General features: G+C 61.4%; 51 protein-coding genes (1 of these 51 running past the window's edge). 9 read left to right on the top strand and 42 right to left on the bottom strand.

All coding sequences use genetic code 11. The annotated features are described in order from the left end of the window. On the bottom strand, positions 1–1,358 hold the 5' portion of the coding sequence (leuS, locus tag RBH19_RS08485; RefSeq protein WP_306728402.1) for a leucine--tRNA ligase. 1,234 nt of this gene lie to the left of the window's left edge; the window shows 1,358 of its 2,592 coding nt (coding positions 1–1,358); the start codon lies at positions 1,356–1,358; its stop codon lies off the left edge, out of view. 680 nt (positions 1,359–2,038) lie between these two features. On the opposite strand from leuS, the gene RBH19_RS08480 reads away from it, so the two are divergent. Then, positions 2,039–2,386, top strand: a complete 348-nt coding sequence (locus RBH19_RS08480) for a Rieske (2Fe-2S) protein (RefSeq protein ID WP_306728401.1) — start codon at positions 2,039–2,041, stop codon at positions 2,384–2,386. A 198-nt stretch (positions 2,387–2,584) separates the two neighbouring features. Here the strand turns inward: RBH19_RS08480 and RBH19_RS08475 are convergent, their stop codons facing one another. From RBH19_RS08475 to RBH19_RS08405, 15 genes are all read right to left on the bottom strand, one after another. Continuing rightward, positions 2,585–2,905 carry a DUF6763 family protein gene (locus RBH19_RS08475; protein ID WP_306728400.1) on the bottom strand — a complete coding sequence of 107 codons (321 nt, stop codon included), beginning with the start codon at positions 2,903–2,905 and terminating at the stop codon, positions 2,585–2,587. Positions 2,906–3,089: 184 nt separating this feature from the next. After that, a complete protein-coding gene (locus tag RBH19_RS08470; RefSeq protein ID WP_306728399.1) occupies positions 3,090–4,106 on the bottom strand; it encodes an NAD-dependent epimerase in 1,017 nt (338 codons plus the stop codon). A 94-nt stretch (positions 4,107–4,200) separates the two neighbouring features. Then, positions 4,201–5,289, bottom strand: coding sequence for an MraY family glycosyltransferase (locus RBH19_RS08465; protein ID WP_306728398.1), 1,089 nt, complete (start codon positions 5,287–5,289; stop codon positions 4,201–4,203). A gap of 250 nt (positions 5,290–5,539) precedes the next feature. Next, on the bottom strand, positions 5,540–6,688 hold the full coding sequence (locus RBH19_RS08460; RefSeq protein ID WP_306728397.1) for a phosphonoacetaldehyde reductase: 1,149 nt from the start codon (positions 6,686–6,688) through the stop codon (positions 5,540–5,542). Between the two features lie 2 nt (positions 6,689–6,690). Beyond that, positions 6,691–7,830: a phosphonopyruvate decarboxylase gene (aepY, locus tag RBH19_RS08455; protein ID WP_306728396.1), complete on the bottom strand. Its 1,140-nt coding sequence runs from the start codon at positions 7,828–7,830 to the stop codon at positions 6,691–6,693. Beyond that, the gene (aepX, locus tag RBH19_RS08450; protein WP_306728395.1) at positions 7,830–9,137 is read right to left on the bottom strand and encodes a phosphoenolpyruvate mutase; all 1,308 of its coding nucleotides are present in this window, start codon (positions 9,135–9,137) and stop codon (positions 7,830–7,832) included. The genes aepY and aepX overlap by 1 nt, the downstream gene beginning before the upstream one ends. 234 nt (positions 9,138–9,371) lie before the next feature. Continuing rightward, entirely contained in the window at positions 9,372–10,130 is a 759-nt protein-coding gene (locus RBH19_RS08445; RefSeq protein ID WP_306728394.1) for a glycosyltransferase family 2 protein, read from the bottom strand. A 31-nt stretch (positions 10,131–10,161) separates the two neighbouring features. Beyond that, positions 10,162–10,881: a LicD family protein gene (locus RBH19_RS08440; protein ID WP_306728393.1), complete on the bottom strand. Its 720-nt coding sequence runs from the start codon at positions 10,879–10,881 to the stop codon at positions 10,162–10,164. 20 nt (positions 10,882–10,901) lie between these two features. Then, entirely contained in the window at positions 10,902–11,801 is a 900-nt protein-coding gene (locus RBH19_RS08435; protein ID WP_306728392.1) for a LicD family protein, read from the bottom strand. Positions 11,802–11,822: 21 nt separating this feature from the next. Next, positions 11,823–13,478 (bottom strand): tetratricopeptide repeat protein, encoded by a 1,656-nt coding sequence (locus tag RBH19_RS08430; protein WP_306728391.1) that lies wholly within the window; start codon positions 13,476–13,478, stop codon positions 11,823–11,825. Positions 13,479–13,484: 6 nt separating this feature from the next. Next, entirely contained in the window at positions 13,485–15,098 is a 1,614-nt protein-coding gene (locus RBH19_RS08425) for a stealth family protein (protein WP_306728390.1), read from the bottom strand. A 24-nt stretch (positions 15,099–15,122) separates the two neighbouring features. Then, complete coding sequence (locus RBH19_RS08420; protein ID WP_306728389.1) at positions 15,123–16,967, bottom strand: 6TM ABC transporter family protein; 1,845 nt, start codon at positions 16,965–16,967, stop codon at positions 15,123–15,125. 1 nt (position 16,968) lies between these two features. After that, entirely contained in the window at positions 16,969–17,922 is a 954-nt protein-coding gene (locus RBH19_RS08415; RefSeq protein ID WP_306728388.1) for a hypothetical protein, read from the bottom strand. A 160-nt stretch (positions 17,923–18,082) separates the two neighbouring features. After that, positions 18,083–19,999, bottom strand: coding sequence for a polysaccharide biosynthesis protein (locus RBH19_RS08410; RefSeq protein WP_306728387.1), 1,917 nt, complete (start codon positions 19,997–19,999; stop codon positions 18,083–18,085). Between the two features lie 207 nt (positions 20,000–20,206). Next, complete coding sequence (locus RBH19_RS08405; RefSeq protein WP_306728386.1) at positions 20,207–21,550, bottom strand: UDP-glucose dehydrogenase family protein; 1,344 nt, start codon at positions 21,548–21,550, stop codon at positions 20,207–20,209. A gap of 569 nt (positions 21,551–22,119) precedes the next feature. Here RBH19_RS08405 and RBH19_RS08400 point away from each other — a divergent pair. Continuing rightward, a complete protein-coding gene (locus tag RBH19_RS08400) occupies positions 22,120–22,800 on the top strand; it encodes an alpha/beta hydrolase (RefSeq protein WP_306728385.1) in 681 nt (226 codons plus the stop codon). Next, positions 22,797–23,561: an SDR family NAD(P)-dependent oxidoreductase gene (locus RBH19_RS08395; protein WP_306728384.1), complete on the top strand. Its 765-nt coding sequence runs from the start codon at positions 22,797–22,799 to the stop codon at positions 23,559–23,561. Before RBH19_RS08400 ends, RBH19_RS08395 begins: the two co-directional genes overlap by 4 nt. A 529-nt stretch (positions 23,562–24,090) precedes the next feature. On the opposite strand, the gene RBH19_RS08390 is transcribed toward RBH19_RS08395, so the two are convergent. From RBH19_RS08390 to RBH19_RS08300, 19 genes are all read right to left on the bottom strand, one after another. Beyond that, entirely contained in the window at positions 24,091–27,486 is a 3,396-nt protein-coding gene (locus RBH19_RS08390) for a LamG domain-containing protein (RefSeq protein ID WP_306728383.1), read from the bottom strand. Beyond that, positions 27,483–27,890 carry a hypothetical protein gene (locus tag RBH19_RS08385; protein ID WP_306728382.1) on the bottom strand — a complete coding sequence of 136 codons (408 nt, stop codon included), beginning with the start codon at positions 27,888–27,890 and terminating at the stop codon, positions 27,483–27,485. The genes RBH19_RS08390 and RBH19_RS08385 overlap by 4 nt, the downstream gene beginning before the upstream one ends. A 119-nt stretch (positions 27,891–28,009) precedes the next feature. Then, positions 28,010–28,831: a prepilin-type N-terminal cleavage/methylation domain-containing protein gene (locus tag RBH19_RS08380; protein ID WP_306728381.1), complete on the bottom strand. Its 822-nt coding sequence runs from the start codon at positions 28,829–28,831 to the stop codon at positions 28,010–28,012. Beyond that, complete coding sequence (locus RBH19_RS08375) at positions 28,828–29,280, bottom strand: prepilin-type N-terminal cleavage/methylation domain-containing protein (protein WP_306728380.1); 453 nt, start codon at positions 29,278–29,280, stop codon at positions 28,828–28,830. Before RBH19_RS08375 ends, RBH19_RS08380 begins: the two co-directional genes overlap by 4 nt. Further along, a complete protein-coding gene (locus RBH19_RS08370) occupies positions 29,280–29,747 on the bottom strand; it encodes a pilus assembly FimT family protein (protein WP_306728379.1) in 468 nt (155 codons plus the stop codon). Before RBH19_RS08370 ends, RBH19_RS08375 begins: the two co-directional genes overlap by 1 nt. Before the next feature lie 79 nt (positions 29,748–29,826). Beyond that, positions 29,827–30,204, bottom strand: a complete 378-nt coding sequence (locus RBH19_RS08365) for a type II secretion system protein (RefSeq protein WP_306728378.1) — start codon at positions 30,202–30,204, stop codon at positions 29,827–29,829. A gap of 812 nt (positions 30,205–31,016) precedes the next feature. Further along, positions 31,017–31,604 (bottom strand): hypothetical protein, encoded by a 588-nt coding sequence (locus RBH19_RS08360; protein WP_306728377.1) that lies wholly within the window; start codon positions 31,602–31,604, stop codon positions 31,017–31,019. 542 nt (positions 31,605–32,146) lie between these two features. Beyond that, positions 32,147–32,725, bottom strand: a complete 579-nt coding sequence (locus RBH19_RS08355; RefSeq protein WP_306728376.1) for a type II secretion system protein — start codon at positions 32,723–32,725, stop codon at positions 32,147–32,149. A gap of 204 nt (positions 32,726–32,929) precedes the next feature. Next, positions 32,930–34,147, bottom strand: coding sequence for a type II secretion system F family protein (locus RBH19_RS08350; RefSeq protein WP_306728375.1), 1,218 nt, complete (start codon positions 34,145–34,147; stop codon positions 32,930–32,932). Between the two features lie 251 nt (positions 34,148–34,398). Next, entirely contained in the window at positions 34,399–36,150 is a 1,752-nt protein-coding gene (locus tag RBH19_RS08345) for a GspE/PulE family protein (protein WP_306728374.1), read from the bottom strand. 21 nt (positions 36,151–36,171) lie between these two features. After that, positions 36,172–37,569, bottom strand: coding sequence for a tetratricopeptide repeat protein (locus RBH19_RS08340; RefSeq protein WP_306728373.1), 1,398 nt, complete (start codon positions 37,567–37,569; stop codon positions 36,172–36,174). Continuing rightward, positions 37,566–38,492 carry an ExeA family protein gene (locus RBH19_RS08335; RefSeq protein ID WP_306728372.1) on the bottom strand — a complete coding sequence of 309 codons (927 nt, stop codon included), beginning with the start codon at positions 38,490–38,492 and terminating at the stop codon, positions 37,566–37,568. Before RBH19_RS08335 ends, RBH19_RS08340 begins: the two co-directional genes overlap by 4 nt. Then, positions 38,489–38,968 (bottom strand): four helix bundle protein, encoded by a 480-nt coding sequence (locus RBH19_RS08330; RefSeq protein WP_306728371.1) that lies wholly within the window; start codon positions 38,966–38,968, stop codon positions 38,489–38,491. The genes RBH19_RS08335 and RBH19_RS08330 overlap by 4 nt, the downstream gene beginning before the upstream one ends. Before the next feature lie 74 nt (positions 38,969–39,042). Continuing rightward, positions 39,043–40,761: a pilus (MSHA type) biogenesis protein MshL gene (gene mshL, locus RBH19_RS08325; protein ID WP_306728370.1), complete on the bottom strand. Its 1,719-nt coding sequence runs from the start codon at positions 40,759–40,761 to the stop codon at positions 39,043–39,045. Between the two features lie 25 nt (positions 40,762–40,786). After that, positions 40,787–41,134: a hypothetical protein gene (locus tag RBH19_RS08320; RefSeq protein WP_306728369.1), complete on the bottom strand. Its 348-nt coding sequence runs from the start codon at positions 41,132–41,134 to the stop codon at positions 40,787–40,789. Between the two features lie 4 nt (positions 41,135–41,138). After that, a complete protein-coding gene (locus tag RBH19_RS08315) occupies positions 41,139–41,789 on the bottom strand; it encodes a type II secretion system protein GspM (RefSeq protein ID WP_306728368.1) in 651 nt (216 codons plus the stop codon). Beyond that, on the bottom strand, positions 41,786–42,406 hold the full coding sequence (locus RBH19_RS08310) for a PilN domain-containing protein (protein WP_306728367.1): 621 nt from the start codon (positions 42,404–42,406) through the stop codon (positions 41,786–41,788). Before RBH19_RS08310 ends, RBH19_RS08315 begins: the two co-directional genes overlap by 4 nt. After that, positions 42,403–43,431, bottom strand: coding sequence for a type IV pilus biogenesis protein PilM (locus tag RBH19_RS08305; protein ID WP_306728366.1), 1,029 nt, complete (start codon positions 43,429–43,431; stop codon positions 42,403–42,405). Before RBH19_RS08305 ends, RBH19_RS08310 begins: the two co-directional genes overlap by 4 nt. Positions 43,432–43,633: 202 nt before the next feature. After that, entirely contained in the window at positions 43,634–44,590 is a 957-nt protein-coding gene (locus tag RBH19_RS08300; protein ID WP_306728365.1) for a dihydroorotate dehydrogenase, read from the bottom strand. A gap of 70 nt (positions 44,591–44,660) precedes the next feature. Between RBH19_RS08300 and RBH19_RS08295 the strand changes: the two genes are divergently transcribed. Beyond that, a complete protein-coding gene (locus RBH19_RS08295) occupies positions 44,661–45,116 on the top strand; it encodes a tRNA (cytidine(34)-2'-O)-methyltransferase (protein ID WP_306728364.1) in 456 nt (151 codons plus the stop codon). 446 nt (positions 45,117–45,562) lie between these two features. Here RBH19_RS08295 and RBH19_RS08290 read toward each other — a convergent pair whose 3' ends face one another. Genes RBH19_RS08290 through RBH19_RS08275 form a run of 4 tightly spaced genes read right to left on the bottom strand, consistent with a single transcriptional unit; the run spans position 45,563 to position 47,862 of the window. Then, complete coding sequence (locus tag RBH19_RS08290) at positions 45,563–46,567, bottom strand: NAD(P)H-dependent glycerol-3-phosphate dehydrogenase (RefSeq protein WP_374728965.1); 1,005 nt, start codon at positions 46,565–46,567, stop codon at positions 45,563–45,565. Between the two features lie 5 nt (positions 46,568–46,572). Next, positions 46,573–47,097, bottom strand: a complete 525-nt coding sequence (gene secB, locus RBH19_RS08285) for a protein-export chaperone SecB (RefSeq protein ID WP_306728362.1) — start codon at positions 47,095–47,097, stop codon at positions 46,573–46,575. A 40-nt stretch (positions 47,098–47,137) separates the two neighbouring features. After that, entirely contained in the window at positions 47,138–47,410 is a 273-nt protein-coding gene (gene grxC / locus RBH19_RS08280; protein WP_306728361.1) for a glutaredoxin 3, read from the bottom strand. Between the two features lie 14 nt (positions 47,411–47,424). Continuing rightward, the gene (locus RBH19_RS08275) at positions 47,425–47,862 is read right to left on the bottom strand and encodes a rhodanese-like domain-containing protein (protein WP_306728360.1); all 438 of its coding nucleotides are present in this window, start codon (positions 47,860–47,862) and stop codon (positions 47,425–47,427) included. Positions 47,863–48,088: 226 nt separating this feature from the next. Between RBH19_RS08275 and gpmI the strand changes: the two genes are divergently transcribed. The 5 genes from gpmI to RBH19_RS08250 all read left to right on the top strand — a co-directional run bounded on the left by gpmI (position 48,089) and on the right by RBH19_RS08250 (position 53,829). Then, positions 48,089–49,624, top strand: a complete 1,536-nt coding sequence (gpmI, locus tag RBH19_RS08270) for a 2,3-bisphosphoglycerate-independent phosphoglycerate mutase (protein ID WP_306728359.1) — start codon at positions 48,089–48,091, stop codon at positions 49,622–49,624. A gap of 285 nt (positions 49,625–49,909) precedes the next feature. Continuing rightward, the gene (locus RBH19_RS08265) at positions 49,910–51,046 is read left to right on the top strand and encodes a murein hydrolase activator EnvC family protein (RefSeq protein WP_306728358.1); all 1,137 of its coding nucleotides are present in this window, start codon (positions 49,910–49,912) and stop codon (positions 51,044–51,046) included. A 179-nt stretch (positions 51,047–51,225) separates the two neighbouring features. Beyond that, positions 51,226–52,494, top strand: coding sequence for a S41 family peptidase (locus RBH19_RS08260; protein ID WP_374728967.1), 1,269 nt, complete (start codon positions 51,226–51,228; stop codon positions 52,492–52,494). Beyond that, complete coding sequence (locus RBH19_RS08255; protein ID WP_306728356.1) at positions 52,491–53,318, top strand: divergent polysaccharide deacetylase family protein; 828 nt, start codon at positions 52,491–52,493, stop codon at positions 53,316–53,318. Before RBH19_RS08260 ends, RBH19_RS08255 begins: the two co-directional genes overlap by 4 nt. Beyond that, the gene (locus RBH19_RS08250; protein ID WP_306728355.1) at positions 53,278–53,829 is read left to right on the top strand and encodes a DJ-1 family glyoxalase III; all 552 of its coding nucleotides are present in this window, start codon (positions 53,278–53,280) and stop codon (positions 53,827–53,829) included. Before RBH19_RS08255 ends, RBH19_RS08250 begins: the two co-directional genes overlap by 41 nt. A 473-nt stretch (positions 53,830–54,302) precedes the next feature. Here the strand turns inward: RBH19_RS08250 and ubiB are convergent, their stop codons facing one another. The 3 genes from ubiB to ubiE all read right to left on the bottom strand — a co-directional run bounded on the left by ubiB (position 54,303) and on the right by ubiE (position 57,537). Beyond that, positions 54,303–55,946 carry a ubiquinone biosynthesis regulatory protein kinase UbiB gene (ubiB, locus tag RBH19_RS08245; RefSeq protein WP_306728354.1) on the bottom strand — a complete coding sequence of 548 codons (1,644 nt, stop codon included), beginning with the start codon at positions 55,944–55,946 and terminating at the stop codon, positions 54,303–54,305. Then, positions 55,943–56,554, bottom strand: a complete 612-nt coding sequence (locus tag RBH19_RS08240; RefSeq protein ID WP_306728353.1) for a ubiquinone biosynthesis accessory factor UbiJ — start codon at positions 56,552–56,554, stop codon at positions 55,943–55,945. The genes ubiB and RBH19_RS08240 overlap by 4 nt, the downstream gene beginning before the upstream one ends. Positions 56,555–56,784: 230 nt before the next feature. Continuing rightward, entirely contained in the window at positions 56,785–57,537 is a 753-nt protein-coding gene (gene ubiE, locus RBH19_RS08235) for a bifunctional demethylmenaquinone methyltransferase/2-methoxy-6-polyprenyl-1,4-benzoquinol methylase UbiE (protein WP_306728352.1), read from the bottom strand. Positions 57,538–57,671: the final 134 nt, after the last annotated feature.

The following is a 57,671-nucleotide window of genomic DNA, read 5'->3' as shown; positions in this document are numbered from 1 at the left end:
GGAAGGTCCTTTTCCGGCACCGGTACGGCGCCGCAGTCGGCGCAGTTGATGACCGGGATGGGGGTGCCCCAGTAGCGCTGGCGGGACACGCCCCAGTCGCGCAGGCGGTAGTTGGTCTGGCGGCGGCCGAGGCCCTCAGCCTCGAGCCAGTCGGCGATCCTGTCGAAGGCGGCTTCCGAGCTCAGGCCGTCGTAGTCACCGGAGTTGATGAGCACGCCGTAGTCGGTGAAGGCCTCGGACTGGATCTCGATCTTCTCGCCGCTGGTGGGTGCGATCACCTGGCGGATGGGCAGCTGGTATTTGGTGGCGAAGGCGTGGTCGCGCTCGTCGTGGCCGGGCACGGCCATGAGCGCGCCGGTGCCATAACCCATGAGCACGAAGTTGGCGACAAAGACGGGGATTTCATCGCCCGTCATGGGATGGATGGCCTTGATGCCCAGGTCCATGCCCTTCTTCTCCATGGTCTCCATGGCGGCCTCGGAGACCTGGGCGTGACGGCATTCCTCGATGAAGGCCTTGAGCTCGGGATTGTTCTCGGCGGCGGCCTGGGCCATGGGGTGTTCGGCGGCCACGGCCATGTAGGTGGCGCCCATCAGGGTGTCGGGGCGGGTGGTGTAGACGGTGAGCTTTTCTTCGCTGCCCTGGATGGCAAAACTCAGCTCCACGCCCTGGGAACGGCCGATCCAGTTGCGCTGCATGGTGCGCACGGCTTCCGGCCAGCCCGCGCCCAGTTCTTCGTCGAGATCGCGCAGGAGCTCGTCGGCGTAGGCGGTGATCTTCACAAACCACTGGGGAATCTCGCGACGCTCCACCGGGGCACCGGAGCGCCAGCCCTTGCCGTCCACCACCTGCTCGTTGGCGAGCACGGTCTGGTCCACCGGATCCCAGTTGACCACGGCGTTCTTCTTGTAGACCAGGCCCTTTTCCAGCAGGCGGGTGAAGAACCACTGCTCCCAGCGGTAGTAGTCGGGATCGCAGGTGGCGAATTCCCGCGACCAGTCAAAGCCGAAACCCAGGGTCTTGAACTGCTCGGTCATGGCCGCGATGTTCTCGCGGGTCCACTTGGCCGGGGGCACATTGCGCTCGATGGCGGCGTTCTCCGCCGGCAGGCCGAAGGCGTCCCAGCCCATGGGCTGGAGCACGTTCTTGCCGCGCATGCGCTGGGAGCGGCTGATCACGTCGCCGATGGTGTAGTTGCGCACATGGCCCATGTGCAGGCGGCCGCTGGGATAGGGGAACATGCACAGGCAGTAGAATTTCTCCCGGCTGTCGTCCTCGACCACGTGGAAGGTCTTCTCCGTTTCCCAGCGCTGCTGGACCCGGGCTTCAATCTCCTTGGGCGAATACTCTCGGCTCATGATCGGTCTTTATTCGGTTGATTTCAGGGATCGATGGGGCAAGGCGGGGATTTTAGCAGGAGTGGGGGATTAGTTCTGAGTGCTGAGTGCTGAGTGCTGAGTGCTGAGTGCTGAGTGCTGAGTGCTGAGTGCTGAGTGCTGAGTGCTGAGTGCTGAGTGCTGAGTGCTGAGTGCTGAGTGGGTGCTGGTCGGAGGGGCTGGCGGTTCTCGGAGGGGCCGGGCTTCGAGGGGCTGGTGAGGGGAAAGGCCGAAGCCTTCGGCTTCCGCGCTTTGCGCGTGTCAGGCCGGCCTGCGGCCGGCCGTTGGGCGCCACAGGCGCCCGGGTTGCCGCCTTACGCCTTACGCCTTACGCCTCACGTTCGGAGCCGATGAACGTGCGGTGGCTCAGCGTCCGCTAACGGCTCCGACAAGACTGATCGCGGCGGACGCCGCTCCCACAGGCGCGGCCTCGATCGGGGCCGCTCTTCGATTCACGATTCATTCGTGATAACAAACCGGCGTGCCAAGGGAGCGATTGTGATCGCGGATAAATCCGCTCCTACGCTGCCGATAGCCACCGCCTACTCAGCACTCAGCACTCAGCACTCAGAACTCAAAACTCAGCACTCAACCTCCTCCCCCTTGCCCCACCCGCCACGCTCGGATATCGTCCGCGCTGGCAAACAGGCAGCGAGGAAACCATGGCCGAGCGGGAAATCACAGTCTGCACCCTGGCGGAGATCGCCGATCCCGGGGCGAAGGAATTCGAGTATGACACCGGGGACGGGCGGGAATACGGCTTTGTCGTGTGCCGCGACGGCCAGGTGACTGCCTTCGTCAACAGCTGCCCGCACACCGGCGCGTCCTTGAACTGGGGTCCGGACCGCTTCCTGACCAAGGCCGGCGACATGATCATGTGCGGCGTCCACGGCGCCATCTTCCGCCCCCATGACGGCCACTGCACCCAGGGCCCCTGCGAAGGCCAGGCCCTCACCGCCCTGCCCTGCCGCGTGACCGACGGCGAGGTGCGCGTCACAGTGGAAGGCTAAAGGCTGAAAACATTTAGCCGCGAAATGGACGCAAGATGGACGCTAGATGTGGGGCCGTGCGGGGTGGGGTGCCGTGCCGCTTTCGGAGAGGCCGTGCTGGATGTGGGCGGTGGGTCGGCAATAGGCACCGTAGGAGCGGCACGGCGAACCACTATGCACGGCCCCACATTCGCGTGCATTTAGCGGCCAGGGTTTCCTTCAGAAGCGATAATCCGAGTCGAGGGTGTCGAGGGGATTGGCCCACTCGTCGCGGCTGCCGCCGCCGTCGTCCAGGTCCACGCCGTAGTCCTCGCGCTCCATGTCCATGGAACCGGACCAGTCTTCCGGCGGCTCGGCCGTGGTCATGGCAACCTCCTCCCAGAGGTCGATGTCCACTTCCTCCACGGTGCCGTCAAAAAACTGGATCTCGATGGTGCCATCCTGCTCGTCGATGGCCACCACCTCGAATAGACCGCCGGAATAATCCCGGTACCAATCACCGATGACCGCCGGTATGCCGGTTTCGTCCTTCAGGAACATTTGCGCACCTCCTGAGCCTGGCGAAATATGACCGTTGCCAGGCTTCGATACTCGCCTTTCTCGCGTCTCTTCACGCAAGGTATAGGCTCCCGCCAGCCGGGGTTCAAGGGCTGCAGGCACACCGTTCGTCCGATAGTGTGGGGGTGCTTCGCAAGCCACTGAATGGGCTCGCCGGAAAGGTATTTCAGCGACCGCTGTAATAATCGCGATACCAGCGCACGAAACGGGCGACACCGGTCTCGAGGGGGGTGCTGGGAGAGAATCCCACCAGCCTCTGGAGCGAGTCCACATCGGCGTAGGTGGCGGGCACGTCACCGGGCTGCATGTCCAGAAACTCCTTGTGCGCCTTGCGCCCGAGGGCGCCCTCGATGAGTTCGATCAGACGGCCCAGCGGCTCCGGTTGATGATTGCCGATGTTGTAGATGCGGTAGGGAGCGTAACTGGTGGCCGGTGTGGGATGGGCACCGGACCAGTCCGGATCCGGCTCGGCCGGACGTTGCAACAGGCGCTCCATGGCTTCCACCACGTCGTCCACATAAGTGAAATCCCGCTGCATCTGGCCGTGATTGAAAACCTGAATCGTTTCGCCCTGATCGATGGCCCGGGTGAACTTGAAATAAGCCATGTCCGGCCGGCCCCAGGGGCCATACACGGTAAAGAAGCGCAAACCCGTGCAGGGCAGACCATAAAGAGAGGCATAGCTGTGAGCCATGGCCTCATTGGCCTTCTTGGTGGCCGCATACAGGCTGATGGCATGATCCACCGTGTCGTTCTCGGAAAAGGGCATGCGGGTGTTGGCGCCATACACCGAGCTGCTGGAGGCAAAGATCAGATGCCCCACGCCGCCGTGCCGGCAGCCTTCCAGGATATTGCCGAAACCCACCAGATTGCTGTCCACATAACGATCCGGCCGCTCAAGGGAGTGGCGCACCCCCGCCTGGGCCGCCAGATGCACCACCGCATCGAAACCCGGTGACTCGGCAAACAGCGCCGCCATGCCCTCCCGGTCGGCGATGTCCATCTCGCGAAACTCGAAATTGGCCTGCTCGCCCAGCTGCTTCAGGCGCCCGCGCTTTAGATTCACGTCGTAATAATCGTTGACGTTATCCACACCCACCACGGCCATATCCCGCCCGGCCAGGGCCTGCACGAAATGAAAGCCGATGAAACCGGCCGCACCGGTCACGAGGATTCTCTGCATGTCAGTACCAGCTGGAGTGAAGCGGGAAATCATGAAGGCCGCCGGGGCCAGAAAGACCCCGGAATTCTAGCAGCTGAGCGGCTAAGCCGATACGTCAGTGCGGCAGGGTGCCCGGCCGGGCAAGCCGTCGCAACCAGCGAATGAAACGCCAGGCGCGAGCGGTCACCATCAGGTGGATCAGGAAGAAGCTGGCAACCACCACAAACAAAATCGGCTCGGGCCAGGCGAGCGCCCATCCCATCAGGCCGATGGCCCCGAACAGGAAGGTCAGGGCAATCAGCCAGGCCACCGCCCCCCGGACGGAAAAACCGGCACGCACCATGAGATGGTGCAAATGCTCCCGGTCGGCGGCAAAGGGACTGCGCCCCTTGAGGATGCGTCGAATACCGATGGATACAGCGTCGATGACCGGCAGCACCAGCAGCCAGGCCACGGAGATGGGATAGACCGTTGCCGTGGGCGTCTGAGTCAGATGGACAGCAAGCCAGGCAATGGCAAAACCCAGCATCATGCTGCCGGAGTCACCCATGAAAATCGCCGCCCGACGGCGCCAGGGATTGCGCAGGTTGTAGACCAGAAAACCCAGGATCACACTGACCAGCAGAAAGCAGATGCCCACAAAGACAGGGCCGGCACCATTGCTCCAGCCGGCCAGGCCCAGCCAGAAAATCACCACCGCACTCATGCCACCGGCCAGGCCATCGAAACCATCCGCCATGTTGATGGCGTTGATCATCAGAACCGTGCAGGCCACCGTGAATGGAATGGACCATTCACCCAGCAGAACCGGCCCATTGCCGAACAGGTTTCCCAGGGAATGAATCTGAACACCGCCCCAGGAGGTCATCAGCAGCGCGGCCACGACCTGAGCCAGCAGCTTGGTGGGTACCGCGAGATCTTCCAGATCATCCAGCAACCCGACAGCAAGGAGAAAGCCCATGCCGATGATCAGGCTCGCGAAAGGCAGAATGGAGGCATTCAGAAACGGGAGACAGAGGGAAAATGCAGCGAACATGGCCACCCCCCCGGTGATGGGGACGGGGCGGGCGTGACGCTTGCGGCCTCCAGGCCGATCCACCAGCCCGAACACGCGGGATGGACGCGTTACCAACGCGCACAGAATCATCGCCAGGAAAAAACCAAACTGGATCGCCAGCAGGTTGCTGATCTTGAAGATTTCCATATCCACACGTCCCCTGATTCCTCCCTGGGAAACCTTCTGCGAGGCTTTCCCCGGAACCCTCAACCCGCGCCACCCTCTTCCTTCCGGCGCATTTCCCTGGGTCAAACGACAAAGTCCGAAAACTATCGTAGCATTATTTCGGAATATCCGCCCAAACACCTGACGGGCGGTGCACATGACTTTCCGGCCGGTTACCAGGCTGCGGAATACCCTTTCGAGGCACCGGACAGGGGTAAGGCAAGTCCTCGCCTCAGCCCAGAGTCCGATCCAGGGAGTCGCGCAGGATTTGAACCACATCCTCCTGCGTTGCCGCACGCAGATTGTTGTCGGCCCGACCTGGCGTAAACATCTGTTCACTCAACGCCAGTGCAGCATCTGGTGAAGGGATGTACCTGCGCAGAAAGTGCCCGACGTCCAGCTCATCGAACAAACGCTCCAACGCTCCCGAGAAGGCATCAATACTGTCAAAGCCAATCGCTCTGGCCAGATCCAGCAATCGCCCGTCATCGGAGGCGGCATTGAAACGCATCAGGGCCGGTAAGGTGAAACTGCAGGCAAAGCCGTGGGGTAGCTCAAAGCGGGTCGTCAGCGGGTAGGAGATCGAGTGCGCCAGAGCGGTGCGGGTCTGACTGATCGCCAGTCCCGCCAGAAGGCTGGCCTGCATCATATCCCCACGCGCCTGCAAATTTCCGGGATCCTGCTTCAGCCGTGGCAATGCAGCAAGGGACAACTGCAGCGACTTCGCGCAGAAACCAAGCGTAACGGGTGAGGCCGACTTGTTCCAGGTCGATTCAAGGGCATGGGAGATGGCATCCAGACCGGAAGAAATGGTGACCTCTTCCGGCAACCCGACGGTCAGCTCGGGGTCAAGGATCGCCGCCGCAGAATAGAGATCCGCACCGGTGACAGAGTACTTCTTGCCCAACTCGAAATCCCAGATCGTGCCAAATGGCGTCACCTCGGCACCAGTACCGGAAGTCGTCGGGATCGCTGTCACCGGCAGCGCCGGCCCCTCCGAACTGAATGCTTGCCCGTCCCGGAAATGACGGGTCAGCGACGCATCACCGGGCTGCGACAACAGGCGTGCCAGTCCCTTGGCCGTATCCATGCTGCTGCCACCACCAAGCGCAAGCAGCATGTCCGGCGCATGCTGGCGCAGCGCCTGGCCCTGGGTATCGACATCACGAACATCGGGATTGGGCTTGACGTCGTCCACCACGGCCACCAATCGGCTACCCAGAGACGCTGACAGGCGATCCACCACGCCCCGACGACGGAAACCGGGGGTGGTAATCAGCACCACCCGCTCACCGTCCACCTGTTCTGCCAGGTGATCAATGACACCCGGCTCGAACACCACCTTGACGGGGTTTTGATAGGTCCAGGCGCTGTTACTCATATTTACCGCTCCGGCGTCAGTCCAAGGCGACGCATGAAGGCATCACGGTTCTCGATCGGAGTCGTCCGCGGCCGCCCGAGATCATCGCGGGCACCCTTGTTGGTCTTGATCTCCAGCAGCACCGGCCCCTTGTGCTGGCGCAGGCGTGCCATCTCCGCTTTCACATCATCGGCTTCGTGCACGGAAGCCACCGCCTGATAGCCGCAGGCGCTGGCAATCTCCGGTAGTTTCATCTGGAAACCGACGGTGGGCTGCCCACCCACGGAATCATGCGCACCATTATTAATGACCACATGCATGAAATTTGCCATGGACGACTGCCCGATGACGGCAAGCGCCCCCATGTGCATGAGGACAGACCCGTCTCCATCCAGACAAATCACTTTCCGCTCTGGCTGGGCTCGGGCAACGCCCATGGCAATGGAGGCCGTGTGTCCCATGGCGCCCACCGTAAGAAAGTCACTGCCATGACCATCACCGCGCTCGGCCCGATACTCATAGAGTTCACGCGAAGTCTTGCCTGTCGTGGAAATCACCACGTCATCCGCGCTCAGCAGGTCGATCACGCACTTGACCGCGCCCTCACGATTCATCGGATAGTCCGTCACCACATCTTTCTGCAGCTTGTATTTATCGAAAGCGCCCTTGCGTACCAGCAAGGCCACTGGCATCGATTTCTCCCGCATCTGGCGACACGCCTCGGCAACCACGGCCTCGGAGTCCGTCGTTTCCGAGCTCAATTCGTACCAGGGGATTTCCATGGCATCCATCAGCTCGGTCATGACTCGGCCCTGCTTCACATGCTGGGGCTCGTCCTTGACGCCCGGCTCACCCCGCCAGCCAATCATGAGCAGCATCGGAACACCATAGACCTCGGGATCGGCCAGGGACAGCAAGGGATTCACCGCGTTGCCAATACCGGAGTTCTGCATGTAGACCAGAGCCGGCTCGCCGGTGCCAAGAAAGTGTCCGGCCGCAAGCGAAACCGCATTCCCCTCGTTGGCGGTGATGACATGATCCTCGTCGGCCGCGTGGTCCGTCACATAGGCGCAGAAATCCTTCAGAAGGGAGTCCGGGACGCCCGTGAAAAATCGAATTCCCTGATCCCTGATGGATGCATATACGGCCTTTGGCTGGTGCATTACTTGGTCCCCGGAATGAGTTCCAGAATTTCCTTGATGGAAAGGAGCTTCGAATCCACTTCCTTTGAACGCCCATGCGTCAGGATCGACTGCGCCGTCTCCACCATCGCCGGGTACGCTGCACGCAACAGGTGATTGGCATAAATGACCACATCCACACCGCGCTCGATCAGCTCATCCTCGGTCACCTGGTTATAGCTGGAGGGAACCACGAAAAGGGGAACCTGCTTGGGCAATTTCGCGAAACGCTCGCAGAACTCGAAGATCTCGTCCGGGGTCTTCTGGCGACTGTGAATCAGAACGCCATCCGCGCCGGCACCGATATACGCTTCGGCGCGTGTGATGGCATCATCCAGGCCTTGGTCCAGAATCAGGCTCTCGATCCGGGCGACAATCATGAAGTCGTCGGTAATCTGGGCAGCCTTGCCAGCCTTGATCTTGCCACAGAAATTCTCGATGGAGTCCTGGGTCTGGGGCACCTCGGTGCCGAACAGGGAGTTCTTTTTCAGACCCACCTTGTCCTCGATGATCGCCACTGACACGCCCAGGCGTTCCAGGGTTCGGACAGTAAACTGGAAATGTTCCAGTTTGCCGCCGGTGTCCGCGTCATACACGATGGGCTTGGTAGTCACTTCCAGTACATCGTGCAATGTATTGGTGCGGGAAGTGACATCCACCGCTTCGATATCCGGCTTGCCCTTGGCGGTGGACTCGGTGAGGCTGGAAGCCCACATGCCGTCGAATTCCTTACGGCCACGATCGGTGTCGATACCGATGTTTTCCACGATAAGACCGGTCAGGCCGTTATGGGCCTCCATCAAGCGCACCAACGGCTTGGCGTCCAGCAGGCGTCGCATCTTGTTCCGCCGAATATCCGGTGTGGTACCGATTTCCTTCAGGGCATTATTCAACTGAGTGGAGGAAATGCCCCTGGTATAAGGCACCTCGACCAGCTCACCGCCCCACTCGGCCAGCGCATCAATGACCGATTGGCGCACCTTGGCCTGTACACCTTCTTTCCAGTCATCACCGTGGACCACGTAGTCCGGCTTGTACTTGCGCAGGTTGGGGACATAATCAAGGGTCTCCTGTGGCACCACCCGCGTGACACCCTTGATCGCCTCCACCACTTCCTTGCGCTGTTCGAAAGCCATGTAAGGCAAGCGCTTGTAACTGGCAATGGCCGCGTCCGTGAGCAGACCCACCGTCACGTCGCCGAGCTCGGTGGCCCGCCGAATGATATTCAAGTGGCCCGGATGCACCAGATCCGCACTCATCCCCACATACACTGATTTCTTTTCCGACATAATCACTCCAATGATCCCCGGTTACCGGGACGAACCCGGCCATCCCTAGTGTCATCCGGGCCGAACACCGCTGGCTGGCAGCAAAATATGGCCATCTACCCGGAAAAACGACCTATTTTACACCGGACAGCGGCAGAAACGAGGGGCACACCTTTTTCCGGGCAGGGTTAGGCGGGCAAATCGGCTCCAATCGTCCCACCGCCGCCCACGAAAACGACTGACACCAGAGCTTCCCTAGATCAGACGCTTTCTGACGCCATGCGCCGCGTAACGGGCCATGCAGTGCATGGCCCGGAGGATACCCAGCTCCTCCTGGTCACGAAATATGCGCCAATTGGCCGCCGCCTTCGCCAGCTTGTTGAAGGAAAGCGAGCCTCGATGCTCCCGGTAGCAGGCGAGCACTTCGTCGAGGCCGCGCGCCTCACCATGATTCCTCAGCAGGCGCAGCCAGCAGGCATAGTCCTGTCCACGCCGGTACACCGGCATCTGGAACGTGCCCGTCTGTTGGGTGTCGATCACCACCGTGGAACAGCCGATGACACAGCCGCCAAGCAAGCGCTCATGATCCACGCTATCCGGCACCCGCACCTGGCGGCCCGCCCGGCGACCATGCTCATCCACTTTTTCGTAGGCGGTGAAACTGAACCACGCCCCTTGCCGCTCCATGAGCTCGAGCTGGCGCTCCAGCTTCCCGGGCAACCAGAAATCGTCCGCGTCAATGAAGGCGACGTAACGACCCCGCATCGCGGCCAGGCCGGTGTTTCGAGCCACGGCGGCCTGGGCCACGCCGCCGCTGTCCAGGCAACGGATTCGCTCGTCCCCGGCTGCCAGCTCCGACAGGATCGCCCGGGATCCGTCACTTGAACCGTCGTCTACCACCAGCATTTCCAGGTCAGACAGCGATTGTTCCAACACGGAGGAAACCGACTGCTCCAGGTACGGCGCAGCATTGCGCACGGGCATGACGACAGAAATCAGGGGACTGGTTTTCATGGCTGAGCTCGGCGCAGGAACACGGGCATCGTCATGAACGATCCGAGAAGGAACGCGGCTGAATCAGGCGATAACCACCATCATCCCGCTTGTAATTCCAGCGGGCCGCTGGCCGCTTCCACTCACCATAGCGAAACGCCAGATAACCCTGCCAGTCCACGGGCACCATGCAATCCGGGAACGCATCAGACAGCGGACGCAGCTGTTCAAAATAAGCCCCCGGAATCACCCAGGAATTGGCACGTAAAAACCAGCTGGACGGCGGGCGCGAACAATCCAGGGCATACAGAAAATCTGTACAGCCCCGAAGCCAGCGCTTGATGAATGGCAATATGACTGACTGGCGCCGGTTTGTGGGATTAGCCGAGCGTGCCTGCGCTTCGCCGTCGGGCATGAAGCGTGATGAAATGGAGGGGCAGAACCAGTCCTCCCCGTGAGGGCGGAAAAACTTGATCTCGACCATCCGCTCACCGGGCAGACCAACTCCCTTCAGCTGATACTTGTAGATGCGACGACCATAGCGCCAGACCTTGAGCTCCCCATGCCCTGACAACGCCTTGCCAATCGTCTCCTGACAGCCGTCCGGCGCTGCAAGGTCCACATCGTCATCCGAAGCAATCAGTTCACCGTCTCTCTGCACCCCAAGCAAGGTACCACTATCCAGCATCAGCGGTTGACCGGACGCCCTGGCAATCGCCGAAACCCACTCAAGGACCCTGAGCATCTCCGGATCTTCAATACGTGCAGGCATATTCAGCCCCTGGGTGCTACTCAATTCGTTCGTCCCACCTGGCCAGCCTCTGGGTCGGCGTCTCCAGCCTGTTCGATGCTGCGTTGAAATGATAGCCCACGGCGAGCCAGCGCCTCTTCCGGCACCCGTGCATCTATACAGCCATCATCCTGCCAATAACACCAGTCTCTCACCGGCACGCGCCAATCGCCGTAGCGCTGTTGAAGATAGGCTTCCACATCACTCGGAATCTTGATACTTGCCGGCCCCAGATCAAATTCATCAAGCTCCAGAAAATAGGCCGCCGGCACGATCCAGGTAAACGTTCGGTACATGGTGTTGAAGGGCCACAACGCTGACCAGACGTGCCGCTGCAGACGATTGCGAACGAGCACAAAAGCACCCCAGAGCGGCCGCCACCATAACTTGCGCAAGGCACGGCCGATTACTGAATTCGCTACACCTTGCTTCTTGGCCTGAACAGTCGACAGAATCCAGCGTACAGGCCCTGCAGTGCCCCAGACCTCATCATCCTGCCGAGAAGGCGGCGCATGATAAACCACCGTCTGCGGCGACCAGGCGATACGACCATCCCGAAAATAGACATGAATATGGATCGGCTTCAGGCCGGAACCACGCTTTTTGAGGGTATATCCGTAAGCTTCACCCCGGTAACGACGGGTGTGAACCCGAAAACCCATATCATGGAGCGCGTCAAATGCGGCCTCCATGTTCGGCCGATCAGACGCCCACAGACCTAGATCGATGTCACTGTCCCACTCAATTTCGCCGCCTTCCCGAACCAGACCCAGCAAAGATCCGGAATCCAGCCAGCAAGGCGCATCAACATGCGAAAGAGCATCCGCCAATTGCAGGAAGGGTGAAAGCACCTCCCTCTCCTTCTGCCCCACCAACACTTCTTCTTTCCATCCTATCGACATCTCATGCGACCCCTGCACTATTCATTCACTGGCCTGCTGCTTGCGCTGACGGATAATGCCCAACAACTCATCCCACCCCTGACGATCAGGGAGACCGGCATTGACATGAATCCCGATATTGCGAGCCGACAGGGAAGGGTCGAAAGTACTGCGATCCCTGTGTGACTGCAAACCAACACCTGACGCGATCTCATTTCTCAATACCGGATCCGTAACAAATTCCTCAAACCAGATATCCCGCCAAAATGAGACAGCCGATTCGACCTTCTTCTTGCCAGCCAGATAAGGCTGAATTCGGCTATCGAGTTGATCCCTCCAGCCGGATGGGGTCAGTGGACTTTCCGGAAATACCATCTTTTTTGACACATAGGCATCCCGCGGGTCGCGCCAGCAAACGACCACCGAGGCTGCCGGCAAAAGCTGAACGGCTTCGATGCGCTCAGCGGGAATGCAATTCCCCATCAGACAGTAGCTACTTCCACCACACAAAAGGGTAAGCACATCACCAGAAAACCGCTGGAAACAGACAATCAGTTTTTCCGTGTCGCTACCACTCGTGAGCAAATCGGTCAAAAAGCGCTCAAGAACCCCAATCAGCTGCTCGCGCTGTCCCTCAGCAAGAAACCGGTAAAGGCCACCGGCATTCTTTCCTTTCAATGCGCGCCCCGGGTGCGGATGACCAAAGCAGTAATGGGCGACAAAACGCCTCAAGGGAATCTCCAATGACTCACCACGGATCGCCGTTTCGTACAGATCCAGCAGGCCACCTTGCCCAGACCACAGACCTATCTCTGCACCCTTCAGAGGATCAGCAACCCCATCGAATCCACGGAGAAAGTCGAAGACGGCACCGGAGCCACTCCAGCCAAACCCGGCCAGAACCACTGGATGCACCCCTGCCGGTTCCTCGTTGCCACTTCTCTGACGGTTTTCCCCAGCGCCTTTCAAGGCTGACAAGGTCGCCTGTGCACCATCGTCTTGGCTCAGAAGGGCATAAAGTGTCGCGACCCGCGAGGCGGCATTCACGTCAAGCCCATCACCGATCACACCTCCTTCAATCAGACGAAGCCCGCTCTCACGAGACCCTGCATTAAGCAAAAGAAAGCCGTGACGCACGGAGAGCTGCGAGATGATGCTACTACGGACACGGCGATCACGTGGTCGACCACAACTGGATAGAAGGCGAATTGCTTCATCGCTGCCGCCACGTCGCCAGGCAAGTGACGCCAATCGACGCCGCGCAGTCAGTCGCTCCTCCCCGCCAGCTGTGTCACTGGCTACCGCGGCCGAGAAAACCCTCTCAGCCCGCCCGCGGTAACCGCAACGCTCCAGGGCAAGGCCCAGCGCAACCAGTGCTGACGGTGACTCGGGCGCCGCCGCTACTTCAATCATGCGCGCGAGCATGACGGCGCGCTTCCGCGCATCCCTCGCATGACCCTCAAAACGTTCCTCGATGGACTCGAGTTCACGAGCCAGGCGCTTTGCCAACTGGGCCACTCGCTGAAGCCGCCCGAACAGGCAGAGCGCGGCAGACAGGCGAGACAGGGATTCAGGAGGGTTATCCAGATACAAAACCGCATGTCCAAGGTCACGTCGACATCGCCACATGATCACGCGACGCGCAACCATTCCGGATGAACCGACGCAAACCTCGAACCCTCTATTGTCTATTGACATTGACAATTAACGCTCCCACGGGCCCTTGTAGGGGTACATTTCCTCGAGGAATCGCCGCAGAACCACCTCCTGGGCATCCCAGTCAAAATCGTCTTCGTCGACTTCGGTGTCATTCAGGCAAAAAACCATGGAATGAGGCGAGCGCTTGATTCGCCTTAACTTCTTGTCAAGGTCATTCGAGGCTATATCCACATAGGCATAGTTGATGTTTCCCGTAACAACGTAACCTCTCGCCAGCCCGAAGCTCATATGCAAGCTGGTGACCGGGGCCAAATCGTGTGGCGTTCGAAACGGTCGCGAGCGGAGAGCGGAAAAGTCTTCGGCATACTCCTCTTCCAGCGACTTCATCAAATCCTTTCGAAGAGGGATTGGCGTATGTTTCGTCTTGTGATGAATAACGGCATCATGGGATTTGTTCAGCAAGCGCGAGGCATTTAGCGCCCCCCATTCAGAGGCCCGGTCTGAATCATCGACACCACAAAAGGGTGACCAAGCGTTGCTAAGGAAAGTCCGCGCAATTCCGCTACTTTCAAAAAAAGCCTCGGGCCGAACCGCTCCGGACATGAACACATCGTCATTCACGTACAGAAAATGCGTGGACAAACCTGGAATTCGAGCGAGAACGGACTCAATGGCATGACTATTAAAGGTTGGCAGATCATCGGGGTCGGGAAACAGCTCCGAATGATCAACAATTGAAATTTTCCCGGAGAGCGAAGGATCCAACCACTCCGGCACCTGCTGATCCGTGACGATATAGATATGACGAATCCATGGGGCATGGTAATACAATGACCGCAACGAGTACTTCAATTCGTCACGATTATGATATCGCGAGGCATTATTGGCTCGTTGATGCAACTCGTCATGTCGACCCTCTCGAGCCGCCTTCCGACGTTGCCAATCCGGGTCATTACCATCGACCCAGGTATAGACGACGTCAACCGGAAAATGCACCCGATTGACAGCGCGGCCCATCCAGTCGACGAGACTCAAGCCGGTACCAACATCTCGCAAGCTTGCATCGACCCGTCTTGGCACGAACCGGGAGCCTACCGATTCCCAGATCCCGACCTCGGAATCCCACTGATAAAAATCGATCCGCATCGCGCTCGACCAACCCTGCATCTTGTAATTCAGCCCCGGAATCCAGCAACGAGTGAACTTGATGTGGGAAACCTCGGCCAACGGCACTCGCTGGTTTGCGAGCTCCTTCTTCAGACGGGCAGCGTCTCGGCGAGTGTAGATTTTTCGTGGCCGCAGACCATTGCAAAAATGGATCTGCATTCGATATTCGTCATCGAGAAGACGCTGGATCAGCGTGCGCGCATCACCCTCGGTGTCCGATAAAAACACAAAAAAACGATACTCGCCTTCCTCACCGGTAGAAACAAATTCAACACCCGTCTCATCCAGCAATGTCCTGGCACTTTCCCACATATATTGATGATGCCCGCGAATGTCGGCACGTGCGTCATCGACCCAATCCGCCCCAAAGACACGCCTCATGAGCAATTGTCGAGCCAGGTCGGGCCAATGCCGCTTGAGTATGGACGCCGCCCCTTTTCTCAACCTTTTATAAATGTGGCGTGGTCGCAAGCGATCAAGAGTCAATGGCATGAATCCCTCCCTGCTTTAGATTCGCTATGCTTCATCCTGACTTTCACCGATATACAGTCGATTTCCGACACGAAGTTGTTCGGCAATATCGCGTTGTCGAGCCTGCCAGTCTGGCTGCTTGACTCGGAGCCAATTGTAGGAACCAACCGCAATAATGGAACAATCCGCTGCGCCGACAAGCCATTGATCAAGCGAAAGACGCGGCGGTGAAGATAGCAGCTTTCGATACCAGATCACGATAAGCCTGTCCTGCCATTTTGACTGTTCGAGACGATCTCGGACCCACTCGTCTCTCAACAAACCAGCGTGTATAACCATGCAGGCCGATGGCTGAACAAGCAGAGCAACAAATGCCAGGCGATTGAGGCAGGCCTCACCCAGGCTCTCCCATTGGGCCGGTAAAATCGGCCGACTCAGGTCAGTACCGGCTTGTGTTGCCAACACCGCCAGATCTTCTTTCAGGGCCCCAGCAGAGGCCAATGTCTCGAGATCCACCGGGATACCCACCATTTCCCTAAAGGACACCACGCGCTCGGGAATTGAATGACGTGGCAGCACACCCAAAGAGACCGGGTCGCCGCCACCTGCGGCACGGTCGGCACGAAACAACCTTGAAAAATAGGCTCGCGCGGCTGGCACAGGAGGAACAGGTGAGATGAGAGCAACCTTCAGGCCTGCGCTCAAAACAATTCGCTTGCGACCTTTCTCCGTTAAAGCAGGGGCTCCGACAGATAGGCGGCGCTTACTCCAATACGGTGATCGCCCCCGATTAAGCTCCGATTCACGCATGAAGCGATAATAGCGCTGCATCCCTGGATAAAAACGTGAAATTGTCGTGATGGTGGTGGACAGCTGCCGAAGGCCGGCCATGGCAATGCGCAAGACAAAGATGTAGGCAATCATCAGAGTCCAAGTTGACTCGCCCCTAAGCACATCGCCACCCAATATCACAATCAGCGCACTCAGGCCTATGGCAAGCAGGACATGGCTGATGTATTCGGCACGCACTACGGCGGAAAAGCGCTCCCGGAATGCGGCGGTCATCGCGTTTATTTTGTCGGCAAATACCTGATCATTCTCCACCAGGCGGCGGTTGTCGCTTGCGACGCCGGAATCCCGGGACACGGTTCGGGTACGCTGACGGGAAGCTGCAGAAGCTTCGGGAGAGACGCGCTCCAGACGACGAGAAGCCTTTACGGCTGAAAGGTTGGCTGCATAATAAAACCGAGCTGCAAGAATGACCGTCACCACCACCATCAGCGTTGCGGGCAGGTGCAACCAGAACAGGACGGCGGTCGCCGCCAGAATGATCAACACAGGCACAACGCCATCAAAAAGTCGGCGAACTGCAAGAACGATCTGGCGCGAGTCCCTGGCCTGTAAACTGGCCAGGGAACGATAGAGACGAGGCAGAGACATAAAGGCGTCGGGAGAAGGCGGGCGGCCACCCTCGATCCAGGAGACCCTGCGAATGGAGAAAGCCTGATAAGCACAGGCAATTGATACAAAGTTTCGACGAGCGATGTAGATCAAGGTGAAACCGGAGAGGAACAGGAGAAGGCCAAGACTGGCCGCCACCAGGAGAGTTCCCTGACTCCAGGGATCAATGGCGAGTTCACCAAACTCGATCAGTTCGCGTTTCTCCAGAGCATTCGCATAGCCGATGACCAACGCCAGGGCCAGAGCGCTGAAACCCAGGCCGACACCAAGACTGAGAAAGGAAAAAATCACCCAGCGCCGGAACGTCCGGAATACATCCAGGAAAAACCACGCAAGCACCGCAGAAAAGGCGCGCGTCTGTGCAATAGCACGTACCAAGCGCTGCACCCTACTGCCAGGTTGCCCTTTTTCCACATCAGGATGGCTCAATTCATGTCCCGCCTGTCTTTTCCAATTTAAGTCCGCCTGAAAACAGGCGACGACTCCATTTGTTGTGAATCACGTCGCAATCCTCGGCGTATCGCCGCTTGAGATCGCGTCGTGCTTCATCATCGACGAAACTGGCGCGCGCATATCCCTTTTGTGGCGCCATCTCGCGTTTGACTTGCGTCCTCAGTACCTTGGCCGTCTTCGCATGAGCGAATTGATTGATAACGCGCATGCACTCGACGCCTTCAGCCGAGAGAGACGGGTTGCTGGCCACCGCTGGCGCTTCAAGCAGTTGAACCGGATTAGACACTTCCATTAAAGCCTTCCATACGTCCAACTCACAGCTCGACCAATCCTCATAGGCCCACAGAAACAGCTGGTCACTCCCCGCACGATCGGCGAGCCTTTTAATCATGCGAGCCCAGCTCAGGCTTGAGAGATTGATATCGCCGAAGAACGCATCGAATGAGCGGCTTTCCTTCTGTGTATAGAGACACTGGAGGTAACACGACTCAACAAAGCGATCGAAGGATCGGAAGCAGAAGAAATAACGAACCTCCCTGCCCTCAAACGCCTCGGACATGAGATCGACAACCTCCCCACAACGTTCGTAAAGCCCCTCCGTCACTGCCAGATTATAAGAGCCAAGAATGTTTTCGTATGAAAAGATTGTCGGACCGCTTGCCCCACTTGTGCAGCGGCTCTCCGCTGCACTCACTAAGCCCCGCAAGTCGCTGATCAAGCCTCTCCGGGCTACGTCGGTGACATTCTTCCGCCACAGCGTCTTGGCAACACTGCTACGCAACTTTTTAGCTCTCTCATCCTTCGCCCAAGCATCGGCAAAGGCAATACCTTTCTCTGCGAGGATTTTCCTGTTGGCCCGAAGCCGAGACTGCATGTAGGTCGTCGCCGTCTTGTGGGCGCCGAGGTGAACGTGGATTGGAGCTTGAGCCATACGAAACAATCACCAGAGGAAGTGAAACAGGACAACAGCCGTGCCGCTCTCATGATCTCTTCAGCGGAGCAAGAAACACGCCCATGTGAAGCTGCATCAACACAGGAAACAACGAACAGCTGGGAATTATACGGAATTTGGGAAATTCAGGCAGTCGCGGCTACTGGGCAATCTTGAGCCGGGCCGGGGGTGCCTCGATGCGAAGGATCTGGAAGCCCGGCACGATGTCGTGCAGCAAACTCAGGGCCTTGCTCTCATGCCGCGAGGCGACCGCCGATTCAAGCCGCCCCAGGGAGTCAAGCAGCTTCGAATCCTCCGCACCCGGCTCCCGGGCAAGCAAGAGCTTGGGATGCACCGTGCCCTGAAGGGATTCGGACTCGTAGAACAACTCTTCCTGCAGCTTTTCCCCGGGCCGCAGGCCGGTGTACTGGATTTCCACATCCTGCCCGGGCACATGACCGTAAAGGCGGATCATGGATTCGGCCAGCTCACGAATGGCAATCGGCTCACCCATGTCGAGCACATACACCTCGCCGCCACGGCTGATGGCCGAGGCCTGCAGGATCAGGCCGGTGGCTTCTTCCAGGGTCATGAAATAGCGCCGCACCTCGGGATGGGTCACCGTAACCGGCCCTCCTGCCTCGATCTGGCGGCGGAACAGGGGAATCACCGAACCCGCGGACTCCAGCACGTTGCCGAAGCGCGTCACCACGAAGCGGGTGCCTTCGCTCTGTCTGTTCAGCATCTGGCAATACAGTTCGGCCACCCGCTTGGTGGCCCCCATCACATTGGTCGGGTTCACCGTCTTGTCGGTGGAAATCAGCACCACCCGCCCAACCCCATGGGCCACGGCCAGATCCGCCACATTGCGGGTGCCGAAGACATTGTTGTCCACGGCCGACAGCACATTCTGTTCAAGCAAGGGCACGTGCTTGAACGCCCCCGCATGGAAGACTACGTCCGGGCGATAGCGCGCGAAGGCCTCCTCAAGCGCCCGCCGATCGCGGGTATCAGTCAGAACAGCCTCAACCCGACGCGCGCCCCCCGTCGTCATCAGCTCATGATCAATGCGGTAGAGGTTGTATTCGGAATGATCAAGAACAATGAGCTTCTCCGCACCGTAGCTCAACAGGCGCCGGCACAGTTCCGAACCGATGGAGCCGCCGGCTCCCGTCACCAGCACCCGACGCCCCTGCAGATCCTGACGGATGGAGTCATCGTCCAGGTTGATGGATTCCCGCCCCAGCAGATCTTCCACCAGCACGGGCCGCACCTCGGCCGCACTGGAATCGGAACGCAGCAACTCATCCAGGGAGGGCATGGTGCGGCAGGGAATGCGGGCATCGGCTGCCAGGGCCACCACGCGTTTGAAGGTCGCCCGCGTGGCGGAGGGCATGGCGATGATCACCAGCGTGGCATTGAAGCGGCGGGCCAGACGTGGCAGATCATCGAGATGCCCCCGCACGCGCACGCCGTGAATCTCCTCGCCCAGCTTGGCCGGATCATCATCCAGCAACGCAACGGGCTGGATGGCGGTATTCCGGACCAGGTCACGCACCAGCAGCTCACCACCGCGCCCGGCCCCCACCACCAGGGCACGCTCGCTCATCGGCCCGCTGACATAGCGCCGGCCCCGCTCACGCAGGATTCGATAGATGGCTCGCGGCCCGCCCGTGGCAACCAGCAGCAGGATGGGATAGAGAATCAGGACACTGCGGGGCACACCGGCGAGGCGGTTGAAGAGGAAGAGGCACAGCATGGTAACCGCCGTCCCCACGGCAATGGCCTTGCCGAGGCGGATCAGATCCGGCATGGAGGCGAAGCGCCAGACCCCGCGATAGCAGCCGAATACCCAGAAGCTCAGCGCCTGGATGGGGGTGGCAAAGGCAATCAGGGCCAGCAGGCCCGGAAGCAGGTGAGCGGGAATCTCGCCGAAATTGAGCCGCAACTGATAGGCAATGAACAGAACGAGCGGAATCCACGCGGCATCATGGGCCATGATGGCAAAGCGCCGCCATGACCAGCCGGGTGCTGGCCGCCAGCCGCTGACAAGACGGCTGAACAGTTGTCTGCTCATAGGGTCATACGCTCCAGGCCGTGGCCGCCTTCAGTCAAGCGGTCTCTCCGGACTCCCCCCTACCGTCGCGGGCACGGCGCTCCTCCGACAGCACGGAAACCTCCAATCAAGGATAAGTTCCCAAATATGACAAATCCATCGCGCGAACACTGATAATAGCAGAGTGCAGCATACCACCACAGCCCCGCCGAACTCAGCACTCAGCACTCAAAACTCCCTTCCCCGTCCAATGCCGGTGTATTCGAAGCCGAGGCTCTCCGTGCGCTCCGGATCATACTGGTTGCGACCATCGAAAATGACCTTCTGTTTCATTCGCCGGGCCATCTGATCGAAGTCGGGCTGACGGTAGGGTTTCCATTCGGTCACGAGAATCAGGGCATCCGCCTTGTCCAGGGCATCGTACTGGTGCTCGACAAGGCGAAGGCGCCCGCTTTCAAACCACTCGGCGGGCAGCTCGGCCCGGGCCATGTCCATGGCTTCCGGGTCGTGAGCGGTGACCGTGGCACCGCTGCCGATCAGGTGTTCGAGCACCACCTTCGACGGCGCCTCGCGCATGTCGTCGGTACCCGGCTTGAATGCCAGCCCCCAGAGGGCGAAGTGGTGGCCGGAAAGATCCGCCCCGAAGCGGGCGCGGACTTTCTCGTTCAGGCGCTTCTTCTGCTCGGCATTGCGCCACTCCACGGCGTCGAGAATGGCCGGGTCGAAATCCTGCTCCCTGGCGGTATGGATCAGCGCCTTCACATCCTTGGGGAAACAGGAGCCACCGTAGCCGCAGCCGGGGTAGATGAAACTGTAGCCGATGCGCGGGTCGGAGCCGATGCCGTGGCGGACGTTTTCCACGTCCACCCCCAGGCGCTCGGAGAGGCTGGCAATCTCGTTCATGAAGGAGATCTTGGTGGCCAGCATGGCATTGGCGGCGTACTTGGTCATTTCCGCGTCGCGCCGGCCCATGAAGATGATGCGGTCGGTCTTGTGGGTAAAGGCGGAATACAGATCGCCCATGACCTTCCGTGCCCACTCGCTATCGGTTCCGATGATCACCCGGTCCGGCTTCATGAAGTCCTGGACCGCCGCCCCTTCCTTGAGAAACTCGGGATTGGAAATGACCTCGAACTCGATCGAGTCACCCCGCTTTTCCAGGGCCTCACGGACAATCGCCTCGACTTCCTCACCGGTACCCACGGGCACGGTGGACTTGTCCACGATGATCGCCGGGCGCTGAATGGTCTCACCGATCTCGCGGGCCACGGCATGCACGGCGGTCAGATCGGCCGAACCATCCGCCGCCGGATTGGTGCCCACGGCAATGAAGAAAATGTCGCAGCTTTCGGCCGCCTCGGCCAGGGAAGTGGTAAAGGCGAGCCGTCCTTCCTCGATGTTGCGGGGCAGCATCTCGGGCAGACCGATTTCGTAGATGGGGCATTCGCCGGCACGCATGCGCTCGACCTTGGCGGCATCCTTGTCCACGCAGATGACGTCGTTGCCCATTTCGGCGAAGCAGGCACCTGTGACCAGGCCCACGTAACCGGTTCCGACGACGGCGATCTTCATTTCCCTTCTCCCTTCCCTTCAGGCGGCGTTCGAAAAAGGCGGATTGTACCGGAAAAGAGGGTGCTGAGTGCTGAGTGCTGAGTGCTGAGTGCTGAGTGCTGAGTGCTGAGTGCTGAGTGCTGAGTGCTGAGTGCTGAGTGCTGAGTGCTGAGTGCTGAGTGGGGGCGTTAGAGGGTGCCGGGGCGCTCGGGTCTGGGGGGCTTCGAAAGTGAGGTGTTAGGTGTGAGGCGTGAGGGGATAACCCGAAGCCTTGCGGCTTCCGCGCTTCGCGCGTTTCAGGCCGGCCTATGGCCGGCCGTTGGGCGCCGGAGGCGCCCTGCCTTTCGCCTTACTCCTCACGCCTCACACCTCACCTCCGAGGCCGTTAAACTCCAAGCGCCCCGACACCCGCTATGGCCCCCTCGATTCACGTTTCACGATTCACCCGGTGCCAACCGCAAGCCCCGCCCCTTCGAGAACTGCCGCCCCCTCCGACCCGCACCCACTCAACACTCAGCACTCAGCACTCAGCACTCAATCCCCCAGAGTAGTTTGTTAAACTGCCCACGCCTTCAATCAGGGAAGCCGCGATGAATCAGCAAAGCATTGATTGCCTGGAAATGAGTACCGGTGACGAGCCGGTGGGCAGTGTCATCTGGCTGCACGGCCTGGGTGCCGACGGCCATGATTTCGAGCCTCTGGTGCCCCAGCTGCGTCTGCAGGATACCCTGCCGCTGCGCTTTATCTTTCCCCATGCACCGGTGCGGCCGGTGACGCTGAACGGCGGCATGGCCATGCGGGCCTGGTATGACCTGGTCAGCCTGGAGCGCAATTCGCCGCAGGACCTGGATGGCATCGAGGAGTCCGCCGAGACCGTCAACCGGCTGATCCGGCAGGAAATCAAGCGTGGCATTGCGGCGAAGAACATCGTGATTGCGGGCTTTTCCCAGGGCGGCGCGGTGGCCCTGCATGCCGCGTTGCGCTACCCCGAGCGCCTTGGCGGCCTGATTGCCCTCTCCACCTACCTGCCCAAGGCGGAGGAACTGGAACAGGAGGCGAGCGCGGCCAACCGTGAACTGCCCATCTTCATGGCCCACGGCGCCCAGGATCCGGTGGTGCAGCCCAGTCTGGGGGAAGCCTCCTTCCGGCACCTGGAACGCCTGGGCTATGCGGTGAAATGGCGCACCTACCCCATGCCCCATGCGGTCTGCCCGCAGGAAATCGATCACATCCGGGCCTGGCTGCTGAACCTCTTCGGGCGCGGCGAATGAACCCCCGCTTTCGCGACAGGGCGGTCCTGGTGACCGGTGGCAACCGGGGCATCGGCCTCGCCTGCGCGCAGGGTTTTGCGAAAGAAGGGGCCCGGGTCGGGATTCATTTCGCCCACGACGAGGCGACAGCCCGCCGCGCCCTGGACAGTCTGGATGGCGATGGCCATTGCCTGTTGCGGGCCTCGCTGGACCAGGCCGGCGACTGTGAAAGCCTGGCGCTGGAAGCGGAACGGGATCTGGGGCCGGTGGATGTCCTGGTCAACAACGCCGGTATCTTTCGTCACCGCCCGGTGGCGGACATGGACTTCACCCAGTGGCAGGCGATCTGGAACGAGACCATTGCGCTCAACCTGAGCGGCCCGGCCCATCTGAGCTTTTTGCTCGGCCAGGCCATGGCCCAACGCGGCCGTGGCCGCATCGTGAACATTTCCTCCCGGGGTGCCTTCCGCGGTGAACCCGAGGCGCCCGCCTACGGTGCCAGCAAGGCCGGTCTCAATGCCCTGACCCAGTCCCTGGCCCAGGCCTTCGGTGAGCGGGGGGTAAGCGTCACGGCCGTGGCGCCGGGTTTCGTGGAGACCGACATGACCCGCGATCTCCTCAAGGGCCCGGAAGGCGACGGCATCCGTGCCCAGAGTCCGCTTGGACGGGTCGCCACACCTGATGACGTGGCCGCCGCGGTGCTATGGCTGGCGTCAGAAGAGTCCGAGTTCGCCACCGGCACCATCATCGATGTGAATGGCGCTTCACATCTGCGGCAGTGAGGGTTTGGCCTCGGAGGACAGGGGAAAACCTTTAAAACACCTGGCCGCGAAATGGACGCTACATGGACAGGAAATTAGGGCTGGCACCGTGGGTGCTGACTGCCCGCTGTGGGAGCGGCTTTCAGCCGCGATTCCAATTCTTCGGATGGCACGTCGACGGTTTCCTGAAGAATCGGTGCCGCGGCCAGGCGGCTATGTTTTCTACACAGAGATCACGGAGGACACGGAGCGGGTTAAGGTGTTGGCTTTGATTGGAGCCGCGTTTCGCTGTTGGGTTGTTGGCATTAGATGGCTTGATCGCGGCTGAAAGCCGCTCCCACAGGTGGCCATCAGACCCGATACCGTCAGGCCTTATCTAGTGTCCATTTCGTGTGTCTTTCGTGGTCAATGCCCTCAAAGCCATCTCCAAGCACGGCGGCTCCCCAGGCACTGCTCACATCTCGCGCCCATTTCGCGTTCATCTCGCGGCTAGATGTTATTGTGGTTTTATCTCGTGTGCATTTCGTGTCCATTTCGTGGTCCCTCACCGTCACCAGCTTTCGCGCAGGTCGATCTGACGGTCCTGGCCTTCGTAGATGCCGAAGGTGATCACGCCGCTGGGGGCTTCATCGTGGTTGCCGTCGCCGCTCCAGTCGTATTCCAGCCATTCGGGCAGGCTGGTGGCGGTGACATCGTGGCTGGCCAGTTCATTGGTGAGCCGGAACCAGGCGTTGAAGTCCCCGCCCTGAGGTTGCTGCGGCGGCTCCTGCCAGTTCTTGTTGGTCTCGCCACTGCCACAGCCAGCACCGCTTTGATTGCCGGGTTCGATAATGCAGGTGCTGGCGGTTCCGTCACGTGGTGTGACACTCATGGTAAGCCCGGTGGTGCAGACATCATCATCGTGGCGACGCCAGCCTATCTCGTCGCCACCAAAGTACTCGGCATGAACGATCCCCGCCAGATCGAGGCGATCGGAACCGTGGGCATTGCCAATGTTCAGACGGCCATGACGAATCTGTTCACTACCATCGTAGCCAATCTCGAGACGGAAGGTGCTGCTGCCATCATCCGGGTTCTCGTACGCGACACCATCCGGATCCAGAATGGCAAAGGAAAGTTGTGCGGTTGAATCATACGGGGCTATATCAATCGCACTGCCACTCAGTTCGTGTGCCAAAGGCCCGCTGAAGACCAGGGTAACCTGAGCGTTATCGGGCTCATTGGCCGGTGGACTGTGACTGGCCATACCGTCATCGATGAAGACCTCCACCGGGCTGTCGCTACCGATTTCTTCGTATTGGGGGCTGATGTCATCCAGGCGCCACCAGTTACCTTCGCCCTGGGCGCTGAAATCGTCGTAGTTCGTGGTTTGCTCGTCATTCAAATTGCGCGGCACGATAGTGATTTCAGGCGCGATCTCAAAATCAATTGGTTGGCGCAAGTAAGTGAACGCGGAATCACAAGCAGCCTCGAGCTGGGGTTGGTTCGCGTTCACATGGAAATGATCAGGGCGAAAACGGCCGGCGTTGCGCCCCTGGCCGTGCACCGTTTCGCTACCAAGATAGGCTTGTGAGAGCACGGCATTCAGGTGGACATAGCCCGACTCACTCCAGAAGGTCGTTATCTGGTCACTGCCATTGACGAAATCATTGAATATCGAGGAACCCAGGAATCCATCGCTGCCACTGGCGGGTGCTGCGACTGTCGGACTAAGAGATACCTCGATAACCTGGGACTCGGCACCGAACGATGGGGTAATCGGATTATCACTCAGGTCAGCACCCTCATCGGGTCGTCCATCACCATCCTGATCATCTTCCGCCTGCCAGCTTACAGCCCAGACGGTGACTTCAAAAAGATCGCCGGCGATGGCAGTCACGGGCCCGTCCGGCGCAGGCACACTGTCACTGAGAATGGGGCTATCGACAAAGAAGCCGAAGGGTCGCACTGTGTAGTCACCGCTGGAGCCAAACAGGTAATCACCTGACATTGTGCCATCGGCGCGCGGTATTTCGGCCCTGGCGTAGAGACGGAGTGCGCCGACATCCAGATAGTTGAGAGTGATCGGTGCAATGGACTCGGACTGAAACGTCAGGTTCACATCGGTGTAATCAGCGATGGTGCCTGGATCACCATTGTCATCACTGGTGGCAATGGCATTTCCGTTAAGCTGGACAAGTTCAGGGCCGCATACGCCCGGATCACGGCATTCGGCGCCAAAGCTGACGGTTGCCGCCTGGCCTTCGTCGTAGATTCCGTCACAGGTTTGAGGATCTTCGTTACTTTCGCGAATTGCCTGGATGCCCAGTGCAGCCGCGTTGTACCCCACGTCGGACGGCTTGCCGGCAATCTGAGATGGGATTCCGGCCAAACCGGTGTCGATGTCAACGAGCCTGAAGCCAGCCCGGGCGATTGCAATGGAATCGGCTATGCTGCCAACGCCGTTGCTATCCGTCGCCGCTGGCGTCACTGTTTGTGGATCGACGGCAATATCCGTGTAATCGTAAGCAAGGGTGATGCCGCTCTCGTCCCCTGTGAACTCGTAACTGGCGCTTCCGTCGGGCCCCGAGAAAAACGCCCCCCCGCCGGCAAGCAAGCTGCTCCAGTAGCCGCCACCCGTATCACTGCTCAATCCCAGAATCGTTCCGGCGGTCGGGTTTATGGGATTATTGTCTACATCGCGTGCTTCGATGCTGATCACATTACTTGCACAGGTAACTCCCGAGGTCATGGCGGGCATGATGCGATAATGATCAATTTCACCGCCGCAATCACGGGTCTGCTGATATACCGCCGTGATCTGGTCCGAGGTCAACGCCCCGGAGAACAATCTCGGTTCATCCATATTGCCAATGGCGTCATACGCGCCTCCAGCGTGCGCCATCAGGCCCAGGCCGCCGGTGGTGCTGGCGACACCGGGCGGGCCATCCATCTGCTCGCTGTCGACCAGTTCACCGTTGATATACAAGGCGGCAAGGCGATTCTGATTGGCATAGCTAAGCGCGACATGGACCCACTCGCCACCCAGGGGATCCACAGGGAGGTCATTGAATGAAACCTCGAACAGGCGAACCTGGTCGTTGCTACGTCGGATGGCAAACACCATCTCGTCCGGCGAGCCACGTCGAATGAACAGTTCGAAACGACCGGCGTAGGCATCCCCCCGTGTATCACCATAAGCAAACAGGGCGGGGAAGTTGTTTTCCTGCTCGTCCCTGCGCATACGCACCCAGGCCGCCAGGGTGAATGAATCCGCAGCATTGACATCGGAGCTGGACGGGCCGGTTACCCGCTGACCCGATTCAAATACGCCATAACGGCATGTGCCGGTTGCACCCGGTCGTGCCGGTTCTTCCCCCGCTGTGGTGGCGCCGACGGCATTGCCATGCCGGTCATTACCGGAAAAATCCTCAACCTCACCAGCATTGCCCAGCCATTCCAGTTCATCAAAATAATAGGCATACATGACCTCGGGTTGAGGCGGTTCCACGATGACGGTAACCGAATCGCGATCAAATTCGATCCAACCGCTTTGGCATCCCGCCTGTCCCGGTGGCCAGGTGACATAATTTTCGCAATAAGCCGAGACGAACTCAGCAACATAGGTTCCTGGCGTATCGTAGGTATGTGCGTTGGCAAACGGTGAGTCCTGGCATGGGGAGTTGTTAAACACAGCCTCCTCCGTAGCACCATCGCCAAAAATCCACGTGTCTCGCCAACGGTCGGCATTGATACCACCGCAATTCTCGGCCTCAATGACAAAAGTCACTTCGGTTCCGGCCGGAACAACGAGCTCGTCCGCTTCGCCGTTCGCCGTCATCGAAATGTTTGCCGTCGAGACGGCGGGGAATGCCAACAGGGCAAGCACAGACAGGACGGTGGCCGCAAAACGAAAAGTCTTTGCCAGGCAGGCAATATGCACGGCGGATATGGCGTCTCTCATCATGGTGCGTTGCTCACCTGTGCCGTGACGGTCCTTGATACATAGTTGCGCTCACCGTAGCTGCCCCGCTGTGCTTGCGCTTCCAGCACGAATACCTGGAAGGCTTCACCTCGTTCGGTATGCGTGGTGCTGGTGCAGCTGATTTCCACGGTAAAGTCATCCAGTGAGTGTGAGGAGCTTACCGCGGCGCAGCCTCCACCATTGCTTGCTTCGTACGATGCCGCTTCGATGCCGGAGCGGGCAATGTACCAGGCGCGGCTACTGTCCATGGCGCGGATCGGTGTGTCCTGCTGCACGCCACTGAGGGTGACCATGTAGATGGCCAGTGCCGCCAGGCCGACCAGCAGGAACAGCGCCGCGATCAGCGCGACTCCCCGCTGCTTTCCGGCAATCGCTCCCGAACGCATACCATGTCCAGCCATGTAAGCTGCGCCTTTCTCCGCGTCTCCGCGTCTCCGCGCGAGATCACCTTTGAACTCGGCTTGTCCCACATCCCGACGGATCGGTCTTGTCTGCCAAAAATCATTCATGGCGTGTTGCTCACCTGGATCTGGTGTTGCAGACGTACCCGCTCGCCCTCTTCCTGGATCACCAGGGTCAGGGTGAGCAGGCCGGCGCGGGTAGAGCTGCCGGCGTCATACTGGAATTCGCAGCTCTCGACGCGATTGACCAGGGTGTTGCCGGCATTGGCGTTGAAGGCCTGGTCGCGGTCATAACGGTAGCGGTTGATACGGCCGGTCTCGCAGACAAAGGCCACCGCGTCTTCCACCAGGTAGAAGCGCTGACGGGGTGAGGAAAGCGGGAACTGATGGGCGTTGGCCAGGGTGACCCGGGTCTCGCCGGGAACCGCCACATCATCGGCGAGTGTGACCCCGCGAGCCTGCGTCATGCTCTGGCCGGCCCAGGCGTCATTGCCGGACTGCCCCGTGTTATAGACGGACAGGTAATAGGGGTAACTGCCATCGGCCAGGCCGATCGGGCCGGTGCTGTTGAACTGATTGTCCGGCTGGTTGAAACGCAGACGCCGATTGGGGTCGCCGCCGACCGGTGCCGGGCCCGGGCCCTCGCGATAACGGCCGCCGGCCACCGTCGCCAGAAACTCCACGCAGGGATTACCGGCGCACTGATTGACTCGAATGCTGTTGGGCAGGGCGAGACGGATCTCGCGGCTCATGCGGCGCATGGCGCGGTCGGCATCGGCCACCAGGCTGGCCCGGCGCTCCTGGTCCACATAGCCGCCGACGCCGCCCTGGATGATCACCGCACCCACCACGGCCACGATGCCGGTGATCACGATGACGATGATCAGCTCCACCAGGGTGAAGCCTTTTGACGGCTGCACCCTCATGGCGCCGTCCTCCAGGCCGAGAGTGTGAAACTGACGGTATTGGCGTTGTCGGAAACCTGCACGTCGATTCGACGCTCATCCGCGCCGAGGCCGAGGGAACCATCGTTGTAGACATTGACATTGACGGTGTAATTGCCAAGGCCGGGCAGGGTATCGCCGAAGACATTCTGGGGTGGGCAATCGAGGTTGTTGTAGGCCCCGATGTGATCCCAGTCCTCACGTGAACCGCAGCTGCCGTCGCCGGTGCTGCCCGAAAACGGCCGGGCCATGATTTCATCCATGTAGGCCTCGGCAATGGCCACCGCCTGGGCGCGGATCATGGGGTCCGCACTGGCACGGACGATGGTGGTGTAAACGCCGAGAATGGCCGCCGCGGCAATGCCGATGACCACGATGCTGATGATCAGCTCGATCAGTGTCACCCCGCGTTGATGGCGCCGGCGGAGCATCAGCAGACCTCCACGTGGCCGGTTTCCGGCTCGACGCAGAAACTACGACTGAAGCCACCGCCTTCCACGGTGACCTGGGGCGGGTTGTTGGTCAGCGGCCGGCCGAGGCCATCAAAGACCAGCTCTGCCTGACCGGAAATGGAGACCGTCACACCAGACGGAGTATTGGCCTGAAAGGCCCCACCCCGGCTGGGATGGATGACGGGAAGCCCCCCGAAATCGCCACTGCCACAGGGATTCTCGTGATCGAGTGCATAGCCACCGGAGGAGATGGCGATGCGCGCCAGGCAGCCCGTGGTACTGGCCTGCAGCTGTGCGTATCGCGTGGCGCTCATGAGTTCGTCGTGGAAGCCGCGGGCGTCGTAGAGGGTGCCGCCGGTGAAACGGGGGATGGCCACCACGGCGAGGATGCCGAGTATAACGATGACCATTACAAGCTCGATGAGGCTGAAACCTTTCGCCGACATTCAAGTAACCCCAGACAGAACCGCCCTCAACCCGAAGGTGAGGGCGGCTTCACAATCAACTTTCTTGAGGCTCTAAGGATCAGTTGATCGATATACTGCAGTCCTGGTCAGTATCACCGGGAACCGTGCGTACGGTGAAGGTAATAGTGCCCCCAGTTCCATCGGCAAGATCAAATCGGGCGGAATCAAAGTTTGTGACCAAACCTTCCAGATCACTGCAGACAGTGACTGCGACAGCATCAACAGTTGTTGGATCAGTCGGCTTGCCATTGGCAGCCCACTTCGCAAAATTCATGGCTGCTGCACTGGTAAGATTGCCTGCCTGCGCCTGAAGGGCAGCTGTCTCGGCTTCTCCACTCAGATCAATAAACCGCGGCACGGCCACGGCGGCGAGGATGCCGAGGATCACGAGGACCACGACGAGTTCAATCAGGGTAAAACCTTGGGCTTTGCGCATCTCAATTCACCTCTTTCAGAATTCCCGGCCGCGGCCGGTCAAGCCATGAGTATAGCCCGCTGGAGCGGGACTGAAGCCCCAACCGCGGCCGCAGCCGCCACTGGGGCTTGTTTAAAGCATAGCCTGATTGAGGCAAATGACACAACCGTTTTATGTAAAAACCGATAAAAGGTTTCCTGACGCGGATCAGAGGGTTGCTGGCGGGGATGAACGGTTTATCTGAGGTTTGTTCAGGTTACGAGATTCACACGAGATAAAGGCGAAAAGCGTTAGCCGCGAGATGGACGCAAAATGGACGCTAGATTTGGGTCGTGCGGGGTGAGGTGTCGTGCGGCTTCGGAGGGGCCGTGCCTGGGGATGGCTTGGAAGATTTTGACCACGAAATGGACACGAAATAAAAAAGAAAAATGGATCTCAGCCACAGATGAACACGGATGGACACAGATTTGACATTTGCAGTGCGGGTGCTGACCGCCCGCTGTGGGAGCGGCTTTCAGCCGCGATCAAGCCATCTAATGCCAATCCACCATCAACGACACGCGACTTTTATCGAAGCCAACACTATCTCCCGCTCCGTGCTCTCTGTGTAAAAACATATCGGCCCGGCTTCGGCAGCGATTCTTCAGAAAACAACCGGCGTGCCAACCGAAGAATTGCAATCGCGGCTGAAAGCCGCTCCCACAGGTGGCGGTCAGCGCAGGCGCTGCCAGCCCTCATCTGTGTTAATCCGCGTTCATCTGTGGCAAAAAAAAACGCCCTTCGCCTTTCATTTCGCGTTCATCTTGCGTCCATTTCGCGGCGCCTTTCCCCTACTACCCGCTATACAAGACCCCGAAGCTGACGGCCAGGAACACTCCCGCCAGGAGGAGGAGAAAACCGGTGGCGCGGTGATGGCGGCGGGCGAAGTTGTCGAAGTCGTCGAATTCCTTGTCCAGGCCCCGGGTGGCCTTGCGCACGGAGACCCACTGGTTGGCGAAGGCTTCCAGGGGCTTGAGGGCGCTGGGCCGGAGCAGGATCACCAGTGCCAGGATCGCGGCGGCGCTGTTGGCCACGATCAGGAACCAGAACAGGCCTTCCCAGAGCCAGGTGATCCCGGGCATGGCCAGGGCGGCCTCGGCCGGGCTCATGCGAAAGACGAAGGCGAAGAAGAAATAGAGACAGGCGATCAGGATCAGGGCGCCGACCCAGCGATGGTGGCGGAAGAAGAAGCGTTCGTAATAGCGGGGAACCTCCAGCTCCTTCATGGCGCGCCGGGTGGACCATTCCCGGTTCATGCGGCTGGCAAGGCGTTCGAATCCGGCGGGTGCGAGCATGAGAATAAGGCCGATGGCAGCGGCGAACAGCCCCACTACCAGGAAGAAGACGATCAGTGCATCAAAAAACAAGGCAAGCGTGTTCATTGGTTTTCCTTGTCAGACAGACCCGAACAACACCGGCCCCCCGGCCCGGCCCTCTTTTGGATAAACATAGCAGAAATGCATGGGCGGTGACGGGTTTGGAGGGGACCACGAAATGGACACGAAATGGACACGAGATGTTGGGCCGTGCCCGGTCAGGTGCCGTGCTGATTCGGAGGGGCCATGCCTGCGGAGGGCTCGGCGCATCGACTGGCCGCGTAGGCGCGGATGAATCCGCGCCTACAGCGAGACCATAGAGGACGGCGTGCCAAAACGCACGATTGTCATCGCGGCAGGAATGACGCTCCCACAGGGGGTTCGAATTCGCGGCGTGCAATTGGATGGGTTGTAATCGAGGATAAAACCGCGCCTACGGTGCCTATAGCTACGCCACCCCCCGCATCGGGCACGGCCCCTCCGAAGCGGCACGGCGCCTTACCCCGCACGGCCCCATCTGCGTCCATCCGTGTCCATCTGTGGCTAATATTCTTTTGCCTTTCATTTCGCGTCCATTTCGCGGCCAAATGTTTTAACGGTTTTCGCCCTTATCTCGTGTCCATTTCGTGTGCATTTTGTGGTCCCGATTCATCCGGTCTTCCACGCAGTATCCAGCGGGCGAGTTCGGAGCCTTCGCTGTCCCAGTGGTAGGCATCGGGGCTGACCAGGCGCAGGGCGAAGAATTGCTCGCCACCTTCCCGTTCGACCTGGAAACGGATGCGGGGCGGGCCGTCGAGTTCGCTGTGGAAGTAGCGGCTATGGCGAACGGTGTAGATCAGCCATTGCCCTTCGGGGTCCCAGTACCAGTGCCCGGGCGGAACGTTCGCCGGGTTGGCGCCGGGTTTCTCGCCCAGGTAGTTGGTCGGCGGGCGCTGCAGCCACTCGACAGGGTTGCGGCCTTCCATTGCCTTGACCGCTTCGCGACCATCCCTCAGCAGCCGTTCCGCCGCCGCCGTGCGCAGATTGCTGTCCATGGCCACCCGATTGCGCTCCACACTCACCCGCTCGGCCTCACCGGTCAGGGGCAAGAGGTTCTCGATGGCCACCACGAAGAAGATGCCCACCAGGGTGATAACCAGGAGGAATTCCAGCAGGGTGAAGCCGCGGTTGTGTGGGTGGCGAGACATGGTTTTCCTGCACTGCAGTGGTGTTCTTGAAATCGTTGTCGTTGTCGTTGTCGTTGTCGTTGTCGTTGTCGTTGTCGTTGTCGGCATTATTCTGGCGTGATTAAATTCCGATTACGATTACGACAACGACAACGACAACGATTTCTACTAAACGGCCGTGCCGATTTTGGGGGTCATATGGCTCCGATAGGAGGTGGGGCCTTACTACATGGCGACTCTTGCAAGGTCCCACATTGGCAAGAAGATTCCCAGGGCCAACAGAAGCACCAGAATCCCCACGAACACGATCAATATGGGCTCGATGATGGCGCTGAGGTTGTCGATGTCGTACTGCACTTCCCGTTCGTAGAAGTCGGCGGCTTCTTCCAGCATGTCATCCACCGAGCCGGTTTCTTCACCCACCTGGATCATCTGCAGTACCAGGGGGGTGAAGATGCCGGCGGCGCGGGCGGTGCGGTGCAGGCTTTCGCCGCGCTCGACACCGTTGCGCATGCCGGCGACGCGGTCGCCAAGCCAGTTGTTGTCCAGGGCACGGGAGACCAGGGTCAGGGCCTGCACCAGGGGGACGCCGGCGCGGAAACACATGGCGAAGGTGCGGGCGAAGCGGGCCAGGGTGGCGCGCAGGATGATGTCACCCACGGCGGGGATCCGGAGTTTCCAGCGATCCCAGGTGCGGCTACCCTTGGGTGTCTTCGACCAGTAGCTGAAAGCCGTTGCGCCCAGTACAGCGGCAACCAGCAGCCACGGCCACCAGGCCTGGGCGAAGTTGGAGACGGCGAGAATGCCGCGGGTGGCCAGGGGCAGCTCGGCATCGAAGGCGGCGAACATGCGGGAGAACTGGGGAATGACCCAGATGGTGACGATGGCGATGGCAATGACGATGGCGCCGATCACCATGCTGGGATACATCAGGGCGCTCTTCACCTTGCGGCGGGTTTCCCGGTCCAGCTGCAGGTATTGGCCGAGGCGCAGGAAGGATTCCTCCAGATTGCCGGAGTTCTCCCCCACGCGGACAATGTTGATGTAGAGCGGCCCGAAGATGTTGGCGTGGCGCGCCAGGGCGCCGGACAGGTCACGGCCGGACTCCAGGGCATCCACCACGTCTTCCAGGGCCTCGGCCAGTATCTCGTTGCGGGTGGATTCGATCAGACCGCGCAAGCCGCGAATCAGGGGGACACCCGCCTTGGTCAGAGAGTACATCTGACGGGTGAAGAGGATGAGATCCTCGCTTTTCGGACGCGGCCGCCATAGCTGTAGCTGCACCCCGGCTCCACGCCGTTTTTCTTCAGACTCATTGATGTCGATGGGGGTGATGCCGGTATTGAACAACTGGCGTGCCACGGCATCCGCATCCTCGGCCTCCAGTGTGCCGCTGACGGATTCACCGCGCCCGGTACGCCCTTTGTATTTGAAAACCGGCATTGATTGCTCCTAGGTAAACCCGGCGGTGAGTATGTTCTCGTTGTCGTTGTCGTTGTCGTTGTCGTTGTCGTTGTCGTCATTATGAACGCAGCAACGGACTACGAGCAGCGAGGTGATTTACGAAAAACTTTCTGTTCCAGGGCTTCTGGTCTTTACTCGTAGCTCGATCAAACCTCGATTACGACAACGACAACGACAACGACAACGAGCGATACTGCCAACTCAGAACTCAGAACTCAGAACTCAAAAAATCACCCATCACTCAGACTCAAATCCAGGTTCGGGGCGGAGACACGACCTTCCAGGCCACCGGCCAGGCGGATGACTTCGGCGAGGGAGGTGGTGCCCTGCTCGGCGTAATCCAGGGCGCACATGACCAGGGGTCGGTATCCGCTGCGGCGCTGGGCCTGTTCCTCGAAGTCATCCAGGTCGTTGCGGCGCAGGGCGTCGGTGAGGATCGCGTCCAGTTCCAGCAATTCGTAAACGCCGATTCGGCCACGGTATCCGGTGTTTCCGCAGTAGGGGCAGCCGCGCCCTTCCCGGAAGGTCATGCCGTCGGCCTTTTCCGGGCCGATGCGGGCACGCAGCCAGGCCAGCTGATGATCATCGGGTTTCTTGTCGCGACCGCAGCTGTCACACACCCGACGCACCAGGCGCTGGGCGATCACCGCGTCCAGGGAAGCGGCCAGCATGTAACCGGGCGCCCCCATGTCCATCAGGCGGTTGATGGTGGCCAGGGCATTGTTGGTGTGCAGGGTGGAAAAGACCATGTGACCGGTCATGGCCGCACGCAGGCCGATATCCACGGTTTCCTGGTCACGCATCTCGCCCACCAGGATGATATCCGGATCCTGTCGAAGGGCGGTGCGCAGCACACGGGCGAAGTCCAGACCGATGCGGGGATGTACCTGCACCTGGTTGACTCGCGGCAGGCGGTATTCCACCGGGTCTTCCACGGTAATGATCTTGTTGTCCGGCCGGTTCACGTAGTTGAGGGCGGCATACAGGGTGGTGGTCTTGCCGCTGCCGGTGGGGCCGGTCACCAGCACCATGCCCTGGGGCTTGCTGATGAGGCGCTGGATGCGCGGCAGCATGTCCTCGGGAATGCCGAGCTGCTTGAGCTCCATGGTGCCGGCGGATTGATCCAGCAGACGCATCACCACGGATTCCCCACTGGAGATGGGCATGGTGGACAGGCGCACATCAATGGTTTTGCCCTTGACGTTGATAGAGAAACGGCCGTCCTGGGGCAGGCGTTTTTCGGAGATGTCCAGCTGGGACATGAGCTTAAGGCGGGTGACCAGGGCGGAAGCGATGCGCTTGCCTTCGATGACCTGCTCCTGCAGCACACCGTCCACGCGCTGGCGGATGCGCAGAACCTGATCATCCGGCTCAATGTGGATATCCGAGGCATTCACCTGCACGGCGTCCTCGAACATGGACTGGAGAAGGCGAATCACCGGGGCATCGGTGAGCTCGTCCTCGGCCATGAGTTCATCGAGATCGTAATCCCCTTCCGACAGTTCCTCGCCCAGCTCCTCGGCCAGGCTGGAGATCTCTTCCGTGCGCCGATAGACCAGGTCGATGGTGCGCAGCAGATCGGCCTCACGCACGATGCCCACGTGCACGGTCTTGCCCAGCAGACGCGAGACTTCATCGAAGGCGAAGATGTCGGTGGGATCGGCCATGGCCACCAGCACACTGCCGTCTTCATTGGTGGACAGGGGCAGTGCCCGATAGCGGCGTGCATGGGTCTCGGGCAGCCTGCGTGCCGTTTCCGGCTCGAAGCGAAAGTGGCGGATGTCGATATGCGGGATGTCCAGCTGCCGCGACAGCAGATCCAGAATTTCATCCTCGGTCACGTAGCCAAGATCAATCAGCACCCGACCCAGCTTGCGGCCACTGGACTTCTGTTCCGCCAGTGCCTGTTCGAGCTGGCTTTCGGAGATCACCTTGTGCTGGACCAGCAGGTCACCGATCCGGATTTTCTGCTTGCGGTTCATCCGCCGCTCTCCCGACTGTGGTTACGGCTGCGATTCCAGTTCACGCAGGCGTTGCTGAAGATAGTTCTGTACCGAAGGCCCCAGACCGTCACTGGCCAGTGCCTGACGGTAGGCCTCGCTGGCGCCACTGAAATCACCCAGGCCCTCGCGGGCCAGGCCCAGACCCATCCACCATGGCCCCTGCTCCGGGCTGTCGGCCAGCAGGGTCTCGTAGAGGGCCGCCGCCTGGTGGTATTCCCCCTGACGATAGCGCAATCCAGCCAGCAGCGCGGCCGATTCCGGTGCCGCGTCCCGCCCTGGGTAGACCGCCTCGAGGGCTTCCACTGCCCGCTCGAGCCGTCCCCGGTCCAGCCACAGACGTGCTCGCTGACGGGCGAAATAACCCTGCTCGGCGGCGGGCAGCGCCGCCACCGAAAGGCTGGCGGCGAGGAGCTCGTCGGCGGCCTCGACCCGGCCCTGATCCAACAGGATCTCGGCCAGGGCATCGCGGGCTTCCACATGAGCGGCTTGCAGCTCCAGCACCCGTTCAAGCTCGATTTCGGCCCGCTCCAGGCGGCGCTGCTGGAGCGCCTCGAGTGCCTCGCTCCAGGCCGCGGCAATGCGTTCTTCATCACTCGGCTCGCGGCGCTGGCGAAGCATTTCCCCACTGGTATCCGCCACGTCGCTTTCAGTGGCCAGCGGAGGATCAGGTTCGTCGGCCGTTCGAGGCGAGCCGATTTCCGGCTGGGTTCCCGCGTCGAGCGCCGGTTCGGGCTCCGGGGCCGGGCCGGATTCGATGGTCGAAGACGGTTCCGTCGACCGGGTGTCCACCTCAGCGGGCGCCTCCTGCAGAACCAGGGCAAGGCGGTCACCGCCGGCGGCATTCTCTTCCAGATACAGGGGGCCGGCCTGCCAGCCCGATTCCAGCTGCAGCTGAAGCCGTGTGCGTCCTTCGCCCAGACCCCGGGTTTCCAGGGAGCGAACCGCCGGTGGCAGTGGCTGGCCCGACGCCTCGGAGAGACGCGCGTCCACCTCCACGACCAGGCGATCATTGGCGGCCGAACGCCGCCGGTAGGCACTGTCACCATCGAAATCAAGGCGCAGGCGCTGACCGTCGCGGGTGGCCACGGTCTCGATGGCCAGGAGATGCACCGGCGCAATCCGCGTTGCCTCCTCCTCCGTGACCTCCGGGACGACGGCCGCCGCTTCCGGCGCCGCTTCCGATGGCTCCGTTATACGCTCATTGCCCAAACCGCGCTCCAGGGGCACCAGGGCATAGACGGCGGCCAGTAGCAGCAACAGCAGGGCAAGCAGGCCAACGATCAGCAGGGGAGAGCGTCGGCCAGCCGTCGAACGGCCCACGGCGCGTGCCTGGCGATGATCCGTGTCGCCATCCCGCCGGGACTCCAGGTCCCGCAGCATCTGGTTGATCAGGCTCATGCCACACCCCCGGCGGGCAGCCACCACCACAGGCCCACGGCCGCCATGCCGACAATGGCCGTGGCGGTGACGATTTTCGGCCAGGAGAAGCGACGGCTGCCCCGAGGCGGCGCGCCTTCGGTATCGGCAATGGCACGGCGGACATGGCCGGCGCGGATCTGGTCGGCGCCCTCGCCCCAGGCGGCCATCAGTGCCTTGTGGGCAAGTACATTGATCAGCCGCGGTGTTCCGGCACTGCCTCGATACAGGCCGCGAATGGCCGCGGCGGTAAACAGCGGGGCGCCGCGGTAGCCTGCCACCCGCAGGCGGTGGCGGACGTAATCCTCAATGGCGGCGCGATCCAGCGGCAACAGGCGATAGCTGAAGGTGATGCGCTGGCGCAGCTGGCGAACCGAAGGCCGTGACAGACGTTCATCCAGTTCCGGCTGGCCAAACATCACCACCTGGATCAGCTTGCGCTTCTCCGTCTCCAGATTGGTCAGCAGGCGTATGGCTTCCAGGGTCGCTTCCGGCAACTGCTGTGCCTCGTCCAGCACCAGGATCACCGGCCGGTTGTCACGGGCAAGCAGCAGCAGGCGGTCCTGTATCACCTGCAGCAACTGCTCCTGACTGAGGCCTTCATTGACGTGGATGCCCAGTTCCCTGGCAACGGCCAGGCGCATGGACGCCGGCGACAGATGAGGATTGGGGATATAGGCGGTGATCGCCTCCTCCCTCAAGGCATCCAGCAGCATGCGACACAGCAGGGTCTTGCCCAGCCCCACCTCCCCGGTGACCTTGAGAAACCCCTCGCCGGAACGCAGGGCGACCAGCAGGACATTCAAGGCCTCCTGATGCGGACGGCTGTCGTAATAGAAGCCCGTGTCCGGCGTCAGGGAGAAGGGGTATTCGTTCAGGCCGAAGTGGGGGAGGTAGAGTGTCATGGTTTCAACTCAGCACTACCTGCCTGCAGCCGATGACGGACCGTCGAGGGGGTTACTTCGTTGTCGTTGTCGTTGTCGTTGTCGTTGTCGACCAAAGCGTACTCACCAGACGCCTCTCTCGCCATCAACGACTTGGCACCGAGACGAGTCAACATCGAGACGATTCTCACAAGCATCGCCTTGCCCTCCGCACTCTGCGCCGCATCCATTGCATCTGTAACAACCAGAACGTCCTGAATTGCGGCACACTCCAGCGCCGATCCACGTGCAATCTCGAAAAATCGCCGACGATCCTTTTGGGTGCCCTTCCCATTGCCCTCGGCAATGTTCATCGGCACTGACTGGCTGGCACGCAGTAGTTGGCCCCTTGCATGCCGATGAAGCCCGTTAACACCCTGACAATACGTTGATGCCCATGCCACGTATTGGAGCGAGAGCTGGTAGACATCGAGCTTTTCGTGGCCGAATGCGTGCATTGAAAGACCCGATTACGACAACGACAACGATGAGTTTGAGTTCGGATATTGCTCAAAGGTGACAAAACTCACCGTCACCGTCTTCCCGGTCGACGCATATCCCGAATCTGCCCCTGATAGTCCCGGGTCATGTCATCCCATTGTTCGTTGCTGTCCACCACGATGGGGCGCAGGAGGATGACCAGTTCGGTCTTGGCTTCCCGCTGGCGGGTCTGGCGAAAGAGGTTGCCGAGAACCGGGATGTTGCCGAGCAGGGGTGTAGAGAAGACTTCGTCACGCATCTGGTTCTGCATCAGGCCGCCGATGACGACGATCTGGCCGCTGCTGGCGCGGACGATCGAATCGGATTCACGCACTTCACTGAAGGCCAGAGGGAGACTGTCGGTCTCGCCGGCGACGGTCAGATCCTTGCGCTGGTCGGTGACCTGGCTGACGGTGGGGTGGATGTGCAGGATCACTTCATTGCGATCATTGATCTGCGGCGTGACGTCCAGGGCGATGCCGGAGAAGAAGGGCGTCAGTTCCACGTTGCGCTGGGCGGTGGCGCCGGCCGCGCCGAAGGCACCGCCCGACTGAATCCCGGTGACGAAGAACTCGTCGGTGCCGACCTTGATCACGGCCTTCTGGTTGTTGACGGTGGACACCCGCGGGCTGGACAGGACGCGCGTCTCGCCCTGGCGTGACAGCAGCTCCACGAAGGCGCGGAAATCGTTGCCGATGTTCAGGGCGGCAGCAAAGGTGCCGCCGAAGGCTTCCGTGGTCATGCCCTCGAGAGGAGCACCCGGGTTCAGGCTGCGCTGGCTGCCCGTGATGGAAGAACTGCCTTCCGTGAACAGCTCCCGGCCGCCCACCTGACCGATGAAGGCGGCGTCATCACCGTCGATCCGCAAGCCACCCCAGTTGATGCCGGCGCGGAACTCATCGCGCAGTTCCACTTCCAGGATCTTGGCTTCCAGCACCACCTGCCGGCCCACATTGGCCTGGATGGTGGCCAGGTATTCCTGGATCTCGCGCAACTCCGAGGGCATGGCGCGCACGGCGACCGTGCCGGACTGGGGATTCATGATTACCCGCCCGCCCTGGGTGTCGGCGACGATGGCCTCCAGGGTGGCTTCGATGTCGGCCCAGAAATCGGAGCGGGATTCGGTTTCGATCAGGGTGCCCGTGGTGCGCTCCGTGCTGCGGCCCCCTGTGGCAGCGGCGCCGCCGAACCCGCGTGTTCCCGCGCGTCCGGCCTGACCGGTGTGGCCATCACTGACCTGGCCGGAGGTCACGCGCGTACTGGAGCGGCCTTCGCGGGTCAGGGTGAGGTAATCGACACTGAAGACCCGGGTCTGCAGACCCGCCGGGCGCACCAGATAACCACCTGCCAATTCACGATACTCATAGCCGTACACCTCGCGCACGGCCTCCATCACTTCCGGAATGGTGACGTTGCGCAGGTTGAGGCTGATGCGGCCGTCGACGGCCTCGTCGACGACCATGTTGTAATCGGTGTCTTCCACCAGCCCCATGAAGAAGGTCTGTGCGGGGACATTGCGCACGGCGATGTCAAAGCGTTCTTCCGTTGTCTCGGGCAGATAGTGGCTGCGACGGGTTTCCCGCGGGGTGAGGGCGTCAGCCACCTCCGGCGGGGGCTGGCGCTGCTCGGTCGCACGCAGGCTGTCTTCCAGCACCTGGTCCATGCGTTCACGGGTGTCCTCGCCAAAGGGCTGGGTGGCACAGGCCACCATGACCATGGACAGTGATCCGCAGATCACCAGACCGCCGGCCCTGTTCAATACGCTGTTCATGCCTGTCCTCGACATCTTCGCACTCTCAGTTTGATTCACGGCGACTGATGGAAAGATCCGCCCGCAGTGTCAGGACCATGCGCTGCTCGCCACGGCGCAGCACCACACGGTCGGCTTCGATCTGCTCCACCCGGGCACCGCCTACGCGCTCCCCGACCTTCACGATTTCGTCGTTGACCACGGCCAGACGACGGTTCTCACTGATCAGTATGGACGACAGATCCCAGCTGGGCTGGGGTGTCGGTGTTTGCGCCTGGCGTGCCTGGGGCGGTCGCATGGGGTCATCCACGCTGCTGGCCAGGGTCAAGGAGGGCATCAGCAGGATGAGCAGACTGAGGCCACTGACGATGCGCAGGCGAATTGGATTGAGCATTGAATCAGACACCGATCCAGTCCTCCCTCAGGCTCAGACTGTGCACCACCAGCACGACCCGGTTGCGCGGCCAGCTTTCCATGTCGAGCTGCAGGCTGCCCCAGTAAAGATTGGCGTCCAGCGCCTCCAGGGCCTTGAGATAGCGAACCACATCGCGGTACTCGCCGCGCAGTTCCATGCGTACCCCGTGACGATAGATATTGCCCAGGCCTTCCATTTCCTCGTCCCGCAACAGCGGACGGGGTTCCAGGGAGCGCAGGGAAATCAACTCCAGGCCCTGCTGGCGTTCGAGAATGCGCTCAAGCATGACGGCCATGCGGGTGGGCTCGATGAGATCGCCGGTCAGGGCGGCGAGACGGCCGTCCAGGGCGGAAAGCTCGTCCTGCAAGGCGGCGAGGCGTTCCCGATTGCGGGCATCCGGGTCACCTTCGCGGGCCCGGATGATGGTGGCAATGCTGTCATTGGTCTGATGGATGCGATCGCGCAGGTCGCCCACCCGCTCCTGGGCCAGTTCGCGCCGCTGATTGAGGGGCTCCATGAACACCGCATTCCACAGGAAGGCCAGCACGGCCGCCGCCGCCATGAAGATGAGCACCCGTTCACGCAGGCTCAGGGCATCGATGCGATCCCGCACTTGATAGAGGCGATCCTTCACGAGCCACCCTCCTCGTTCTCGCCCCGCGTGGACAATCGGAATTCCAGCACACTGCCGCCATCCGGGGTTTCCACCCGTTCAATGACCATGGTACGGAAATCCGTGCCCGCAAAGACGGTTTCGCGTGACAGGCGCTGCAGATAGACCGGCACCTGATCCGCTTCCCAGGTGCGACCGATCAGGCGCAGCTGCTGACCACCTTCCCGCAGGCGGATGCCCGTGAGCCACACCGGTTCGATCCGCTGCCGGCCGAGCGCTTCCAGGTGCTCGGAGAATCCCTGCTGCTGCCCAAGGGCGCCATTGTCCAGCACCTCCAGGGCGCGCTGCTTGAGTGCCCTGTCCTGCTCCGCCGCTTCCACGGCCCGCCGCAGGGCCGGGCTTTCCTCCCGCCTGGGCAGCGTGCGCTCCAGGGACGCCAGCCGTTCCAGGGCCTGGGTTTCCTGGGCCTCAAGTTGATCCAGCTGGCTCTGCAGCTGACTGTACCGCCACTGACTCCAGAATGTGATCACGGTCATGCCGGCAATGATCAACACCAGCATCATGAGCATGGTCTCCGCCGAGAAGACCTTGCGCTGGCGCCGGAAGATGGGCTGATAGAGATTGATGTTCTGGTTCACAGCGCCACCTCCTCACGCCGAAGGGCGGCGCCCACCGCGAGCAGGCAGCGGGACTGGATGGCCTGATCGATCGGCTCCTCGCACTCCAGCAATTCATTGAGATCGACGGTCTGCACGTTGATGCCCAGACTGCTCTGAAGATGTTCATTCACGAAGGGCAGATCCACCGCAGTGGGCATCAGGGCAATGCTGCCCACCGGCGGTTGCTGGAAATGACTGTCGTAGTAATCCATCGAACGCTGCAGCTCCAGGGCGATACTCTCCAGCAACAGGGGGCGCTCGTCTTCGGAGGCCGCGGCGAGCTGGTCTTCACCCACCTCGACACTGCGGGCCAGAAACAGCGTTCCCTGGCGGCTGATGACGATCAGGGCCCGATCCACCCCCAGATAGAGGGAAGCCAGACCGCGTTCGTCGCCATCCAGCAGAGCGGCCACGTTGCGCACCGCCATCTCCGGCAGGTCGATGATGGACAGATCAAGGCCCGTGCCTTCCACGCCCTTGATGATTTCCTTCAGGCGCGGCGTCCTGGCCGCCACGGCGTACATGAGGCGGCCGGACTGGCTTTTCTGCTCAGGAATCTCGAACACGTCGATGGTGGCGTCATCCACATGGAACTGAAGCAGATCCTTGATGCGCCAGCGTATGGCCGAGCGCAGCTCTTCCGGCGGCACGTCCGGTGCTTCCACCAGCATGAGCTGATACTGCTCCGGTGTGACCAGCACGGAAGTACGGCAACGCCCCACACCCTTCTCGTCATTGATCCGTTTCAGACGCGCCCACGGCGATTCCCCGGCCAGGCCGGTCTGGGCAACGAGAGTAAGACGGGGGATGTCGCCCGCGCCGCGCTCAATGCAGGCCAGGCTGACGGCGTTCTGGTTCACGGCCACACCGGCCAGGCGGCGTTCGCGTTTTTTCTTGTTGAAGAAGGACAGCAGGGCAAACCTCCCGGGGCGTCCGCAATGGCGCCTTGATCCGGACAGGGTCGTCGTCAGGGTATCCAGTCCCTGATGACAACCACGGGGCAAGCGGCAACGCGGCGGGGAGGCCTTCGCCTGCCCCTGCGTCCCTGCCGTGCCAGTCTACCCCCCGGAGACGGCAATCTATCGATTTAACTTAATCCGGATGTCTCATTTCCCGGAGATAATAATCCACTTATTGAAGGAGTGTAAAACAAAAGTGCCCAAAAGGCGGAAAAATCGGAGAAAATTTGACTTTCGGGGTGCCGTGCTAGCCGGGAAGGCGCAGTGAACCCACCAGCTCACCGACGCTGGCCAGGCCATGACGATCAAGATAATCGGCAATACCGGCATTCAGCTTGCGGCAGGCCAGGGGCTCATAGAACAGTGCCGTACCCACGCCCACCGCCGAGGCACCGGCAATGATGAACTCCAGTGCATCAGTGGCGCTGGCAACGCCACCCTGGCCGATGATGGGCACGCCGGCCGGGCCGGCCACCTGATAGACCTGGTGCACCTTGAGCAGGGCAATGGGCTTGATGGCGGGGCCGGACAGGCCACCCTGGACATTGCCGATGATGGGGCGGCGGGATTCGGCATCAATGGCCATCCCGGACAGGGTATTGATGACCGAGAAGGCATCCGTGCCCGCCTCGATACACTGGCGGGCGTTCTCGACGATATCGGTCTGATTGGGGGAGAGCTTGGTGATCAGGGGCTTGTCGGTCTCGGCGCGACAGGCGGCCACGACCCGCGCCGACATTTCCGGCACATTGCCGAACTGCACCCCGCCCTCCTTGACGTTGGGGCAGGAGATGTTGATTTCCATGGCATCGATGGGCGACTCATGGAAACGCCGGGCCACGCGGGCGTATTCCTCGATGGTGGAGCCGCAGACATTGGCAATGAAACGGGTCTCGTCAAAATCCAGGCCGGGCAGGATCTCGTCCACCACATGATCCACGCCGGGGTTCTGCAGGCCGATGGCGTTGAGCATGCCGTCCGGGGTTTCATAGATGCGATGGGGCGGATTGCCCAGACGGGGCTCACCGGTGGTGCCCTTGAGACAGATGGCACCCACGTCACGATTGGAAAAACCGGCCACCCGCGTATATTCCTCCCCAAAGCCGACACAGCCGGACAGCAGAACCAGCGGGGAATCCAGTTTCAGGCCGCAGAAATCGACGGCGAGTGAGGCGGGAAGGGCTTGATGGGTGCTCTGGCTCATCCGAAAACCTTAAGACTTTGAATCGGGTCTCCCGCCGGCCAAGGCGGCCCGGAGACAAGAAGGTGGCTGAATGTTCGACATTGTACTCTACCAACCGGAAATTCCGCCCAACACGGGCAACATCATGCGCCTGGCCGCCAATACCGGCACACGCCTGCACCTGATTCATCCGCTGGGCTTTGATCTCTCGGAAAAACAGCTACGCCGGGCCGGGCTTGATTATCGCGACCAGGCCACGGTGAGCGAACACGCCAGCTTCGAGGCCTTCATCAACACCCACCGGCCTACCCGGCTGTTTGCCCTGTCAAGCAAGACCAGCGGATCCTTCTTCGAATCCCGTTTTTTGCCCGGTGACGCCTTCCTCTTCGGCCCCGAAACCCGCGGCCTGCCCGAGGTGATCCTGCAGCACCCGGCCATCACCGCCCGCCTCACCCTGCCCATGAAGGCGGGCAATCGATCGCTGAATCTGGGCAATGCGGTGTCGGTTTGCGTTTATGAGGCGTGGCGGCAGCAGGGGTTTGGGTGAGTGCTGAGTTCTGAGTTCTGAGTTCTGAGTTCTGAGTTCTGAGTGCTGAGTGCTGAGTTCTGAGTGCTGAGTTCTGAGTGCTGAGTTCTGAGTGCTGAGTGCTGAGTGCTGAGTTCTGAGTGCTGAGTGCTGAGTTCTGAGTGCTGAGTTCTGAGTGCTGAGTTCTGAGTGCTGAGTGCTGAGTGCTGAGTGCTGAGTGCTGAGTGCTGAGTGGGGGCGGTAGAGGGTGCCGGGGCGCTCGTTGTCGTAATCGTAGTCGTAATCGGCCTTTCACGATTCACTCGTTCAAACCGATTGAGCGGCGGATTCCAGCCATTGCGCGGATGAATCCGCGCCTACAGGGGGGTTCGATATGGCGGCGTGCCAGGGAAGGGATTGATATCGCGGATGAATCCGCTCCTACGGTGGCTGTCGCGCCTGTCGGGGCTGACTGGCTTAGACGGACGCTATTCGGGCTTGCGTTCACGCCGGAGCAACTGCTCGGCCGCCTCCAGGGGGGGCACGCCCTGATCGACCATGGCATGCACCTGTTCGGCGATGGGCACCTCAATACCCAGACCGGCGCCAATGCGGCAGACCTCGGCGGCGGCCATGGCGCCCTCCACCAGGCCGATCTCGGCCCTGGCTTCGTCCACGCTCTTGCCCGAGGCGAGGGCCAGTCCGAAACGGCGGTTGCGGGACTGGTCGTCCGTGCATGTCAGAACCAGGTCGCCCATGCCGGCCAGGCCGGTCAGGGTGTCACGCTGGCCACCCAGGGCCTCGCCCAGACGGATCATCTCGGCCAGGCCGCGGGTGATCAGCGCCACCCGGGCATTCGCGCCGAAACCGAGACCGTCCGAGACGCCGGCACCAATGGCGATGACGTTCTTCACCGCGCCACCCACTTCGGCACCGATCAGATCCGGGCTGGTGTAGGCCCGGAAATGATCGCCATGCAGGGTATCGGCCAGGTCGGCCGCGAAGGTGGCATCGGTCGACGCCACCGTCATGGCGGTGGGCAGTCCCCGGCCTACCTCGGCGGCAAAGGTAGGGCCAGTAAGGACGGCCATGGGCAGACCCTCACCCAGCACCTCGGCGACAACGGCCTCGGCCAGGCGGCCGGTGCCGGGCTCGAAACCCTTGGTGGCCCAGGCCAGGCGCAAACCTTCGGGGCGATTCGCCCGCAAGGCTTCCAGGGTTTCGCGAAAGGCATGGCTGGGAACGGCGATCAGCACATCCCGGCTGTCGGCCAGGGCGGCGGTCAGCTCGGCCTCCGGCTGCAGGCTGTCGGGAAAGGCCGCGCCGGGGAGGCGACGGCGATTCTCCCGATCCGAGATCATCTCGGCCACATGGGCCGGATCCCGCGCCCACAGGCGGACGGCGCGACCACTGCGGGCCAGCTGGATGGCCAGCGCCGTTCCCCAGGCGCCGCCCCCCAGGACCGCGATCGGCTCCTTGAGCACTCGGCTCACCGTAATCAGGCCTGTCCCTGGCCCGGCTGCTGGGCACCGGCCTGTTCCTGCTGTTGCTGACGCTGGCGCAGGTAGAGCTGATCAAAGTTCACCGGTTGAAGCTGAGGCGCCGGGAAAGTGCCCTGCACCACCATGTTGCTGATGACCTCACGGGCATAGGGGTAAAGCTGACCGGGGCAGAAGCCTCCCAGCACCATGCCAATCTCATCGCCACTTTCTTCAAAGCCGCTGATGTTGAACAGACCGGCCTGCTGGAGTTCGGCAAGAAAAACGGTCTTGCCGTCCTGCTCGGCCTTGACGGAAACATCCAGGATCACTTCCCACAGTTCGTCGGTGATCTTGTTGCTACGGCTGCCGAGACTCAGGTTGAACTCGGGCTTGAAGCCTTCCGTGGTGAAGATACCCGGCGACTGGGGCGATTCGAAGGAAAAATCCTTCACGTAGATACGCTGGATGTTGACGCTCTTTTCCTGCTGTCCAGCGGTCTGGGCGGCGCCGGCCTGCCCATTGGCGTTGTTCTGTTCTGCCATGATTCCTCCAATCGAATTGGCGTAGTGTCAAGAATGAATGTCAGTCTCGGCCCAGCAGCTCGTCGAGACGGCCACTGCGTGCCAGTGCGGCCAGTTCGTCATAACCGCCAATGGGCACATCGTTGATGAAGATCTGCGGCACGGTGCGCCGCCCGGACTTCTCGATCATTTCGCCGCGCCGCTCGGGTTCCACATTGATGTCGATCTCATCAACGCCGACCTGTCTTGCCTCAAGCAGCTCGCGGGCCATGAGGCAGAACGGACAGGAGGGCCGAAGATACATGGTGACCGGCTTGTGTCTGCCTTGAGCCATGATGCAACTCCACCTCAGCCCTTCTTGAGGGGCAGGTTCTCCCGTTGCCAGGCCGTCACGCCACCCTTGAGGTTGATCACCTCAACGCCCAGTTCCTGTCTGGCCAGCCAGGTGGCCGGGCGGGCACTGGTCATGCCTGTGTCGCAGTACACCAGAAGGGGCTGCTGGTGGGCCTTCTTCAGACGCTTGCGAATGTCATCCACATGGGCCTCGATGCGGTCGCCCGGATAGTTGGCGGCACCCGCAATATGCCCATTGCGATAGGCATCCGGCTGGCGCAGATCCACTACCACGGCACCATCGTTGATCAGGCGCGTGGCCTGACCCGGTTCCACATCGCGAAAGGGCCGGGTGCCCCGGCGAATCTCGCTGAATACGAACAAAACGAAAACGGTGACAAGGGCCAGTACGAGAATGGTGTGTTCACTGGCGAATTCAAGCAGCTTTTCCATGATGACGTCGCGGTCTCTGAAATCGGGCGGTGCGCGATGTCCGGCCACCCCGGGCCGGGGACGAAGGGCGGGATTATAACAGGGCTGGGCAGCCGGGCCCTCATGGCCGCTGCGCCGGCCTCCCCGGCTTTCGAAATCACCGCAAATTCAATAAAATAAGGGATTGTCGGCAAGCGGGCCCGGTCCGCGAGCCGCTTCTGCCCGCAACCACACCGAAGACGACACCATGCCCGAGACCAAGCGACCGATCCTGCTCGTCATTCTCGACGGCTGGGGCGATGCCCCCGAGAGTGACGACAACGCCATTCGCCGCGCCAATACGCCCAACTGGGACCGCATCGTCGGCCGGTATCCGCATACGCTCATTCATACCTCGGGCCCGCGCGTCGGCCTGCCGGAAGGGCAGATGGGCAACTCGGAAGTGGGCCACATCAATATCGGTGCCGGCCGGGTGGTCAAGCAGGAGTTCGGGCGCATTTCCGGCGCCATCGAGGATGGCAGTTTCTTCGACAAAGAGGCCTTCTGCGCCGCCGTGGACGAGGCCGTGCGCCGAGGGGGCGCGGTTCACGTCACCGGCCTGCTGTCGCCCGGCGGTGTGCACAGCCATGAATCCCATGTTCACGCCATGGTCCGCCTTGCTGCCCAACGCGGGGCCGAAAGGATTTTCGTGCACGCCATCCTGGACGGCCGCGACATGCCCCCGCGCAGCGCCCGGCCCTCAATCGAAGCGCTGGAGGCGGTCTTCGCCGATGTGGGCCGCGGGCGCATCGCCAGCCTGGTGGGCCGCTTCTATGCCATGGACCGGGATCAGCGCTGGGATCGGGTGCAGGCGGCCTATGATCTGATGACCGGCCGCCAGGCCGCCGAGACGGCCGAGACCGCCCTGGCCGGGCTGGAGGCGGCCTACGCACGCGACGAATCCGATGAATTCGTCAGCCCCACCCGCATCGACGGGGAGGACGGAGCCGTCAAGGACGGCGACGCCGTGATTTTCATGAACTGGCGCGCCGACCGGGCGCGGGAACTGACCCAGGCCTTTACCGCCCGCGACTTCGACGGCTTTGAACGCCCACTGCTGGATCTGGCGGGTTTCGTCACCTTGACCGAGTACCAGGCCGACTTCGGCCTGCCGGTGGCCTTTCCGCCCTCCCGGCCCGAAAACAATCTGGGCGAGTACGCGGCCAAGCGAGGCCTGAAACAGCTGCGCATCGCCGAGACCGAGAAGTATGCGCATGTCACCTTCTTCCTTAATGGCGGCGAGGAAACCGCCTTCGAGGGAGAAGACCGCATCCTGGTGCCGTCGCCGGATGTGAAGACCTACGACCTCAAGCCGGAGATGAGCGCACCGGAGGTGACCGACAAGCTGGTGGAGGCCATCGAATCCGGCCGCTACGATCTGATCATCAGCAACTACGCCAACGCCGACATGGTCGGCCACACCGGCAACATGGAGGCAGCCATCCAGGCCATTGAGACACTGGACACCTGCATCGGTCGTCTGGAGAAGGCCATCGTGGCCGCCGGCGGCGAGATGCTGATCACCGCCGACCACGGCAATGCGGAGAAGATGCGCGACGCCGACACCGGTCAGGCCCACACCGCCCACACCACCTTCCCGGTCCCGCTGGTCTACATCGGCCGCGACGCCGAACTGCTCGACGACGGCGGCCTCTGCGACCTGGCCCCCACCATGCTGAGCCTGATGGACCAGCCGGTGCCGAAAGAGATGACGGGGCGGAACCTGGTGCGGTTGAAGGGGTAAGATTTTTTTCGTAGTCGTAGTCGTTGTCGTTGTCGGCTTTTGAAAAGCTACGAGCAAAACCATAAAACCCGGCATGGCGAGGTTTTCGTCTTTTAGCTCGTGGCTCGTTGCTCGCCGCTGCTCGTGAAAAGCCGATTACGACAACGACAACGATGAGGGTGCCGTGTCGAATCGAGTGCGGGTGCCCCCCTCCCATTCCCCCCCACCGTATGCTCCAATACCCGGCAACCCTGAACCACAGCGAGCGCACCCGGTTTTCCCATGCCCATCCGGCGCCTTTCATCGATGCTTTTGCTTCTGTGCCTGCTGACGGCCCTGCCGGTGTCGGTGTTGGCGCAGGATGAAGCCGTCCAGCGCCAGGCGGAGCTTGAGGCCCTGCAGGAGCGCATCAATGAGCTGCGCCAGACCCTGGAACGGGAACGGGGACAGCGGGATTCCGCTTCCGAGGCGCTGCGGGCAGCAGAAGAGGAAGTGGGCCGCCTGGGACGCGAACTGCGCCAGACCGAGCGGGACATTCGCCGCCACGAGGAACGCCTGAACGCCTTGCGCCAGGAGCGCGGAGAACGGGAACGGGACATCGAGCAGGAACGGGATGCGCTCGCCCGACAGATCCAGGGAGCCTATCGCACCGGGCGGGAAGAACAGATCAAATTGTTGCTGAATCAGGAAGACCCGGCCGCCTTTGGCCGCATGCTGGTGTATTACGACTATCTCAACCGGGCCCGCACCGAACGCATCAGCCGGATCGCCGAACATGTCCGGGAACTGGCACGCCTGGCCGATGCCGTGGACGAGACCCTGGATGACCTGGCACAGGCAAGAGCGCGCCAGCGCCAGTCCCTGGATGCCATGGAAGCCACAAGGGAGAACCGGGAAGCCGCCGTGGCGCGGATCGAGGAGCGGCTGCGGGACCGGGGGCAGCGCCTGACCCGCCTGGAGGAAGACGAAGCCGAGCTCCAGCGACTGATTCGTTCCCTGCAGGACACGCTCGGAGACATTCCCTCGCGGCTTCACGAAGGACGGCCTTTCGGCGAGCTGCGCGGGCAACTGCCATGGCCGACCGAGGGGCGTGTCAGCCGTCGCTTCAATGACGACCGGGCCGGTGGGCGCATGCGCTGGCGTGGCATGGTGATCGATGCCAGCGCCGGCAGCGAGGTACGCGCCGTCTCCCATGGCCGCGTGGCCTATTCCGGCTGGCTGCAGCATTATGGCCTGATCCTCATCATCGACCACGGCGACGGCTGGCTGAGTCTTTACGGCCACAATCAGGCGGTCTATCAGGATGTGGGGGACTGGGTGGATGCCGGTGATGTCATCGCCAGTGTGGGTGACAGCGGGGGGCGGGACGCCAGCAGCCTCTATTTCGAGATCCGCAACGGGCGCGAGCCGGTCAACCCGCATCGCTGGCTGCGCAATCGCTAGCGGCCCATCTGTCGCCAACTCGACGCCACGCATCTCTGTGGTCGCCAGTGACCCTGGCCCCGCCTGAAACCCTGCATCGCCGGCGCAGTCCAATCTTTGCGACCATCGCCCGCCGCTGTAAGATCAGGTGACAAGGGCGTGTTGATTACGCCAAAGACTCGGAGCAACGAATGAATCCACTGTCCATCAAGGCCCGTACCGGCCTGGTCCTGGTGATGGGCTTCCTCCTCGGAAGCCTGGTCTCCGTGACCCACGGGGTTCTGGCCGACCGTGAACGCACGGCCGAACTTCCCTATGAACAGGCCCGCATGCTGGCGGAAGTGCTGGAGCGTGTGCGTCAGGGCTATGTGGAGCCCATCGATGACCGGGAGCTGATGGAGCATGCCATTCGCGGTCTGCTTTCGGGCCTGGATGATCATTCCGCCTTCCTGGATCCCGAGGAATTCCGCCAAATGCAGGAAGGCACCTCCGGCCGCTATGGCGGCCTGGGACTGGAAGTGACCCAGGAAGATGGCGTGGTTACCGTGATTGCCCCGATCGCGGACACACCGGCCTCCCGGGCCGGTCTCAAGGCCGGTGACCGCATCCTGAGCGTGGACGGTGACAGCCTGGAAGGGCTGAGTCTGAACGAGGCCGTGCGGCTGATGCGAGGCGAGCCCGGCAGCCGCATCGTGCTCGGCATTCTCCCGCAGGGTGAGACCGAAACCCGTGATGTGGAACTGGTACGGGAACGCATCCAGACCCGCAGCGTACGTCATGAATTGCTGGAGCCGGGCATCGGCTACGTGAACATCACCCACTTCCGTGATCAGGTGGGCCGCCAGACCCGGGAGGCCATCGGCACCATGACCACCGAGAACGGCGGGCACCTGAACGGCCTCATCCTGGACATGCGCAACAATCCCGGCGGGATTCTGCGGGGCGCCGTGGAAGTCGCCGACCTGTTCCTGGAAGAAGGGCTGATCGTCAGTGCCGAAGGCCGTACCCGCAGTGCCCGCTTCACCCGCGAAGCATCACGCGGCGACATCATGCTGGGGGCGCCCATCGTGGTGCTGGTCAACCGGGGTAGCGCCTCTGCCTCTGAGATCGTCGCCGGCGCCCTGCAGGACCATGACCGCGCGGTGGTCATGGGGGCTACCTCCTTCGGCAAGGGTTCGGTACAGACCATCATGCCGCTGCCGGACAATTCCGCCATGAAGTTGACCACTTCGCGTTACATGACGCCGTCCGGTCGCGCCATTGAAGGTCAGGGCGTTCATCCCGATCTGACGGTGCGTGACGGCGAGGCCACGCCGCGTGAAGACGCGCGTCAGGGTGAGAAGGCCATGTCGGCATGGATGCGAGGGATGGAACCGGACAGCACCGCCCACGGGGATGACGCGGAGCTGGGCGAAGCCCTGCGCGTCCTGCGCGGCCTCAATCGAAGTCAGCTGGCGGAGGGACGGTGAAGGCAACAGCGCTTTCGCTTCTTTTCGGTTTCACATGGCTCCTGTCCGCGGTCCCGGTGGCCGCGGACAGTCCTCGTCTGGCCCTGATCATCGACGATCTCGGGGATCGCATCGACCTGGATATCGGCATGGCCGATCTGCCGGTGCCACTGAGCTGCGCCATTCTGCCCCACACACCCCACGCACGTCGCCTCGCGGGGCATTGCCGCGACAACGGGCACGAGGTGATGCTACACATTCCCCTGCAGGCGGTGGCCCGCAATGAACTGCTCGGCCCCGGCCGGCTGAAAATGGACATGGATGAGCCCACCTTCCGTGCCACCTTTCGTGCCAGCCTGGCCTCGGTGCCCGGGGCCCTGGGCGTCAACAACCACATGGGCAGTCTGCTCACCCGACATCCCGGCGCCATGGCCTGGTTGATGGAAGAGCTGCAGGAAGCCGGCCTGTTCTTCGTCGACAGCCGAACCACGGCCGACAGCGTGGCCCTGGACATTGCCCGGGAACACTCCGTTCCAGCCGGCGCCCGGGATGTGTTTCTGGATGCGGTGCGCGATGTGGAGATGATCGAAGCGGAACTGGATCGCGCCATCCGAATCGCGCACATCACCGGGCAGGCGGTGGTGATCGGCCACCCCTATCCGGAAACCCTTGAGGTATTGCAGCGACGCCTGCCCTGGCTCGAAACGGAAACCGGTGTCAGGCTGATTCCCATGCGGGAGTTGCTCGGCATCGGCGAAGACGGGGATGTATCAGCCGCAATTCGACTCAGCGAGGGGGAAGACGATGAGCAAACAGGTACTCGTTCCGCTGGCGGAGGGCTGTGAAGAACTGGAGGCGGTCACGGTCATCGACCTGCTCCGCCGTGGCGGCATCAAGGTGGTGGTGGCCAGCCTCGACAATACCGCGGTCACCGGCAGTCACGGCATTCGCCTGGGCGTGGACATGGGCCTGGATGAAGCCCTGAATCATGACTTTGACATGGTGGTGCTGCCAGGCGGCATGCCCGGTGCCAGCCATCTGCAGGAAGACAATCGCGTCGATGAGCTGCTCAAGCGGATGGCCGATTCCGGCAAGTTCACCGCCGCCATCTGCGCCGCCCCCAAGGTGCTGGCCTCCGCCGGCCTGCTCAAGGGCCGAAAGGCCACCAGCTTCCCCGGTTTCCTCGACGATACCGCCGACCAGGTGGGTGACTACCTGGAGGACCCCGTCGTCCAGGACGGCAAGGTCATCACCTCCCGCGGCCCGGGCACGGCCATGGACTTCGCCCTGCATCTGATCGAACAGCTCGTGGGCAGGAAGAAGCGCGATGAAGTGGAGGCGCGCCTGCAGCGTTGAAGGGAAAAGCGCCGCGAAATGGACGCGAAATGCACGCGAGATAAAACCTGAAAGACTTAATTAGCCACAGATGGACACGGATGGACGCAGATGGGGGCCGTGCGTTCGGTGATGCCGTGCTGCTTCGGAGAGACCGTGCCGGCGGATGGCACGGGGTTGGGAACACGAGATGCACACTAAATGGGGGGCGTCCCTCCCACAGGTAGCCGTCAGCACCCGCCGTGCCAGGCCTCATCTCGTGTTCATTTCGTGGTCAATATCTTTCACGCCATCGTCAGGCACGGCCCCTCCGAAGCAGCACGGGATCACTGAAAGCACGGCCCCACATTCGCGTGCATTTAGCGTCCATTTCTCGGCGTCTTTCGCCTTACCAGGTACTTCCAACGCGTGCCAAAACGAAGAGTACGGCGATGACAATGCCGATGATCAGTATGGTGCGGGGTTGGGGTCGCCACATGGTGTTGTCCTCTTTCCTATTTTTCGCCGCGGTAGAGACCGAACAGCAGCAGCACGCCACCCAGTGAGGCGCCGCCGACCGTGGCCCACAGCGGTAATGTGCCCAGGGTGAAGCCGGCCGCCACCAGCAGGCTGCCACCGCCGATGACGGCCCGGGTGGCACGGTGCTGACGCCGGGAATCCCGCTGCATGTCGGTGAGCTGGCGGCTGTGGGCGGCAAAATCCAGCTCGCCGTTTTCCATTCGGGTCAGCACCTTGTCGGCCAGAACGGGCACCCGGTGCAGGGCATCGCCCAGCTCTGGCAGGGACTTGCGGAAACGGGCAAACACGGCCTGCGGCCCGATCTGCTCACGCATCCAGTTTTCCAGGAAGGGCTTGGCGGTCTGCCACAGATCCAGATCCGGATAGAGCTCCCGACCCAGGCCCTCGATATTGAGCAGAGTCTTCTGCAGTAGCACCAACTGGGGCTGCACCTCCATCTCGAAACGCCGGGCGGTCTGGAAAAGCCGTAGCAGGAGCTTGCCGAAGGAGATGTCTTTCAGGGGCCGATCAAAGATGGGTTCGCAAACCGTGCGGATGGCGGATTCGAATTCATCCACCCGGGTATGTGGCGGTACCCAGCCGGACTCCACATGCAGCTCGGCCACACGCCGGTAATCCCGGTTGAAGAAAGCGAGAAAATTCTCCGCCAGGTAATGCTGATCCCGTGGATTAAGTGTGCCGACGATGCCGAAATCCACGGCCAGGTATTTCGGGTCGGCCGGGTGGCGGACGTCCACGAAGATGTTGCCGGGATGCATGTCGGCGTGGAAAAAATTGTCTCGAAAGACCTGGGTGAAAAAAATCTCGACACCACGCTCCGACAGGATCTTCATGTCGACGCCGGCTTCCTTCAGGCGTTCGGTGTGGCTGATGGGAATGCCGTTGATGCGTTCCATCACCATGACATTGCGCTGGGACAGCAGGAATTCCACCTCGGGAATGTAGAGAACGCTCGAACCTTCGAAGTTGCGACGCAGCTGGGAGGCGTTGGCCGCTTCCCGCATCAGATCGAGCTCGTCGATGATGGTCTTCTCGTACTCACTGACCACTTCAACCGGCCGCAATCGTGGCCCCTCGCTCCAGTAGCGCTGGGCGAGATGGGCAATGAGATACATGAGCGCAATGTCGCGGCGGATCATGCCTTCGATGCCCGGCCGCAGAACCTTGATCACCACGTCCATGCCGCCCCGCAGGCTGGCCGTGTGAACCTGGGCGATGGAGGCCGAGGCCAGCGGGGTTTCGTCAAAGTGATCCATCACCGCATCAATGGGCTGCTCCCAGGCGTCCTCGATGATGCGGCGTGCCTGCTCGCCCGGAAAGGGCGGTACCCGATCCTGCAGGCGTGCCAGTTCATCGGCGATGTCCGGGGGCAGGAGATCGCGGCGGGTGGACAGCATCTGGCCGAACTTGACGAAGATCGGTCCCAGGTCTTCCAGGGCACGACGGATGCGCACAGCGCGCGGTGTCCTGCGACGACCGAACCAGGTCCAGGGCGCAAAGATCAGCAGGAAGCGGAAGGGACGCAGCACGCGGGTGGCAAACAGCACCTCGTCCAGTCCGTGGCGAACCAGCACCCACTGGATGTGAATCAAGCGAAGAAGATGACGTGGACGAATCAAGAGCGGCGCCCCTCACCGAAATGGTCCAAACGGGCGGCCAGACGCTCCACATCGTCGCGCAGCTGATCCACCGCGTCCATGTAGGCCTCCACTTCGCTTCGGTCCGGCACCAGGCGCAGCTCGTCACGCAAAAACTCGGCCAGATTGCGGGACAGCACGTCAGCGGTCTCCCGCCCCCAGGCCAGGCCCTGGCGGGTCACGGAACCCACGCCGCGGGCCACCGCATCACCGGTTACCCCGGCCAGGGCTTCTTCCCAGTCCGGGTCCAGCGCCTTGAGCAGCTGCTGCACCTGACGTGCCGTGTCCATGTCGCCTTCCACGCTGACTTCGCTGGGGAAACGGCCTTCGGCTCGCCCTTCCAGCGCTGCCTTGAGCATTTCCACCGACCGCCCCGACAGCTTCAGGTCACGATGCCCGGGATCCACGGCGGACAGGCGCAGGCTGCGACCATTGGAGGCAATCCAGACCGACACATCGAGGTCATCCAAATGCAGCTCCAATACCTTGCCATCCAGCCCCTGAATCGCCGCCTGCCCGCCGGCCGCCGTCATCAATACACGATTGATGCTGCGCTCGAGGGTGCTGAGGATGATGGTTGGAATCTGCATACGGCCTCACAGGAAAAGCTAGGGATTTCGTCGATTGTCTCGTAGTCGTAATCGTAGTCGTAATCGGCTTTTTAAAAGCAGTTCGAGCGGCGAGCCAAAAAAAATCGGAAACCTCGCCGTGCCGGTTTTTGAGGTTTTCCTCGTAATTCGTAAATCGATGCTGTTGGCTGAAAAGCCGATTACGACTACGATTACGTTTACGATTGGCCCTGCTGGTTCTCCAGCGCCCGTTAGGCGCGATAGCCCCTATGCAGCGCCACTACCCCGCCGGTCAGATTGAACCATTCCACCCGGGCAAAGCCGGCGGTTTCCATCATGGCGCCCAGGGTGGCCTGATCGGGGTGCTTGCGGATGGACTCGGCCAGATAACGGTAACTGTCGGCATCGCCGGCCACCCATTCGCCCAGGCGTGGCAAAACCTGAAACGAATACAGGTCGTAGAAGGGCCGAATCAGGTCATTGGGCCGGGAAAATTCCAGCACCAGCAGGCGGCCACCGGGGCGCAGGACGCGATGCATCTCCGCCAGGGCACGATCCTTGTGGGTGACATTGCGCAGGCCAAAGGCGATGGTCACGCAGTCGAAATGGCGGTCGGGGAAGGGCAGCACCTCGGCATTGGCCTGGACCACGGAGAGGCGATCATCGGCGCCCTCGTCCACCAGGCGGTCGCGGCCACGGGAGAGCATGCTGGCATTGATGTCCGACAGCACCACTTCGCCCTGCTCGCCCACCTGGCGCAGCAGCCCCCGGGTCAGATCGCCGGTGCCACCGGCCAGATCCAGGGCGCGATCACCCGGTCGCAGGCCGGTGCGCGCCAGGGTAAAGGCCTTCCACACCCGGTGCAGGCCACCGGACATGAGATCGTTCATCAGGTCATAGCGCTCGGCCACCGAATCGAACACGCCACGCACCCGGCGAGCCTTCTCCTCGACCGGAACCTCCTGAAACCCGAAATCCGTGGTGCTGCGCCGCTGCTCGGCCATGACGACCTCCTTTACCTGGGGGCTCATTCTAGCAACTTGTAGCCGGGTTCGGGGGTGTGGCGGGGCGGGCGCGGGGGATTGGGACCACGAAATGGACACGAGATAAAACCCGAAAAGAATATTGGCCACAGATG

Source organism: Natronospira bacteriovora, from assembly GCF_030848495.1.
GTDB lineage: Bacteria > Pseudomonadota > Gammaproteobacteria > Natronospirales > Natronospiraceae > Natronospira > Natronospira bacteriovora.
This window is presented reverse-complemented; position numbering and strand designations above follow the sequence as displayed.

What these genes read in the sequence shown, in the direction of transcription:
- RBH19_RS08480 (WP_306728401.1), top strand. Translation starts at nt 2,039, where the DNA reads ATGGCCGAGCGGGAAATCACAGTCTGCACCCTGGCGGAGATCGCCGAT.
- RBH19_RS08475 (WP_306728400.1), bottom strand. Translation starts at nt 2,905, where the DNA reads ATGTTCCTGAAGGACGAAACCGGCATACCGGCGGTCATCGGTGATTGG.
- RBH19_RS08470 (WP_306728399.1), bottom strand. Translation starts at nt 4,106, where the DNA reads ATGCAGAGAATCCTCGTGACCGGTGCGGCCGGTTTCATCGGCTTTCAT.
- RBH19_RS08465 (WP_306728398.1), bottom strand. Translation starts at nt 5,289, where the DNA reads ATGGAAATCTTCAAGATCAGCAACCTGCTGGCGATCCAGTTTGGTTTT.
- RBH19_RS08460 (WP_306728397.1), bottom strand. Translation starts at nt 6,688, where the DNA reads ATGAGTAACAGCGCCTGGACCTATCAAAACCCCGTCAAGGTGGTGTTC.
- aepY (WP_306728396.1), bottom strand. Translation starts at nt 7,830, where the DNA reads ATGCACCAGCCAAAGGCCGTATATGCATCCATCAGGGATCAGGGAATT.
- aepX (WP_306728395.1), bottom strand. Translation starts at nt 9,137, where the DNA reads ATGTCGGAAAAGAAATCAGTGTATGTGGGGATGAGTGCGGATCTGGTG.
- RBH19_RS08445 (WP_306728394.1), bottom strand. Translation starts at nt 10,130, where the DNA reads ATGAAAACCAGTCCCCTGATTTCTGTCGTCATGCCCGTGCGCAATGCT.
- RBH19_RS08440 (WP_306728393.1), bottom strand. Translation starts at nt 10,881, where the DNA reads ATGCCTGCACGTATTGAAGATCCGGAGATGCTCAGGGTCCTTGAGTGG.
- RBH19_RS08435 (WP_306728392.1), bottom strand. Translation starts at nt 11,801, where the DNA reads ATGTCGATAGGATGGAAAGAAGAAGTGTTGGTGGGGCAGAAGGAGAGG.
- RBH19_RS08430 (WP_306728391.1), bottom strand. Translation starts at nt 13,478, where the DNA reads ATGTCAATAGACAATAGAGGGTTCGAGGTTTGCGTCGGTTCATCCGGA.
- RBH19_RS08425 (WP_306728390.1), bottom strand. Translation starts at nt 15,098, where the DNA reads ATGCCATTGACTCTTGATCGCTTGCGACCACGCCACATTTATAAAAGG.
- RBH19_RS08415 (WP_306728388.1), bottom strand. Translation starts at nt 17,922, where the DNA reads ATGGCTCAAGCTCCAATCCACGTTCACCTCGGCGCCCACAAGACGGCG.
- RBH19_RS08410 (WP_306728387.1), bottom strand. Translation starts at nt 19,999, where the DNA reads ATGAGCAGACAACTGTTCAGCCGTCTTGTCAGCGGCTGGCGGCCAGCA.
- RBH19_RS08405 (WP_306728386.1), bottom strand. Translation starts at nt 21,550, where the DNA reads ATGAAGATCGCCGTCGTCGGAACCGGTTACGTGGGCCTGGTCACAGGT.
- RBH19_RS08400 (WP_306728385.1), top strand. Translation starts at nt 22,120, where the DNA reads ATGAATCAGCAAAGCATTGATTGCCTGGAAATGAGTACCGGTGACGAG.
- RBH19_RS08395 (WP_306728384.1), top strand. Translation starts at nt 22,797, where the DNA reads ATGAACCCCCGCTTTCGCGACAGGGCGGTCCTGGTGACCGGTGGCAAC.
- RBH19_RS08390 (WP_306728383.1), bottom strand. Translation starts at nt 27,486, where the DNA reads ATGATGAGAGACGCCATATCCGCCGTGCATATTGCCTGCCTGGCAAAG.
- RBH19_RS08385 (WP_306728382.1), bottom strand. Translation starts at nt 27,890, where the DNA reads ATGCGTTCGGGAGCGATTGCCGGAAAGCAGCGGGGAGTCGCGCTGATC.
- RBH19_RS08380 (WP_306728381.1), bottom strand. Translation starts at nt 28,831, where the DNA reads ATGAGGGTGCAGCCGTCAAAAGGCTTCACCCTGGTGGAGCTGATCATC.
- RBH19_RS08375 (WP_306728380.1), bottom strand. Translation starts at nt 29,280, where the DNA reads ATGCTCCGCCGGCGCCATCAACGCGGGGTGACACTGATCGAGCTGATC.
- RBH19_RS08370 (WP_306728379.1), bottom strand. Translation starts at nt 29,747, where the DNA reads ATGTCGGCGAAAGGTTTCAGCCTCATCGAGCTTGTAATGGTCATCGTT.
- RBH19_RS08365 (WP_306728378.1), bottom strand. Translation starts at nt 30,204, where the DNA reads ATGCGCAAAGCCCAAGGTTTTACCCTGATTGAACTCGTCGTGGTCCTC.
- RBH19_RS08360 (WP_306728377.1), bottom strand. Translation starts at nt 31,604, where the DNA reads ATGAACACGCTTGCCTTGTTTTTTGATGCACTGATCGTCTTCTTCCTG.
- RBH19_RS08355 (WP_306728376.1), bottom strand. Translation starts at nt 32,725, where the DNA reads ATGTCTCGCCACCCACACAACCGCGGCTTCACCCTGCTGGAATTCCTC.
- RBH19_RS08350 (WP_306728375.1), bottom strand. Translation starts at nt 34,147, where the DNA reads ATGCCGGTTTTCAAATACAAAGGGCGTACCGGGCGCGGTGAATCCGTC.
- RBH19_RS08345 (WP_306728374.1), bottom strand. Translation starts at nt 36,150, where the DNA reads ATGAACCGCAAGCAGAAAATCCGGATCGGTGACCTGCTGGTCCAGCAC.
- RBH19_RS08340 (WP_306728373.1), bottom strand. Translation starts at nt 37,569, where the DNA reads ATGAGCCTGATCAACCAGATGCTGCGGGACCTGGAGTCCCGGCGGGAT.
- RBH19_RS08335 (WP_306728372.1), bottom strand. Translation starts at nt 38,492, where the DNA reads ATGACACTCTACCTCCCCCACTTCGGCCTGAACGAATACCCCTTCTCC.
- RBH19_RS08330 (WP_306728371.1), bottom strand. Translation starts at nt 38,968, where the DNA reads ATGCACGCATTCGGCCACGAAAAGCTCGATGTCTACCAGCTCTCGCTC.
- mshL (WP_306728370.1), bottom strand. Translation starts at nt 40,761, where the DNA reads ATGAACAGCGTATTGAACAGGGCCGGCGGTCTGGTGATCTGCGGATCA.
- RBH19_RS08320 (WP_306728369.1), bottom strand. Translation starts at nt 41,134, where the DNA reads ATGCTCAATCCAATTCGCCTGCGCATCGTCAGTGGCCTCAGTCTGCTC.
- RBH19_RS08300 (WP_306728365.1), bottom strand. Translation starts at nt 44,590, where the DNA reads ATGAGCCAGAGCACCCATCAAGCCCTTCCCGCCTCACTCGCCGTCGAT.
- RBH19_RS08295 (WP_306728364.1), top strand. Translation starts at nt 44,661, where the DNA reads ATGTTCGACATTGTACTCTACCAACCGGAAATTCCGCCCAACACGGGC.
- secB (WP_306728362.1), bottom strand. Translation starts at nt 47,097, where the DNA reads ATGGCAGAACAGAACAACGCCAATGGGCAGGCCGGCGCCGCCCAGACC.
- grxC (WP_306728361.1), bottom strand. Translation starts at nt 47,410, where the DNA reads ATGGCTCAAGGCAGACACAAGCCGGTCACCATGTATCTTCGGCCCTCC.
- RBH19_RS08275 (WP_306728360.1), bottom strand. Translation starts at nt 47,862, where the DNA reads ATGGAAAAGCTGCTTGAATTCGCCAGTGAACACACCATTCTCGTACTG.
- gpmI (WP_306728359.1), top strand. Translation starts at nt 48,089, where the DNA reads ATGCCCGAGACCAAGCGACCGATCCTGCTCGTCATTCTCGACGGCTGG.
- RBH19_RS08265 (WP_306728358.1), top strand. Translation starts at nt 49,910, where the DNA reads ATGCTTTTGCTTCTGTGCCTGCTGACGGCCCTGCCGGTGTCGGTGTTG.
- RBH19_RS08250 (WP_306728355.1), top strand. Translation starts at nt 53,278, where the DNA reads ATGAGCAAACAGGTACTCGTTCCGCTGGCGGAGGGCTGTGAAGAACTG.
- RBH19_RS08240 (WP_306728353.1), bottom strand. Translation starts at nt 56,554, where the DNA reads ATGCAGATTCCAACCATCATCCTCAGCACCCTCGAGCGCAGCATCAAT.
- ubiE (WP_306728352.1), bottom strand. Translation starts at nt 57,537, where the DNA reads ATGGCCGAGCAGCGGCGCAGCACCACGGATTTCGGGTTTCAGGAGGTT.